The 55,620-nt window shown below is 43.8% G+C and carries 30 protein-coding genes and 1 pseudogene (1 of these 31 cut by a window edge); 26 read left to right on the forward strand and 5 right to left on the reverse strand.

Annotation, left to right across the window (positions count from 1 at the left end; genetic code table 11):
- Both bshB1 and DN068_RS00860 read right to left on the reverse strand, forming a co-directional pair.
- Positions 1 to 352 carry the start of a bacillithiol biosynthesis deacetylase BshB1 gene (bshB1, locus tag DN068_RS00855; RefSeq protein ID WP_110996983.1) on the reverse strand. The gene continues 389 nt to the left of window position 1, outside the view, so 352 of the gene's 741 nt are visible here — the first part of the coding sequence; its start codon is at positions 350 to 352; the stop codon falls past the left edge of the window.
- 166 nt (positions 353 to 518) lie between these two features.
- Complete coding sequence (locus DN068_RS00860) at positions 519 to 1,154, reverse strand: DUF4294 domain-containing protein (protein WP_110996984.1); 636 nt, start codon at positions 1,152 to 1,154, stop codon at positions 519 to 521.
- Positions 1,155 to 1,367: 213 nt separating this feature from the next.
- Between DN068_RS00860 and DN068_RS00865 the strand changes: the two genes are divergently transcribed.
- From DN068_RS00865 to DN068_RS00935, 15 genes are all read left to right on the forward strand, one after another.
- Complete coding sequence (locus tag DN068_RS00865; protein WP_110996985.1) at positions 1,368 to 1,712, forward strand: hypothetical protein; 345 nt, start codon at positions 1,368 to 1,370, stop codon at positions 1,710 to 1,712.
- A complete protein-coding gene (locus DN068_RS00870) occupies positions 1,709 to 2,113 on the forward strand; it encodes a thiol-disulfide oxidoreductase DCC family protein (RefSeq protein WP_110996986.1) in 405 nt (134 codons plus the stop codon). The genes DN068_RS00865 and DN068_RS00870 overlap by 4 nt, the downstream gene beginning before the upstream one ends.
- A 42-nt stretch (positions 2,114 to 2,155) precedes the next feature.
- Positions 2,156 to 3,619, forward strand: a complete 1,464-nt coding sequence (locus DN068_RS00875; RefSeq protein ID WP_123985175.1) for a hypothetical protein — start codon at positions 2,156 to 2,158, stop codon at positions 3,617 to 3,619.
- Between the two features lie 15 nt (positions 3,620 to 3,634).
- Complete coding sequence (locus DN068_RS00880) at positions 3,635 to 4,618, forward strand: DUF6427 family protein (RefSeq protein ID WP_123985176.1); 984 nt, start codon at positions 3,635 to 3,637, stop codon at positions 4,616 to 4,618.
- A gap of 16 nt (positions 4,619 to 4,634) precedes the next feature.
- Positions 4,635 to 5,327 (forward strand): phosphoribosylformylglycinamidine synthase subunit PurQ, encoded by a 693-nt coding sequence (purQ, locus tag DN068_RS00885; protein ID WP_110996989.1) that lies wholly within the window; start codon positions 4,635 to 4,637, stop codon positions 5,325 to 5,327.
- 42 nt (positions 5,328 to 5,369) lie between these two features.
- The gene (locus DN068_RS00890) at positions 5,370 to 5,825 is read left to right on the forward strand and encodes a protein-disulfide reductase DsbD domain-containing protein (protein ID WP_110996990.1); all 456 of its coding nucleotides are present in this window, start codon (positions 5,370 to 5,372) and stop codon (positions 5,823 to 5,825) included.
- A gap of 147 nt (positions 5,826 to 5,972) precedes the next feature.
- The gene (locus DN068_RS00895) at positions 5,973 to 8,150 is read left to right on the forward strand and encodes a protein-disulfide reductase DsbD family protein (protein ID WP_165836240.1); all 2,178 of its coding nucleotides are present in this window, start codon (positions 5,973 to 5,975) and stop codon (positions 8,148 to 8,150) included.
- A 430-nt stretch (positions 8,151 to 8,580) separates the two neighbouring features.
- Complete coding sequence (locus tag DN068_RS00900; protein ID WP_110996992.1) at positions 8,581 to 10,134, forward strand: NAD(P)/FAD-dependent oxidoreductase; 1,554 nt, start codon at positions 8,581 to 8,583, stop codon at positions 10,132 to 10,134.
- 379 nt (positions 10,135 to 10,513) lie between these two features.
- Positions 10,514 to 11,914, forward strand: coding sequence for a hypothetical protein (locus tag DN068_RS00905; RefSeq protein WP_110996993.1), 1,401 nt, complete (start codon positions 10,514 to 10,516; stop codon positions 11,912 to 11,914).
- Between the two features lie 124 nt (positions 11,915 to 12,038).
- Positions 12,039 to 13,676 (forward strand): L,D-transpeptidase family protein, encoded by a 1,638-nt coding sequence (locus DN068_RS00910; protein ID WP_110996994.1) that lies wholly within the window; start codon positions 12,039 to 12,041, stop codon positions 13,674 to 13,676.
- Between the two features lie 260 nt (positions 13,677 to 13,936).
- Entirely contained in the window at positions 13,937 to 14,851 is a 915-nt protein-coding gene (locus DN068_RS00915; RefSeq protein WP_110996995.1) for a lytic transglycosylase domain-containing protein, read from the forward strand.
- A 195-nt stretch (positions 14,852 to 15,046) separates the two neighbouring features.
- The gene (locus DN068_RS00920) at positions 15,047 to 15,451 is read left to right on the forward strand and encodes a hypothetical protein (RefSeq protein ID WP_110996996.1); all 405 of its coding nucleotides are present in this window, start codon (positions 15,047 to 15,049) and stop codon (positions 15,449 to 15,451) included.
- Positions 15,452 to 15,517: 66 nt separating this feature from the next.
- A complete protein-coding gene (locus DN068_RS00925) occupies positions 15,518 to 18,916 on the forward strand; it encodes an efflux RND transporter permease subunit (protein ID WP_207798826.1) in 3,399 nt (1,132 codons plus the stop codon).
- An 18-nt stretch (positions 18,917 to 18,934) separates the two neighbouring features.
- Positions 18,935 to 20,044, forward strand: coding sequence for an efflux RND transporter periplasmic adaptor subunit (locus tag DN068_RS00930; protein ID WP_110996998.1), 1,110 nt, complete (start codon positions 18,935 to 18,937; stop codon positions 20,042 to 20,044).
- Between the two features lie 17 nt (positions 20,045 to 20,061).
- Positions 20,062 to 21,429, forward strand: coding sequence for a TolC family protein (locus DN068_RS00935; RefSeq protein WP_123985177.1), 1,368 nt, complete (start codon positions 20,062 to 20,064; stop codon positions 21,427 to 21,429).
- Between the two features lie 213 nt (positions 21,430 to 21,642).
- On the opposite strand, the gene DN068_RS00940 is transcribed toward DN068_RS00935, so the two are convergent.
- On the reverse strand, positions 21,643 to 22,893 hold the full coding sequence (locus DN068_RS00940) for a Na+/H+ antiporter (protein ID WP_110997000.1): 1,251 nt from the start codon (positions 22,891 to 22,893) through the stop codon (positions 21,643 to 21,645).
- 471 nt (positions 22,894 to 23,364) lie between these two features.
- On the opposite strand from DN068_RS00940, the gene DN068_RS00945 reads away from it, so the two are divergent.
- From DN068_RS00945 to DN068_RS00995, 11 genes are all read left to right on the forward strand, one after another.
- Positions 23,365 to 26,253: a hypothetical protein gene (locus tag DN068_RS00945; protein WP_123985178.1), complete on the forward strand. Its 2,889-nt coding sequence runs from the start codon at positions 23,365 to 23,367 to the stop codon at positions 26,251 to 26,253.
- A 132-nt stretch (positions 26,254 to 26,385) separates the two neighbouring features.
- The gene (locus tag DN068_RS00950; protein ID WP_110997002.1) at positions 26,386 to 27,498 is read left to right on the forward strand and encodes a hypothetical protein; all 1,113 of its coding nucleotides are present in this window, start codon (positions 26,386 to 26,388) and stop codon (positions 27,496 to 27,498) included.
- On the forward strand, positions 27,495 to 27,998 hold the full coding sequence (locus DN068_RS00955) for an OmpH family outer membrane protein (protein ID WP_110997003.1): 504 nt from the start codon (positions 27,495 to 27,497) through the stop codon (positions 27,996 to 27,998). Before DN068_RS00950 ends, DN068_RS00955 begins: the two co-directional genes overlap by 4 nt.
- Positions 27,982 to 28,587: a hypothetical protein gene (locus tag DN068_RS00960; protein ID WP_123985179.1), complete on the forward strand. Its 606-nt coding sequence runs from the start codon at positions 27,982 to 27,984 to the stop codon at positions 28,585 to 28,587. The genes DN068_RS00955 and DN068_RS00960 overlap by 17 nt, the downstream gene beginning before the upstream one ends.
- 10 nt (positions 28,588 to 28,597) lie before the next feature.
- Positions 28,598 to 35,071 carry a hypothetical protein gene (locus DN068_RS00965; protein ID WP_110997005.1) on the forward strand — a complete coding sequence of 2,158 codons (6,474 nt, stop codon included), beginning with the start codon at positions 28,598 to 28,600 and terminating at the stop codon, positions 35,069 to 35,071.
- Positions 35,072 to 35,073: 2 nt separating this feature from the next.
- Entirely contained in the window at positions 35,074 to 35,796 is a 723-nt protein-coding gene (locus tag DN068_RS00970; RefSeq protein ID WP_110997006.1) for a hypothetical protein, read from the forward strand.
- A gap of 11 nt (positions 35,797 to 35,807) precedes the next feature.
- Positions 35,808 to 47,042, forward strand: coding sequence for a polymorphic toxin-type HINT domain-containing protein (locus DN068_RS00975; RefSeq protein ID WP_123985180.1), 11,235 nt, complete (start codon positions 35,808 to 35,810; stop codon positions 47,040 to 47,042).
- 14 nt (positions 47,043 to 47,056) lie between these two features.
- Positions 47,057 to 47,506 carry a hypothetical protein gene (locus tag DN068_RS00980; protein ID WP_123985181.1) on the forward strand — a complete coding sequence of 150 codons (450 nt, stop codon included), beginning with the start codon at positions 47,057 to 47,059 and terminating at the stop codon, positions 47,504 to 47,506.
- A gap of 575 nt (positions 47,507 to 48,081) precedes the next feature.
- On the forward strand, positions 48,082 to 49,689 hold the full coding sequence (locus DN068_RS00985) for a hypothetical protein (protein ID WP_123985182.1): 1,608 nt from the start codon (positions 48,082 to 48,084) through the stop codon (positions 49,687 to 49,689).
- A gap of 634 nt (positions 49,690 to 50,323) precedes the next feature.
- Positions 50,324 to 51,058 carry a hypothetical protein gene (locus DN068_RS00990; protein WP_110997010.1) on the forward strand — a complete coding sequence of 245 codons (735 nt, stop codon included), beginning with the start codon at positions 50,324 to 50,326 and terminating at the stop codon, positions 51,056 to 51,058.
- A gap of 48 nt (positions 51,059 to 51,106) precedes the next feature.
- On the forward strand, positions 51,107 to 51,778 hold the full coding sequence (locus tag DN068_RS00995) for a hypothetical protein (RefSeq protein WP_123985183.1): 672 nt from the start codon (positions 51,107 to 51,109) through the stop codon (positions 51,776 to 51,778).
- 526 nt (positions 51,779 to 52,304) lie between these two features.
- On the opposite strand, the gene DN068_RS01000 is transcribed toward DN068_RS00995, so the two are convergent.
- Positions 52,305 to 55,100, reverse strand: coding sequence for a sensor histidine kinase (locus tag DN068_RS01000; protein WP_110997012.1), 2,796 nt, complete (start codon positions 55,098 to 55,100; stop codon positions 52,305 to 52,307).
- A gap of 63 nt (positions 55,101 to 55,163) precedes the next feature.
- Positions 55,164 to 55,319: pseudogene (locus DN068_RS22460) on the reverse strand (two-component regulator propeller domain-containing protein); the annotation flags it as partial.
- Positions 55,320 to 55,620: the final 301 nt, after the last annotated feature.

Here is a 55,620-nt window from a genome sequence, read left to right on the forward strand (position 1 = left end):
TGGCTGCGCGGCTATGGTCAGGATGGCGATCGTCGAGTGCATTGGTAATCACAATATCCGGCTGGAAAAAGCGGATGTAGGAGATCAGAATCCGTTGATGGGCCTCATCGTTGATAAAGAAACCATCTGCCATTTTTGCATTCTCACGTATTCTGATGCCCATGAGGCTGGCTGACGCCGCAGCTTCCGCGTAGCGATCTGCTACAGTGCCGCGGGTGCCCAGTTCGCCTTCTGTAAGGTCCAGAATACCCACCGCATGGCCCATTTCCACGTGTTTGATGAGTGTGCCCGCACAGCTTAGTTCCACATCGTCGGGATGTGCAGCTATGGCAAGGATATGGAGTTTTTGCATAGTGTTGCAAAAGTAAGTTAAATGGTTAATTGGTGAATTAGGTAAATCAGGCAGAATGTGACTAATGTGTTTAATGAGGAATGTGAAGAATGAGCTTCGCGACAATCCGATAATAAGGAAACTGTCAATCGATTAATGTGTTTTACGCACGCTGGAATTCCCCTGCCTAGGGGTGTTTATAGTACCCCCTGTGCTCAATTTCCTGGACCACGGCCTCAATGTCTTTATCACGATCGTAAGGATCGTACTCACGTTTGAGATTATTGGAGAAGAGTAGGGCGACAGACTGCCAGATAACCGCCGAGAAGCCGCCTTTCAGTTCTTTGATGATGCTGAAACAGTTTTTCCCGGTTTGCCGGTCGATGAGTTTTACCAGAATCTGGCCTTGTGTAATAGTAAGATCTTCTAGCTCGCCTTTAAAGCGTTTATTTAACTCTTTTTCCACGGATTTTAAGTATTCCTTCCGAGCCGCTTTATCAGGAAGCGCAGCGAGTTTTACGTCTACATCTTTCAGCACTTCAGCTGCAATCACCGCATACGGATATACTTTATATACATTGTAATGTAAACGATCCCATTCCGCCCGGCGGCGTGCAAGATGACGCGGCATCCGGTCCGTTTTGGTAAATTCCGGTAAAAAAACCATCGCTAAAGTATCGCCTTCCGCAGTCACAACTCCGCCTACACGAATAGTATCATTTCCATGTGGCACCGGTTCATTTGCATGTGGTGCCTGCGCCTTTACGGGAATGGTGGAGATTAATGAAAAACAAAATAATATGGCGGCCAGGCGCAAAAACATAAGTACTGTAAATCTCTGCTTTTTATTTGTATTTTTAATATGATAGCAAGGGTCTATCTTTTCTAATTTATCATTTTTTTCGGAGATAGTAACCCGCTAATCGTGCTAACTTTGCAAAAATTTAAGAAACAGGGCACAATTATTATGTCATAATAATTAAACGTTCTGATAACAGAAGTTTCTTAAAAACCGAACCTGCATAAAAACTAAGAGATGAAAAAGAGTTTTTTAGCACTGCTGTTTGCACCTTTTTTGCTGACAGCCTGCTCAGATAAGCAAAAGGAATTGTCGGAAACGGAGGTAAAAGCAAAAGTAGATTCCCTGGTAGGGGTTAAAATGGAAGAATTGAACCGTCAATCTATGGAAGACCTCGACCGTCGCCTGTCGATTGAGGTAAAAGCTAAGGCCGATTCTATCTTAGCCGCCAGAATGAACCGTGTGCCGGTCGATACCAGTGCTAAAGCATTGACTACCGTCACCACGACTACTACAACAGTTTCGGACAGTGGTACGCATACGAAAGTAGAGAAGAAGATAATTCCGAATAAGGAGCCGTGAGTAATAAAGCATCATCGCCGGTAATATTGTTTGATGGCGTTTGTAATCTTTGTAACAGTACGGTACAATTTATCATTCGGCACGATAAAAAACACCGGTTTCGTTTCGCAGCATTACAGTCGGCTTACGGGCAGCGGCTCGTAGAAAAGTTCGCCGTTAGCGGCGATTCCGTTGTGTTGTATCAGGACGGAAAAATTTATCAGCGTTCATCTGCAGTATTAAAAATTGCACCGCAAATTAGTGGTGCGTACTGGTTGTTGTGTATCGGGTATATATTGCCGCGTTTTTTGCGTGATGCTATATATGATTTGGTTGCGCGTAACCGTTATAGATGGTTCGGGAAACAAGATAGCTGCATGATGCCAACGAAAGAACTGCAGTCATTGTTTCTTTCTGACTGATTTTTACCATTATATTAAAACCAGGATTTCTAAATTTAGGACATGAATAAATTAAGAATAGTCGTAGCTTTTTTGCTTGGATTATGTGTGACCGAAATTGCCAAAGCTCAGGAAGTGCTATATTCTCCGTATGCAAAGTATGACCAGAAGGGCGGTGATTTCGCGGTGGTCGGAAAAATAAACGGTCTTCTTTATACCTACCGTGCTTCGTCTGACGGTTTTTATCTTGATGCATTTAATGATTCCATGGGTCGCGTTGCTACGGTGATTCTGGATTTTTTCCCTTCTAAAATAAATGAGACGCGCTTTGTTGCATACGCCAATAAAATAATGGTGCTGTATCAGGCAGTTGAAACCGGTAAAGTGGTTCAGTATGCAGCTTTACTGGACGATGCCGGACGACTGCTTAAGAAACCGATTGCGCTGGCAAGCGCTAAAACAGGCTGGCTCGGCCCAACGCGCGATTATTTTTCTTCGGTTGTTTCAGACGATAAAAAATCGATCATGATTTATTCTGCTTCCGATAAAGGCAGCGATCTTACGTTTGACGGAACCATCATCGATGATGAATTGAATATTGTGCAGAAACAACATGCCGCTTATCATGGCGATAATAGCGTGGTACACGGCGAAGCAATTCTTGGAAACGATAAGACTTTTTATGTGCCAGTATTTACCACTACCGGCTCCAAAAATTTCGCGGACCAGCTTTGGTTATTGGCTTTGCCAGTAGGTGCCAACAAATTCAATCCGACTGAATTTCCGCTTGATAATATGTTCGCTGCAAGTTCATACATGCGCATGGACAACGTAAATAATCGTATTTACATCGGTGGCTTTTATTCTGATAAAAAAGCAGGTAACTATGAAGGCGTGTTGTTTGGTTATTATGATGTGGCCACCCAAAGCATTCAGAACCGCAAAATGATTCAGTTTGATGCACAGCTTCGTGCAGCTACCAGCGATAAAAATAAAAAACGTGCATTCAATGATTTTGTCGTGCGTCAGCTGATTGTGCGTAATGACGGCGGTTTTGTGCTGATCTCTGAAGATTATTACATGACGATCCGCAATGCAACTTATGCACCGGGCTGGGGGTATTATTCTATGTATTACTACGGTCCGTACTCAATGCCTTCGATCCGCGAGTACAATTACAACGATATTATGGCGCTGGCCTATAATGCGGAAGGCACCCGCGAATGGAGTTCTTTTGTACGCAAAAGTCAGTACTCGCAGGAAGACGGCGGCATGTTCTCTTCTTATGCGTTGCTGAATACCGGCGGTGCAATCGGTTTTTTATACAATGATTACAACACCAATCATTCACGTATACAACTGGCTACCATAGATGGTTCCGGACAAGTGAACATGCGGTCAATGGCCGCGGAAGGAAACACAGATCCGGATTGGTTGCCTAGATCCGGAAAACAAGTTGCGGCGAGAGAAATGGTAATCCCATGTTTCCGCAAAAAACAAATCTGCTTCGCGAAAATTGTATTTTAGTCCCAAATTTGGCACGTGCTCCAACTAGTCAGGAACAATAGTCCGTTTACGGTTTTAATCCTTTTTATTTTCACCCTGCTGATCAAAATGCAGGTTCTGTTACATCCGGTAGCACCTGTGGCACTGCCCGGTTACTATTTGTATAACCATCTGTTGTCGTTTCTGAATATTTTTCTGGGTAATGGCGCGTTTGCTTACACATTGCTTGGGATCATTATGCTTTTCGGGCAGTCATTGTACCTAACAGCAATTACAACAAGACACCGGTTATTTTACAAACCGACATACATCCCGGCGTTCTGTTATTTACTGGTGACCTCCGTTACGCCTGCCTTCAGCTATTTCAGCAGCGCGATGGTGGTAAGCTGGTTACTGTTGATGGCTATCGATACCATGCTGTTTTTTCCGCAATCGGTCAACCCGCGTAAATATATTTTTAATGCCGGTTTCTTTTGTGCGCTGGCTGCGTTGTTCCAGTTTTCTGCGATAGCATTCGTTTTGCTGCTGATTATGGCGTTGATTTTACTGCGCTCGTTTACGTTAGGTGAATGGATGGTTGGCCTGTTGGGTGTTTTTACGCCAATTTATTTATGGGCGGGTATTCTTTTTCTAAATGATCAGTTGCCTCAGTTTAAAGATTGGGTGCAAGTGGGTATTTCCCTGCCGAAACAGATCCATAATCCGGTTTATCTGCTGGGCACTTTTGCAGCTATGAGCATTCTTATAGCAAGTGGTTTTTATGTGATGCAGGGACAAATGCCAAAATCTACCATAAATGTTCGCCGGAGCTGGGGCGTGATCACTTCAGGGTGGATCATCTCGTCGATTGCGGCCGCTTTTACCGGATCGGAGGTCTCTGCCGCATGGCTGATATCCTTGCCAGCAGTGGCTTTGGTCATTGCGCAGCCAATGTATCTTGAAAAAAGCAAACGGTTTAGTAATTTTATCTTTTATTTTTCCCTGCTGATGGTGTTTTTTTGCCAGATAGCTATCAAATAAATAATCTTTTTTTATAATGAAATTCGGAGTTATTGTTTTTCCCGGTTCGAATTGCGACCGCGACATGATGCATGCATTACAGGATGATTTACAACAAGAAGTAGTACCGCTTTGGCACAAAGACCGTGATCTGAGCATGTTCTCTACAAATGACTGTATTGTACTGCCGGGCGGTTTCTCTTACGGGGATTACCTGCGTTGTGGTGCACTGGCTCGTTTCAGTCCAATGATGGAGCAAGTGATCAATTTTGCCAACAATGGTGGTAAAGTACTGGGTGTATGTAACGGATTCCAGATTTTGTGTGAATCAGGTTTGTTGCCAGGTGTATTGCTACAGAATGATCATCAGAAATTCGTTTGTAAAAACGTGTTTATCAAAAGTGAAAACAACCAGAATGTTGTAGGTCGCGCTGTAGGTGATCAAATCCTGAAAATACCTGTGGCTCACGGTGAAGGCCGTTACCACGCTGATGCAGCAACTATTGAAACACTGCAGAAAAATAACCAGATCGTATTCCGCTACTGCGACGAAAGCGGTCAGGTGCATATTCAGTCTAACCCGAACGGTGCTACTAATAATATTGCTGGTATTTGTAATGCAAACCGCAATGTTTTCGGTATGATGCCGCACCCTGAACGTGCTACAAGCGACGCACTGCACAACATTGATGGTCGTGCGATACTGACTGCGTTTACACATATGAACTAAGACCGAAAGGAAATAGTATATTTACCTTTAAACGGTTATAACATGAAACAGCTTTTGCAGGCCATATTGCTGGCAGGAGCCATGATCGGCCTGCGCACTGAAGTAAAGGCTCAGGACCCGACTACATGGACTTACGAGGTAAAGAAAAAATCAGCTACAGAATATGATCTGGTTTTTCATCTGCAATTGCAGGCAGGCTTTCACATCTGGGCTTTGAATCCTGGAGGTGACGGGCTGCAGATCGTGCCGAGTTTTACATTCGATAAAAATGCGAATCTGGAGCTGGTAGGTAAAGTGCATGAAAACGGCCGACCGACGAGAAGTAAGATGGAGGGCATAGAGGGATCAGTCAATTATTTTTCCGGATCGGTAGATTATATACAGACCGTAAAAATGAAGAAGCCGGGAAAAGTCACCGGGAAACATGAGTATCAGGTCTGCAACGACATGATGTGCTTGCCGCCGAAAGACAAAAATTTTGTGTTTGACGTGAAATAAATTCAGAGCCTGCCGGATTCCGGCAGGCTTTAAATACCTTAAAAGTTTCTTAAATCCGGTTCAGCGCCCAAACGGAACCGAAGCAACAATCGTTCTTTACAATAAGAAAAGTTAACTGGAGCAATGTTTAATATGTTGAAGTCAGTAATGCTACTGGCAGTTTTTACACTTTTTAGTTTCGGGCTGCACGCTCAGATCATCAAAGACCCGACGACCTGGTCTTACGAAGTAAAAAAGGAGACAGCTGATCATTACGAGCTGATCTTTCATCTGAAGATCAAAGAAGGCTGGCATATTTATGCTTTTGATCCCGGCGGTGACGGGTCGCTGCTGCCACCGACATTCAATTTTGACAAGAACGCGAATGTTGTTTTAAAAGGAAAAGTAAAACAACACGGTAAACTCATTTCGGAAACCCTTGAGGGTATCGACGGAGTCGTGAATATGTACAAAAATCAGGTAGATTATGTACAGGAAATAACTGCTAAAGCGAATACCAAGATCACAGGTAAGCAGGAATATCAGGTTTGCGATGACCACATGTGTCTTCCGCCGAAAAAGAAAAATTTTACTTTTGAAATAACAGATGCTGTTGCAGCAACAGAGGCTACAACTACGCCTGCCGCAACGGCTGACACTGCTGTAGTGGCGACTTCGGCTGCAGGAACAGCTACTGTTACAGATACAACTATAACTGCTGGTTCAAACGTGGCGACTGCAGCTGTACAGACAAATTCCGGAGCTGCGACTGCAGAAGTAAAAACTGCGGGTGTTGCACCAGATGCAGCAGCTACACCGGGTAGTAATTCGCTGGAGGGAAAATCACTCTGGATGATTTTGCTGCTTTGTTTTGTTGGCGGTTTGGCCTCCGTGATTACGCCTTGCGTGTTCTCTATGATTCCGGTAACGGTAGGTTTCTTTCTGAAACAAAGTGAGAAAAAAGCAGACGGTGTTCGCAATGCGATTTACTATTCGCTTTCTATTATTATCATCTTTACGATTATTGGTCTGGTGATTTCGGCATTGCTTGGTAAAAATGCGCCGAACTTTATCGCAACGAACTGGATCGTCAACATTATTTTCTTTGCCATTTTTGTGATCTTCGGTGCGTCCTTCCTGGGTGCATTTGAACTGACGCTGCCAAGCAGCTGGACTTCCAAAACAGATAGCAAGGCCAATACGAAATCCTTCTCCGGAATTTTCTTCATGGCGTTGACACTTGTAATCGTATCGTTTTCATGTACCGGTCCGATTGTTGGGTCATTGTTGTTCAGTACTGCTGCCGCTGGTCGTTTTGTACCTGCGCTGGGCATGCTTGCATTCTCAACTGGTCTGGCATTGCCGTTTGCCGTATTTGCTATCTTCCCTGAATACCTCCAAAAACTGGGTAAATCAGGTGGCTGGCTGAATGCGGTGAAAGTGGTGTTTGGTTTTATTGAACTGGCTTTAGCATTGAAATTCTTGTCGAACGCGGATCTGGCGAAAGGCTGGCGTTTGCTCGATCGCGAAATATTCATTGCTTGCTGGTTGGTGATCTTCACCCTGATGACCTTCTATTTGTTAGGTTTTATCAAATTCTCTCATGATAGTGAATTGCCGAAAAATGTATTTGGTTTGCCGTATCTGAGCGTAACACGTCTGACGTTTGCGATGATTTCCCTCGGTTTTGTATTTTATTTGATGCCTGGTATGTGGGGCGCACCTTTGAATGGTCTCGGTGCGTTTGTACCGCCAATGGGAACACAGGACTTTGTGATCGGTTCCGGCGGTGGCGGCGGAGAAGGCGGTGGAAGTGCTTCGGCTCCTGATAATTCAGGTGTGCATCCGGTGAAATATGTACAGGCAATGCGTATCTACGAACCGGAAGTTGTGAAAAAATTCGGTCTGGTTACTTACTTTGATTATGATGAAGCACTGGCTGCGTCAAAGAAAACAGGCAAGCCGATCATGCTTGATTTTACGGGTATCAACTGCGTAAACTGTCGTAAGATGGAAACGCAGGTTTGGTCTAAACCGGAAGTAATGCAGCGTTTGAAAAATGATTTTATCATCGCGTCTTTGTACTGCGATTATGATAAAGAATTGTTGCCGAAAGAAGAACGTTACCATTCTAAAGTACTCGATTCGGATGTAGAAACTGTAGGCGATCGCAATGAAGATATTCAGGCAACTAAGTTTGGTTCGAACTCACAGCCTTATTATTTCTTCGTAGATGAAAATGGTAATAAGCTGGCGGATAACGGCTATGCTTATGATCCGGATGTACAGAAATTTGTTCAGCATCTCGATAATGTAAAAGCGAAGTTTAAAGCATCACATCCTTAATAAACAAAGCCATCCAGACGGATGGCTTTGTCGTTTTTTACTACTGGCGCGAGAGTTAGCGTAGCGCTCTCGTGTCTAAACACAATCGCAGTCTCGCGACTGCTTTCATCATGCGCGTGCCTGGTGTTTAAGAACCAGTCCGGAGACTGGGCAGATTTTATAGACACGAGTCACCCTTCGGAAGACTCGCGCCAGTGGGGTCCATGGCTCAGCTCTTTTTAAATCCTGGTGCGAAATGGTCAGACGACTTTGAGTCGTCCGACCATTATTGGCTCGCATTATAAACACATTCTTCATATTGAGCACATTCAACACATTCCTTTATAACCCACATTCATCACATTCCCCACATTCAACCACATTAGCCATTATCGCATTCCCACGTTATCTTTGCGGGACGTTTTCAGGATAAATACCTGGCGCAGTATATATGATTCAGAATATTACCATTGCAGTAAGTCCGGCGGATGCAGAGAATAACCGTCGCATTATCAGCATTATTGCTGAAGAAACAGGCATCAGAGCCAAGCGGATTACTGGTTTTCACATTCAGAAAAAATCCATCGACGCCCGTTCGCGTCAGCCGCGCATCAATCTGCAACTGGAAGTTTTCTTTGATCAGCAGCCAACAGAGAAACCGGCTTTTGATCCGGAATTGCAAAACGTATCCAACGCCAAACATGTGGTGATCGTAGGTGCAGGCCCTGCGGGAATCTTTGCAGCAATTCGTCTGATCAATCTGGGGTACAAGCCGATTATTCTGGAACGCGGTAAAGATGTGCGCAGCCGTCGTCGAGATCTTGCGGCGATGAATAAAGAAGGTATCGTCAATCCCGAATCAAATTATTGTTTTGGAGAAGGTGGCGCAGGAACATACTCCGATGGTAAGCTTTATACGCGTTCTACCAAGCGCGGCAATGTGCAGCGCATTCTGCAATTGTTTCATCATTTTGGCGCCGATGAAAGAATCCTTTACGAAGCACATCCACATATTGGCACTAATAAATTGCCGCAAATCATCACCGCCATGCGTGAAGCAATCATTGCTTGCGGTGGCGAAGTATTATTTGAATCTAAACTCACCGACATTGTTTTAGACGGGGATCAGGTGAAAGCCGTAAGAACTGCTGATGGCAAGCGAATCGAATGTTCATCACTCATCTTAGCCACCGGACATTCGGCCCGGGATATCTTTGAATTATTGCACCGCAAGCAAATTGAAATAGAGTGCAAGCCATTTGCATTGGGCGTTCGTATTGAGCATCCGCAATGGATCATTGACCAGGCGCAATACCATTGTGATCTGCGTGATGAATATTTGCCGCCAGCCAGTTACTCGCTGGTATCGCAGGAAATTGGCCGTGGTGTGTTCTCCTTCTGTATGTGTCCGGGTGGTATTATTGCGCCCGCTGCAACAAGTCCCGGTGAATTGGTGGTAAATGGCTGGAGCCCTTCAAGACGAAACAATCCGTTTGCTAATTCCGGAACAGTAGTCGCGGTAGATGAGCAGGATTTTGCGAAGTACGGATTTAAAGGACCGCTTGCTGGTATGCATTATCAGCAAATGGTTGAAAAAAGAGCGTTTGAAGTAGGCGGTGGTAATCTCGTGGCGCCGGCGCAGCGTATGATTGATTTTGTAGACAACAAAGTTTCGTCAACACTGCCGGAATGTTCTTATTTGCCAGGTGTGAGCAGTGCAGCCATGAAAGATGTTTTACCGAAGGAAGTAAAAGATGCTTTGCAAAAAGCGATGACCAGCTTTGGTAAAAAGATGAAAGGGTATTATACCAACGAAGCGATACTGGTTGCGACGGAATCCCGCACGAGTTCACCAGTGCGCATTCCGCGCGATAAAGAAACCTTGCAACATCCGCAGATTAAAGGATTGTATCCATGTGCGGAAGGTGCGGGTTATGCGGGAGGTATTGTGAGCGCCGCCATAGATGGCGAGCGTTGTGCGGAAGCAGCGGTTTCTGGGAATTAAAAAGTCAAAATTCAAAAGTTAAAACCTTAAAATGTGCGGGGTGCGAGTGGGAGTTTTCTCACGGCAGCACTACGGCGCTGTGCTCATCGTGAGCTGGTTTCCTCAAAGGAGCCGGGATGTCATTTTTGCGGCGTCGGGGGACTCTGTCAAATCCTGTACAAGAGTTGTCGAAGTCCTGTACAGGATTTACCAAAGTTCTGTACAGGAGTTGCTGAAGTCCTGTACAAGAGTTTATCGAATCTTCTCTTCATTAAGGAGCCGGCACATTCATCATATTAAGCCACATTAACTCTTTAACCCTTTAACCATTTAACGGTTCCCTCTTTTCTCGCGTTAATAAAATATCTATATTGTTGGTGCATAACATAATCACCACACCATGCTCGTTATTATCAGCGATCTGCATCTTACTGACGGTACCTCCGGCGAAACTATAGATGAGAAAGCGTTTCGTGTATTCCGCAACCGCCTTAGTGATATGGCCTATGATGCCTCCTGGCGGCTCGATGATCAGAAAAAATCTTATTACAAACCGGTTGAACAAATCGATATTCTGCTGCTCGGCGATATCATTGATATGATCCGTTCGGAACAATGGAATCATGCAATCAGTGCTATTTTGCCCTGGACCGACAATCGCGGCGATGATTTTTACGCCAATATCAAAACCATTTCCGATGGTGTTTTAAAACGCAACGAAAAATCGTTTAGCATCCTAAAAGGTTTCTCCGAAGGTGATATCAAAATTCCGGCAATGATGACCGAAGTCTCTGATGCCGAAAAACTGGCGGAGAATGTAGGTTATCATGCAAGCGCTGAAAAGGTGGCGCCGAAGGTGAACATCTATTATATGGTCGGTAATCATGACTGGTTTTTATACATCGATGATCCGCGCATGCATCCGATTCGCAATGATATTATTGATGCGCTGGGTCTGGCTAATGAAAGAGACAAACCGTTTCCATATTATCCGTTTGAAAACGAAGGTTTGTTTGATGCGCAGCAGGCGCACCGTTTGTACGCAATTCACGGCGATGAATTTGATGAAACCAATTGTCAGGATTCAGGCCGCGATGGTTCTTCTGTCGGTGATGTAGTGGTGATCAGATTGCTGAATGAAATTCCAAATCAAATCGAAAAGCAGATCCGGAAATTTCCACAGGGCAGGGTGGGAACGGAAGAAGACATTCAGGAATTTGTGAAAGAGCTGCGCGAAATCGATAACCTGCGTCCGTATAGTCTCGCGCCGGATTGGATTTCACAGGTGCTGGAAGAATATGAACTTGATCCGCATTTTATCAATGATTCTATCAGAGATGCACTGCGTGAAATGATCACCAACTTTGTAGACACGCCGCTGATTGCAAAAAATAAGAGCATCGATATTGTGATGCGCATCGCGCGTTTCTTTTTGGGCAAGCATTTCAGTATTAGCGATCTCGCCAGTATTATTAATCATTTTTCACTGAGCAAAGATGATTTTGAATCGTACAAAGAATTCGCCAATAAGCTAGCCAATGAAGATGTGGGTCGCGACAAGGATTTCTTTGTGATGGGGCATACGCATTATCCCGAAATTGTACCGCTATCTTCTTATATGGAAGATGGTAATAAACGTGGCAAAATCTATTTCAATTCGGGAACCTGGCGGGCACTGCATAAACGTGGTGTGTATGATAATAGTTTCATCAGCTATAAAACCATGACGATTGTTGCATTTTACAAACCGGATGAACGTGGTGCGAGATCGTTTGAGTTTTGGACGGGATCGTTGGCGTAGAGATGTTGCATGCAACGTCTCACGGTGATGCGTGATTCTGTAGTATTACACAAGATATTTGTCTGGAGACGTTGCATGCAACGTCTCTACGGATTTGGTATATTTAATAAACAAATTGCCCACTATGCGTTTCCAGACTCTTCAGTTTTTTTCGGCGTTACTGCTTGCGATTACTTTTTCCGCTTGCGGACAAGAAAATAAACCGGTAACACAACCTAAAAAGCAGGTTGCAAAACCGGATATGAAAGACTGGAACAATTCCATTCCGGGAAATTTTGCAGAAAAATCTACTTATCATTTTGATAGTACAATGCTGGACGCGTTCCTCAAAAACTATCCGAAGTATGAGTCATATGCCGGTGATATGAGGAAGTTTTATCGCGGCCGCGGGTTCACTTATGCGTGGTTTGATAAAGATGGAATGATAGAGCAGGCTGGTAATTTGCGTAACCGCATTGATCACATGGATGACGAAGGATTGAACAGTACGGTTCCTTATCATGCACAGCTTGATTCTGTGATCGGTTCGCTGGATGAATCAGCAGCCGGTAAACCAGATCTGACGCCGGAACTGATGTTGACCGCATCTTATTTTGCCTTTGCAAAAATCGTATGGGGTGGTATGGATGCTTCTGTTTCTAAGTCGATGGATTGGTATCTGCCGCGTAAAAAAGTTTCTTATGCTAATGCACTGGACAGTTTGCTGAAAGCGCCTGTGGGTGAATTGAAAAACAGTGAGCCTGTATATCGTCAATATGAAATGCTGCGGACTTATCTGAAACGTTATCGTTCGTTAGACAGTATGAAAAATTGGGAACCGATTAAGATGGATAAAAAAGCGTACAAGCCTGGTGATAATAGTCCGGTGATTACAGCGATTCGTAAACGCTTATATCTGCTTGGCGATTTTGCGGGTGATACCGCGAGTGCTGTTTATTCAGCGGATATGAATGATGCAGTGAAGGCTTGTCAGCATCGTTTGGGGCTTACGGAAGACGGCGTGATTGGCAATGGAATGATTTCAGAATTAAACATCACACCGCAAAAACGGATTACGCAGATTATGGTGAATATGGAACGTGCCCGTTGGGTGCCGATTCCTGATCCGGAACAAGATTATCTCGTTGTAAATATTCCCGACTACCGTTTGTTTGTGTATCAGAAAGATAGTCTGGTTTGGAGTTGTAATGTAGTGGTGGGTAAAGCGATGAACAAAACAGTCATCTTTAGCGGCGATGTAAAATATGTGGTGTTTAGTCCATACTGGAATGTGCCGCCAAGTATTGTGCGCAAAGAAGTAGTACCGGGCATGGCGCGTAATAAAAATTATATCGCCAGTCATAATATGGAGATTACAGGTCGTTTGGGTGGGTTGCCAGTGGTGCGTCAAAAGCCTGGACCAAATAATTCGCTTGGTAAAGTGAAATTCCTTTTCCCGAATAGCTACAATATTTATCTGCATGATTCGCCTGCGAAATCTTTATTTAATGAGACTACACGCGCATTCAGTCACGGTTGCATTCGTGTGCAGGAACCGGAGAAGCTGGCTAATTTCCTGCTGCGTAATGATTCTTCCTGGACGCCGGAAAAAATTAATGCTGCGATGAACGCCGGTAAAGAGCAGTATGTGACGCTGAAAAAAACAGTGCCTGTTTATATTGGTTACTTCACTGCATTTGTAGATAGTAAAGGCAAAATCAATTTCCGTAAGGATATTTATAGCAAGGATGCGAGTCTGGCGAAAGCGTTGATGGAAAACTAAATATCCTCAACTCTTAGCTTCGAATCTTCCTTCTCCTACTTTTTTTCTGCAAAAAAAGTAGGCAAAAAAGGCAGTCTTCACCCGACCACGTCAGGGTTCAGACGGTCGCCCGATTAAACGGCATTGCTACTGTACTGCCGAGCAGAGGGCCTTGAAAATTAATGCGTGAGGATAAGTGTTATGTCTTTGCTGGAAACCTAATTGTCCACTGCTCATTTTCAATTGAATTCAGTAAATTCAATGTTCTTTAAAAGTGTTGTATGAAAAAGACTATCGGATATTTTATCGCAGGTGCGGCGGCGGGTGCTGCTTTTATTGCGGGATTGGCGTTTAACAGAATCAATGACCGCGATGAAATGGTGACGGTAAAATCTGATAGTCGTTTGCAATATAAATGGTATCCGCCGGAAATGCCTTCGGCGATGAACTTTGCAGGTGAGAAAGTACCGCTGGACCGCTGGGATGTGCGGGAACGGTTGCAGCGCGAATTGCTTTTCAATTATTATATGCATGGCTCTACACTTTACGAGGTCATGCTTTCCACACGCTATTTCCCGATGATAGAAGAACGGCTGAAAGCTAATGGCATACCAGATGATTTCAAATATCTCTGCGTTGCAGAAAGTGCTTTGCAACACAATACTTCTCCTGCCGGCGCTGCGAGCTTCTGGCAACTGATGCCTGCAACGGCCACCCAGTATGGATTGCAAGTGGATGCGGAAGTCGATGAGCGTTATGATATCAGGAAAGCAACAGACGTGGCCTGTACTTATTTCAATCAGTCTTATCAGAAATTTGGTACCTGGACAGCAGCGGCAGCCTCCTACAATTGTGGTATGGCGGGTTTTAGCAATCACTCTTCTTTTCAGCAGGTTACCAATTATTATGATGTTATTCTTCCCGAAGAAACTAACCGGTATGTGTTCCGCATTCTGGCGTTGAAATATCTGATCAGCAATGCGAAGGCGATGGGTTATATCGTGGAAGGCTCAGATGCCTATCAGCCGCTGAAAACACGTGTATTGAAAGTGGATACAACCATCAGTAATCTCGCCCAATGGACGATCGACAATGGCAGCAGTTATAAAATGCTGAAGCTTTTTAATCCCTGGTTGCGCGCGCGGACGTTGACTGCTAAAGCAGGTAAGACGTATGAGATTACGCTGCCGCAATAAGTTAAAGTTTAAAGCTCAAGGCCTAAAGCTCAAAGCGTTCTGTGTTGCCAAATAGCGTCTATGTGAGATGGGTTTTTAGCGTTGAGTTTTAGGCTTTCCGCTTTTTTAAGATTTCCTTAAGAGAAAAGAAATACCAAATACACTTTGCGAAATTAGAATAACTGTTACATTTGCGGCTGAATTCCCTTCATAACGATGTCTCAAAACAAGTATAGCAATAACAACTGGGTCCGGTATATCTGGATTTGCCTGGCTGTGTTCTTTCTTGTTTTCAATTCAACGCCGGTTAAAAAACTGATCCGTATTTATGTGTACGGCGCTCCGGCCGCAGTAACGACGGACATCGAATCCGTAGCCAACAAAGTTTATAAAGATTGTTGCAGTCTCCAGGACCGACACGAAGTAAATTCAGAAAAACAAATTACAGCAGCGCATCAGGATAGTACTGATCCGCTTTGGTTGTTTGCCGGCGCAGCGGCAGTCGTTGCACTGCTTTCCGCTTTTTACAATCGCAGACAGCCTCAGTTTCAATACCGTTATCTTCCCGCCAATAAAGGCACTGCGCCTGTATATCTGCAGGTGAGGAAATTGCAGGTCTGATACTTTTCCATTTCTTTTTATTGAGAGATCCGTGTACGAAAACGCGCGATTTAACTGGTGTTGCGCATGCAGTCACCATACCTAAACAGCCTGGCTGCGAATAAGCATTACTGCTTCTACGTGGTTACGGTTCCGTATTCAAATCAATATTTTAAAGTCATGTGGATCGTAAGATTAGCATTAAGAAGGCCGTACTCGGTTGCAGTAATGGCGTTTCTTATTCTTATCATGGGGATCATGGCCATCCGTTCAATGATGGTGGACATTTTTCCCGTAATTGATATTCCTGTTGTTTCCGTTATTTGGAGTTATCCGGGCCTCTCCGCCGCGGAGATGGAGAAGAAAGTTGTGTTGCTGAGTGAGCGTGGTATCTCATCTTCCGTAAATGGGGTAGAGCGCATTGAATCACAATCGCAGCCAGGTATTGGCATTCTCAGAGTTTACTTTTCAAAAGGTGCAGATATTGGCGCCGCAATTGCACAGATGTCTGCGACGGCCAGTACTTCTTTGCACTCGATGCCGCCTGGCATTCAGCCGCCTGTGATTCTGCAGTTTAACGCCACAAACGTACAAGTGGCGCAGATTACGATGTCGAGTAAAACACTTTCTGAAGATAAAATTTTCGACTACGCGCTCAACTTTATACGCATTCGTTTGTTTACCATTCCGGGGCTTTCTACGCCAGCGCCATTTGGTGGTAAAAATCGTCAGATCATTGTAGATGGTGATGCTAAAGCGATGCAGGCAAAAGGCCTTTCGCCGGTAGATCTGCTTAATGCATTGCAAGCTTCCAACCTGATTATTCCTGCAGGTAATGCGCGTATTGGTACAAGGGAATATAGCGTACAGCTCAATTCCAGTCCGGATATGGTGAAGGACTTTAATGATATTCCGGTCAAATCGATCAATGGTCAGATTGTGCGGTTGGGCGATGTTGCGAAGGTCTCCGATGCGTTTGCCGATCAGGTAAACGTGGTGCGGGTAGACCGTAAGCGAGCGGCTTATCTTTCTATCTTGAAGAAAGCAGATGCCTCGACACTGATGGTCGTGGAGGCCGCAAAAGAAATGATTCCCCAGATCAAAGAGACTGCACCGAATGGGCTTGATCTTAAACTGGATTTCGATCAGTCGGTCTTCGTAAAAAACTCCATTGATAGTGTGCTCGATGAAGCAATCACCGGCGCAGTACTTGTGTCGATGATGATCATGTTTTTCCTCGGTAGCTGGCGCAGCATGGTGATTGTATGTACGTCCATTCCGTTATCAATTTTTGTCGGAATTATTGTGTTGAATCTTACGGGCAATTCACTCAACATTATGACGCTCGGCGGGCTTTCACTAGCAATTGGTATGTTGGTGGATGATGCGACGGTAGAGGTCGAAAATATACATAGGAACAGGGCGCTCGGTAAACCATTAACGATAGCGATTCTGGATGGTGCGCAACAGATTGCCATACCCGCGTTGATGGCTACGCTCGCGATCTGTATCGTGTTTCTTCCAGTTGTTCTGTTGACCGGTCCGTCGAAATTTTTATTCCAGGCAATGGCATTATCAGTGGTGATTTCCATGATGGCTTCGTATGTACTCTCACGTACACTGGTTCCTGTTTTGGCGAGAATGCTGATGGCTAATGAACATCATGGACCGAATCCTCCAGAGCATGGCGGCTGGTTTAAACAATTCTCTTTCCGTTTCAATCAGGAACGTGATCGCCGTTTCAATAAATTTACAGACCGCTATGGACGTGTGTTGCATGGCTTTTTACATAACCGCGGCATCGTACTCACGTTTGCTGTAGCCATATTGGTGATTTCTGTTTTACTCGTAAAAGTAATTGGCACCGACTTTTTCCCAACCACCGATACCGGTATGATGAAAATTCACTTTCGGGCGCCAGTTGGTACACGTATTGAAGAGACCGAGCGATTGGTGGATTCTGCCGAAGCACGTATACAGCAAATCATTCCGAAGGCAGAATTGGGTTCGGTAAATGATATGATTGGTGTACCGACTTCGTATAACCTTGCGTTTGTGCAAACGGATAATACAAGTAGTATGGATGCTGACATTCTGGTTTCGTTAAATAAAAAACACAAGCCCACAGCCGAATACATTCGTTCTATACGTAAAGATCTAAACGATCATTTTCCAGGTTGCAGCGTGTATTTCCAGTCGGCAGATATCGTCAGTCAGGTATTGAATTTCGGTACTTCTGCGCCGATTGATGTGCAGATCATGAACAGCAATTATGATACTTCCTATAAGTATGCGACAATGCTGAAAAACGCAATCAGAACAATTCCTGGAACAGCAGATGTAAACATTAAGCAGATTCTCGATTATCCGACACTGAAATTTAACGTAGACAGAAGGCGTGCACAGGAACTGGGTCTGACACAGCGTGATGTCGCAAACTCAATGCTGGTGGCGCTTTCGTCAAACTCAACAGTATCTCCGTCGTTTTATATCAACCCGACGAATAATGTAAACTATCAGGTAGCGGTAAAAATTCCATACCAGACGATGAATTCGGTGAACAGCATTTTGAGTACGCCGGTAACATCAAGCACTGGTTCGGTTTCCTCCAATTCTGTGCCTTCACCCACAGATCTGCCAATGGCGCAAACACAAACGCTTGGTAACCTCGCAACGGTACACTATGAAAATCAGTATGACGTCATCAACCATTATACCGTACAACGTGTGATGGATATTACGGCCAATGTGGACGGACGCGATATGGGTTCCGTAGCTGCTGATATTGAAAAGAAAATTGCTGCGATGGGACAATTACCAGCGGGCATGCATATAGCATTGAAAGGCCAGCCAGAGGTAATGAATAGTACATTTAAAACATTGGGACTTGGTCTGGTACTTTCCGTAGTGTTGGTGTACATGTTGATGGTGGTATTATTCCAGACCTGGCTTGATCCGTTTATCATTCTATTCGCAGTACCCGGCGCATTTATTGGTATCCTCTGGATGCTGGCGATCACGGGTACAACGATCAATACAGTTTCACTGATGGGGGCAATTGTGGCCGTCGGGATTGCGGTATCCAACTCTATTCTGCTGGTAAGTTTTGCGAATGAGGTGCGGGTAGAAAAAGGTTTGAACGCAATAGAAGCGGCATTGGAAGCGGGTAAAACCCGTTTGCGGCCAGTATTGATGACTGCATTGGCAATGGTATTGGGTATGATTCCGATGTCGTTGGGTACGGGAGCCGGCGGTGAACAAAATGCGCCACTGGGCCGTGCGGTAATGGGCGGACTGATTGTAGCAACGTTTGTGACATTGTTTGTGGTGCCGGTGGTTTATTCAATGCTGCGCAAAAAAGAGCCGCAACGCCATAAGCTGGATGAACAGTTTGATCTCGAAACCATGCGCTATGACGAAGTGGACACTGGCCATGCATTGTTGATTCCCGAAGTGAACGTTACAAACAATCCTATTCACAACTAAAAATCGAACGAACTATATATGAGTATCGAAAAGAAAAAAACAACAGTCCGCATCTGGATCGGTGGCGGTCTTATAGTTGCCATAGCCGCTATGGGCTTGCTGTTGATGCTTTCCAGACAAAAGAAAGCGTACGCTTCAGAAACCGAAGCACGTACCAAACAAGTAAAAGAAGGACCAACAGTAAAAGTGATAAAAGCCGGGATGAACAGCGCTTCCAAAGGTCTGACGTTGATTGGTGAGGCACGTCCGTTTCAAAGTGTGACCTTGTACGCAAAGACCAGCGGTTACATGAATAAGATTAATGTAGACAAAGGTGATAAAGTAAGCCAGGGGCAATTACTCGCGACAATTGTTTCGCCGGAAACAGACCAGGCTTATAATGCAGCACTGGCGGATCTTCAGAATAAAAAGAAAATCTTGGACCGTGACCGTGCTTTGCTGACAAAAGAATACATCTCTAAAGAAGATGAAGAACGTAGCGAAACAGCAGTGACAATGGCCACTTCAACTGTCACTTCGTTGCGCGAGCAAATGCAGTACAAAAATATTGTTGCGCCATTTTCCGGAACGGTGACTGCACGTTTTGCAGATCCTGGTGCTCTGGTACAGAATGCAACCAATTCGCAAACCAGCGCGCAGCCACTGGTAACGGTTTCGCAGCTCAATAAGATAAGGGTGTATGTATACGTTGCGCAAAACGACGCAGCCTTCTTGCAGGAAGGATATCCGGTTACGATCACAATGACTGAAAAGCCGGATATGCAGATTAAAGCCACTGTAACGCGTATTGCGGGGGAGCTTGATCCGAAAACAAGAATGATGCTGGTGGAAATTGATTTGCCAAACGATAAAAACGAAATCATCCCGGGTGGTTATCTGCAGGTTACATTTCAGCCTTCTGCACAGAAACATCTGATGATTCCGGCAGAGGCGCTGGTGGTTCGCGGGAATAAATATTTTGTTCCGGTAATCGGCACCGGCAGTCAGATTCATTACCAGCCTGTGGAAGTAGGTAACAATGACGGCAGCAATGTAACCATTCTCAGTGGCCTGACAGAAGGCGAACAGATCGGTTTAAATGTGAGTCCGGAATTGACCGAAGGACAGAAAATCAGAATTCAGTCTTAACCTGTAAACAGCAGAAAGTGAATAAAGGAATATTAAAAACGGCTGTCGTCATGGTGCTTATAGCGGGTGGGACAGCGGAGGCGCAGCAGGTAACGACGCTGAATTTACAAGACTGTGTGAATATAGCATTGGATAAATCTACGGCAGCGCTGAAAGGCAACAATAACGTGGCTTTGGCCGGTGCGCAGGTATTGGCCGCTTATGGACAATTTCTCCCAAATCTGGTTGCCGGCGCTGGTTATAATTTCGACAAAGGGAACAATTTCTTTTCTTCATCGGGCGGGGCATTGATCGATGAAGCCAAAAGTCAGTTCAATTATCAGCTCACGAGCAGTGTGAATATATTTTCCGGTTATTATAATTATTCCAGCTGGAAAGCATCCAAACTCAATCAGCAGATGTCTGAATACACACTGGAACGTGCGAAGCAACAGATCACACTGGATGTAACCCAGTCATATTTGCAGGTAATTCTGGACCGGAAAATAGTAGCACTCGATAGCGCCAATTTAGACATATCACTGAAGCGTGAAGATCAGCTGAAAGTCTTGACAGATATTGGTCGTAAGGCAAAAACAGATTTATATCAACAGCAAGCACAGACCAGTAACGATAAATTAGTTTTCATCAGTGCCAAAAATAGATTGCAGAATGATAAAATTCTGCTGTTACAGAAGCTCCGTATTGATTCTGCCGACAGTTATGAAATAGCGGACATATCAGTTGATGACGGCGCGAGTGCCAAACAATATGGCAATCGTGATGCCTTATTACAAACCGCAATGGACGAGCGTGTAGATTTAAAATCAGCGGAATTAAATACCAAATATGCGCTTTGGAATATTAAGAAATACAAGAGCGGGTATTTGCCATCGGTTGCATTTTCGGTAGGTGCTTACAATAATGGAGCATTCTTCCATGACCTTGCCATCAATGGCAAAGATGCGTTACCCGTTTCGCAGGAAGCAATCCCAACACAGCTGTATAAATACACTTATGGTTTAGCGGCTATCACGGCGAGCTGGAATATTTTTGATCGCTTCTATACAAAGTCGGCTGTAACAACAGCGAAGATCAATTCAACGAATGCCAATATTGACTTGAAGGATGCGCAGATCGGCGTTACGGTTGGCGTAAAACAAGCGTACAACGATTATGTAAATGCGGTGCAGAAAATGGAGACAGTAGATGTAGGTGTAAATGCTGCTGAAAAAGCCTATGAAGCTATTAACGGAAGATACAAAGAAGGTGCTTCAGATTTTATTACGGAAGCCAACGCACAGCTCGTGTTGTTGCAGGCACAGCAAAATAGAGTGCAGGCTTCCGTGAATCTGATGCTTCAGAAGAAAGTGATCGACTACTACGTTGGCGCTGTGGTGAAATAATCGCTGTTATTAAGTATCATGTAGTAAGTATCAAGTATCAAGCTGTTATTATTTACAAATATTCCTTCGAGTAGAAAATCATTTCAGCGGTTGTGCTAAACACACATATTTGATGCTTAAAATCAGCGTAAATAATATCAAGCTGCGACACAAAACATCAATGTTTGGCAATAGCTTGATACTTGATACTTGATACTTGATACTTGATACTTTCTACTTCTGAATTCTGCTCATTCTTTTTACTACCCATGGTAGTGTAAGCCCTTGTCCAATGAGTGTAAACAATACAACCGCTACCGAAATGAAAATAATATCGCTGCGCATCGGAAACGGCGTGCCATTTTCCAATTTGGTTGGCAGACCGAGTGCAATTGCAAGCGACACAATACCTCTCATACCCGACCAGCTAATGATTACGCTTGTTTGAAAATCGAGCAACGCTTCTCTCGGTATTTTTTGTTTTCGTTTTTTAAACGTGTTCTGCAAATTCAATTTCTGCAGGAATACCCGCGCCATCCGGATCAGGAGTGCTACAACTGTAATAATAAGCGAATAGCCGATCAGCGACCAGATTTTATGATTGCTTACGTCCTTTACCACATATGGAAATTCCAGTCCGATGAGGATAAAGATGAGTCCGTTGAGCAGAAAAATGATAACGTCCCAAAATGATTTTGATTGCTGTTTGAGTTGTTCCGGGAAGACGCGGTCACTGAAACGTGAACTGCCGATGCCGATGATCACCACAGCGATCACGCCCGATACATGGAATGATTCTGCCAGGAGATAAGCCACGAATGGCGCCAGCAGCATGAGTGAAACAGTAACCAGCGGATTGCCGTACACTCTTTTTAAAACAAATGCAAGTGTTTTGCCCAATACAAATCCAACTACAAAACCGCCAGACATAAGCACTGCAAAATGTAAAGTTGCCTTCCATAATACAAACGCAGTGCCGGTCACAGCTGCTACAGCAAAACGATAGGCTACCAATGCAGATGCATCATTGACCAGGCTTTCGCCTTCCAGTATGGTTACTGTTTTATGCGATAAGCCTAATCCCTTGGTAATGCCAATCGCTGCAACGGCATCTGTGGCAGAAAGAATTGCACCCAATACAAACGTCAACGGCCAACTCATGCCCGGAATGATAAAATGGGCAACAATAGCAACACCAATCGTAGTCAGGAATACAAGGCCTACAGCGAGTGTGCTGATGGTATTGAGATGGGTGCGGAAATCCTGAAATGAGATATTAAAAGCTGCATCGTAAAGCAACGGCGGTAAAAAAATCAGGAATACGACTTCTGAATTCAAAACAATTTCAGGTACTGCAGGAATAAAGCCAATTGCTATGCCGGCAATAATCAGAAGGACAGGATAAGGAATATTTATTTTTTTCGCCACTGCGGACAGCGCGATCATAATGGCCATGATAAAAATAACGACGCTGTAGTTTTCCATAAGCTGAATCCTGATGACAATTCCTTTTTAGAGACGCTGATATTTCTCCATATTAAAATATAAAAAAATGTTCGAAAATTTTTTTTGTAAAGAGTTTGTTAAAGTCGCAAAAGAGTTTTTAACTTTGCGGCCGATTCTCTTGGGAGAGATTTGAATCGAACAAAGAACCCTGCGCAAATTCCTTTTTGAAATTAAATTTCTCAATGCTTCCGGGCATTGGGACCAGCAATTTTATTTCGACATTTCTTGATGCAATGTTTCGTATTTACATGCGCGTTAGTTTTGGCTGATGTGCTTGAAACGATTTGCAGAATAGAATTTCGCGGAATAAGGGTTGCTGACCAGATCACATGATTCCTGATGAAGAAGTTGTGTGATGGCACTCGTAAACCAAAATAACTGATACCCCAAACTTGTAACCCAAGCTTGCGAACCGAACTCTGCATAAAAGTTTTTTTAGCCCTGCTAGCCGTGATGATACTGCCAGGCACAAGTGGTATTGCCCAGATACTGGATGATACTGCTAGCTTCGAGTTCGTCTTAGATCATCCTTCATCAACAGATCAGACATCGGTTTCACAGCGGCTTACTTATCAGAGTTCCATAAAGAAAATAGTGACCGTTACTATTGATTGCAGACAGGTACGAAGTAAGGACACCATTCCGGTATATCATTATGTCTTCGAAAATGTTCCGCTCAATAAAGGCCCATCGTTTACGGAACTCAATTTTTCGAAAGCAAATAACAGCAGTAATACCAATCAGAGTTTTATCCGCGCCATAACTAAGTTGGGTGCAATGCCGCCTGGTATTTATCTTACAGGTGTTTCCATTCAGAGCAAAGACAGTACCGTCAAAGCTTTCAAGCAGTTCTACCAGCCGGTGGACAGCAATCTGTCTTATAAGAGTCCTTTGCGGATTAGTACTAACGAATTACTCGGAGGTGCATCTAAGTCAATCAATAATCCAAAGAATATTTCCAAACAAATTGCGGCATCTAAAGATCAGCTGCAAAAACAAACAACCCGCATCAGCAAAAAATTGCGGAGTGAAAAAGGTATTAGCGTCCATCCGTTGATGATTGATGGTAAGACTTATAGCGAACTATACTATGAAGAATGGTTTTTGGGACGCTATGAAATCGTTGCTGGTAAAGGCATGCAGGATAAAATTGCGGGTGAGGGATCTATGCTTAAGGACAATGCCGGTGCGTTGGTGCATAATGACCTTGGCGATTTTCAAAGTGTAAGCGGCGAACTGCGTGATTTATTTGCCAAGGGTAAAGATCAAAAAGAAGTGCTCAAAGGGAATGTGGAATTGAGTCAATATCTGGGCAACGGTCAGGAGCCAGGTTCCATGCAGGACAACAATTACACAGAATTTCGTGCTCAGATAGATACGCGCGTTTTTGATATGCCGGTTGGAATCGAAGGTTTTTATACAACGCAAGATGCAAACCGTCAGGCGAAGGCCAGCTATATCCGCTTTCATTATGAGGTAGCTACGGCTAAAGAAGAACTGCTGCAAAAAATCAATACCTATAAAAGTAAATTCGGTGAAACAGTTGCGAAAGGACAAGGCCTGCAGATGATGTATGGTTCCTATCTTAATAAACTCGAGAATGAAAAAGGAAGCCTGCTCGACGACCTTTCCCGCAATTACGGTCTTAGCGAACAATCATTGAAAAATAACGAAGGCAACCTTGATCAGGTGCTTTCTGATCTGCCCAAAAATATTGATACTTCTAAACTTCGTAGTACAGCCCTGCGTCAGTTGGATGAGCACACCGACAGTAGCAAAGCGCTCAATAAACTGCAGACCGCGCGCCAAAAAATAGAAAAAGATAAAGCCGAAATTCAAAAGCGTTACGACCGGATCGTTGCATTGGAAAAGCAATACGAAAAATACAGAACATTGCTTGATCAATACCGTACACAACTGCATCTTGATTCTGCCATTACCTACAGCAAAATTCAGGCATTGGAAAAAGGTGATGAAAGCAGTTATAAAGATCTATTGAAAGCCTCTGCAGGTTTACTTCCTGATGGTAAAGTGAAAACTTTCGCCGCAGGGTTAACACATTTTGATGCGGGTATCATCAATCAATATGAGTCCGACTACACAATGGCTGGTCAAAATCTAAAAGGAATGAGTACCGGCTATGATTTTGGTTTTGTAAAAGCAGCTGTGACATTGGGTAAAACACAGTATGTAAGCCGGGATGGCAGCGTGGATAATTATAACAGTTACTTAGGTAAGCTGACTTTCAAGCCATTCAAAAAGCAACATATAGAGCTGTTGTATTATGGTTATAGTCCGGCGATAAAAACGCTTGGGAAAGATACTTTTTACCAACATAGCGATATCGCAGGCCAGTCCTATACAGAACCTGTAACGATCGTGTCGATTAATTATCAGGGTGAGTTGACTAAGTTTCTTAATGCACAAGTGGAAGGCGCAACTTCCATGAAGAAAGGAGAAACCGTGCAGTTCGATATGGATCACAGCGCCACCAAAACGAATTTCGATCTGATGATTCCGTATACTACCACGCAATTACAGGGAGAGTGGGAGCACGCGGGCAGAGCATTTGAGAACAGTACATTGCCTTATAGCAAAGCCGGTACCGATCGGTATACAGTTGCTACAACAACTGATTTGTTCCATTCCTTTCTGACCGTTGGTTTGCAGTTTAACTACATGGAGCAAAACAATTTTGGCAATACAGCTTACAGCAATAAATGGGGCTTTGATATTGCCACCCACTCCAAACGTTTTCCATCGTTACAACTTTCGTACAAACCGTTTTCAACGTTTAGAGCTTACAGCGATACACTCAATGTGCCACAACGGCCAATGACCGGTGAAGTATGGACGGGTAGGGCTTCTTATCAATTTAAGAAGAATAAAATCAGTCATCGTTTTAGTGTGGTGTACAATCAGAATAGCAGCAATATGGATACCATACGCTACGCCAGCAAAATGGTACAGGCAACTTATATCCTGACGCTAAAACAAGATAGTTATACTGCGAGCAGTGGTTGGAGTCAGATGCCAGTAACGGATACGGCTACAGGTAAAAGTTTTGATCTGTCAACCTGGTTTATGAGCATCGGCGGCGGCCGCGCAATTACCTCACAATTGTCGGTCAATCTGGCCGAAGAAATAGCAATTGCAGGTTTCGGTTTGCAACGGATGTCAACAACAGCTGGCTTGCAATACCGTTTTGTAAAATGGCCAATTATGCTGCGATTGCAGGCAAGGTATACGAATTACCGATTGACAGTACAGTCTCCGAGAACGAATCTATATGCAGGACAAATCGGAATGGGTTGGCAGTTTAAACTCAAGAAAAGGTAAATGTTTAAAGGGTCAAGTGGTTAAATCGGCGTTTATCAACGTAAGACGTACTCGCGGTGCAAGTCCTCCTCCTTTAGAGGAGTTGGATGAGGCTAATATTTTTTACTTAACAACACAACAATAAGAAACAAAATGAAAAAATACCTAACCCTGCTATTGCTGCTTGTTGCTGCCAGCGTAGGTTATAGCCAGAATATACTGGTGAACCTCGATCAGTTGGACGGGATAGAAATCACGCCGAACAATGTGTTTAATATGCAAGTGATCAATAATAGCGGCGCGAGTCATCAGGTAAAACTGATGGGCAGCATTCGTTATCGGAACAGCAGACTCCGCATTGGCTATACATTTTATACAAACGTCCAGCCCGGTGTCAACATGATCACCCGCGATAAAGTGAGCCGTCTGAGCTGGGATTTTTCCGAGAGTGCATTGCGTGAGTTGTTTCTCAATTATTCCAAATTACCAGAAGGTAATTATGAGTATTGTGTGGCGTTATCTCTTGCAACTCCGGGCAATGAAACACAACCCGGCACACCATCAGACGCCTGTATTTACAATAGAGCGAACGATATTTTTCTCATTAATCTGGTAGATCCGGAGAATAATGCGAAGCTGCATGAAAACTATCCAATGTTGAGCTGGATGGTAAACTATCCGTTTGCCAGTGCGCTTACTTACCGTGTTCGCGTAGCAGAACAAAAGCAAGGTCAGAATCCGCAAAACGCCATCGCCCGCAATCCTGCCATGTATCAGGACAACAGCGTGATGGGCACCAGCATTGTATATCCGGTGACTGCTAAGCCACTGGAGAAATGGCAGCCTTATGTATGGACGGTTGATGCTTACTACAAAGGCATTCTTTTAGGAGGTGCGGAAGTTTGGAAGTTCATAATTGTGGATGACAGTTTGTTGCAATCGGTGCCCAAAGATCAATCGTATTATGAGTTTGCGAGTCACAATGGCGATACTCGTTTATATGCTACTGGCCAACTTAAGTTAAAGTATATCTCGGAGCAGGCAAATGATACTTTGAAAATGCAGTTGTTCGACGAGGATAAAAAAGCTGTAAATCTTCCTGATTCTATCGTTTCCGTAACACCCGGCGAAAACTTTTTCGTGATAAACTTGGCAGAAAAGATTGCATTAGGTCATAACAAGAAATATGATCTCCATATAAAATCTAAAGATCAAAAAGAGTACATCGTACCATTTACTTACACCAATCCACTTTATTTGAAATGAGCAAGAAATTATCTGTAGACAGAATTCTGTTATCTGTGACTTTGTGCGTGACACTAGTGTTGTTGGGCAACCTGTGCTATGAGCATTTTAATAAGAAAGGAGTTGTGTTTGTCGACATCAACAAACTGGTGGAGCAATATAAATTCAAAAAAGACATGGAAGCGACTGCTGCCCATAACCTTTATACAATCAAGAATGGCACAGATAGTCTCAAAATGCTGCGAAGAACTAGTTCAGGAGTTGCTGCATCACACTTGGACACCGTAATTACGAAAAGAGAGTTTGCCCTCGAGAAATTTTACGAACAGTCCAATCAGGAAATTTCCCGGAAAGTATGGGAGCGATTAAACCCTGCGCTGGAACGTTTTGGAAAAGACAAAGGATATGAAATAGTAGTTGGTGCAAACGGCCAGGGTACAGTGCTATATGGTAGCAAACAATCTGATGTTACCGATGAAGCGATCAAATACATAAACATCAACTATGAAAAAGGTAGCTAGTTTTTTGATGATAATGCTGCTGTTGTCTTGTGGCGGTTCCTATGATCACAATTCTCCAGCGGGTTTCATCCGGTATATGGAAGACCCTGCGAATGGTTGCTGTAGAACGGTGGAAACAAATGCCATGATTTATAAAATTCAATTGGCTACGCCGCAATACATGGCTTGTAGAGAGCTGATCAACAAAACAGGAAGTATTGATGCGGAGCTCTGGAAGAAACGGCTTGCAGAACTGGACGGTACTGTTTTTTTTATCGTGAAGATGGCCAGAAAGAATAAAGAGAATACTACGGAAGGCACGTCAATGACCGACCAGGAGCACGCAGCTCAAATGGAAGCATATTATGGTCAGCTGGCAGCAGCAGATTTTTCTTTAATCCAGAATGGATCAGAACTTCAGAAGTTGGCGTATCATTTTGAAAACAACTATGGTCTTTCACCTGAAAATACGATCATAATAGGCTTTAGCGTAAAGAATGTACAAAAGGATCTGTCGTTAACCTTTAATGACCGGTACACTCATACACCTGCGATTAAAGCAGAATTTAGTCAATCAACTATATCTCAATTACCGAATATCCAATTATAACTGCTGTAAGATGAAAAAACGTACAATCAGAGTAACAGCATATACCCTTTTATTTTCCCTTTCCTATCAATTGCTTTATCCGCTGAAAGCACTGGCGTTGACTACGGGTCCTTCGCAACCTGAAGTGCAGAGCTTCGAGCCTGTGGGCACCACCGACATGGTAAACATGTTTTCGGGCGATTTTAATTACAACATACCCTTGATGGATGTGGAAGGCTATCCGATTAATATCTCCTACCACAGTGGAATTAGCATCGAGCAGGAAGCCAGTTGGGTCGGTCTTGGATGGAATATCAACCCAGGCGAGATTAACAGAGCTGTGCGCGGGTTGCCAGATGATTTCAATGGTGAGACAATTGAAAAGACGTTGCATATTAAAGAGGAGCAAAATTTCCGTATTGCGAGCGGGGCCAATGTTGGCAGTGAATTAGTCGGTAAAGATTTGCTAAGTGGTGGTATCGGTTTAGGATGGTATATCAACTACAATTCTTACAGAGGCGTAGGCGTTGGGGCAAACGTGAATGGTTCTGTTTCTTTGTTCAATACTGTTAACATTGGTGGCGGCATAGGAGTTGGTTCACAAACGGGAGCAGACGTAGACCTGAATGCTGGAGTCGGCTATTCTACAGGAAACTTTGTAGAAAAAAATGCCGGCGGCGGCTTTACTGCGAGCGTCAGCGCAGGAAGTGGTTTCAACTCAAGATCTGGATTGAAAGATATTTCATTTTCTTCTAGTGGAGGAATGACAGTGACACGAAGTAGCGAAGGGGAAAAAAAACCGAAAGGTACCCGCGCGACTGTAAACACGGAGGGGTATAGTACTACCATTCCCATTGGCATGCAAAACTATGTGCCGGTAGTTTCTAACGCTTCAACCATGAGCAGTTTTCAATTTCAGACCCGCCTGGGTTTTGAAGCATGGACTGCATATCCCAATTTATATTTCAACGCTGGTATAAGTAGTTTGAAATATAATTCTGATGGTTCAAAACATGGCTATGGTTATCTATATATGGAAAATGCTCCGGAAAATGGTGACGCAATTCTTGATTTTACCCGGGATAAAGATGGTATCTATAATAAGTCTCTTCAGAATTTGCCTGCTGGTGCTTTGACTTATGATATCTATTCTATCAATGGACAAGGTACGGGTGGCATGTTTCGTCCATTCCGGAATGATATCGGAACGGTGTATGACCCCCTGACATCCGCATCAGGGAACGGAGCTGATTTGCTGCTCGAATTTGGTTATGGTAATTTATTTGAGGCAGGAACAGATGTTAATATTTATGACAATATCAACACTTCTGGTCCGTGGAATAATATGAAGTTTGGTGGAAATTCTCCCGGTACTTTATATGAGAAAGCTTATTTCAAACAGGCAGGGGAATTTACTTATAATCAGCAAACGGAAGCAGCTTCGTTGTTTTACGATGACCCTGTTTACCTGCAAAGTAATATGCTCAGAACGACTGGCAAAAATGGTGCCGGTGGCGGGTTCCCAGGTCAAATGGACGGCAAGCATATTTACTGGGACGGTCATGTCATAGATCGTACCACGCGTGCCAATCTGCTCACCTATTTGACAGCTTACGAAGCATCCCTTCCCGAATTGGCACAGTATGCGCAATACAGGGATTATAAAGACAGTACTGCCGGCTATTATAATCCTGCCGAAAAAAAACACAATCGTTACACCAATGGTGATCTTCTAAAAGCTCAGAAAGATCATATCAGTGAGTTTACACAAACACTGGCAGATGGACGTCGCTACATTTATGGCATCCCTGCAATGACAAATGTTTCCCGGGAAGCAACTTTTAGTGTAAATGAAGCTTCTGCTAATGCAAATAATGGTCTCGTAACAATTAATACCGGAGATGATGGGCCTCTCAATCACCAGGGGCGTGATAATTATTACATGGGTGCGAATACACCGGCATATGCACATAGTTATTTGCTTACGTCTGTTCTTTCCAGTGACTACGTAGACGTAATGGGAGACGGTCCTACAGATGACGATATGGGCACCTTTGTAAAATTTAATTACAATTGCGTTGACTCCGATTACCGTTGGAGGACGCCATATGATACGACAAAAGCGCAGTATGATCCAGGGTTCTGGAGCGATCTTAAAGACGGGAAGGGTAGTTATCTGCAGGGATCCAGGCAGCAATGGCATTTACGCTCTGTGGAGTCCAAAAATTATATTGCGGAGTTTTACATCTCAAAAAGGGACGATGGAGAAGGGATTGCCGCAGCGGTATTGACAGGAGATACTAAATTATCTGGGGCGGCGCTTTACAAGGCTCCACGCAGCAATGTTTCCTCGAGCTACAAGTTGGATTCCATCAAACTTTATAATAAGCACGATCGGTATCTGAACAGTGACAATGCGGTGCCAATTAAGACCGTAATTTTCTCTTATAGTTATCGACTTTGCCCTGGCACACCGAATTCAATCCATCCCGCTGAGTCACTAACTAACGTTGATGGCAGCAATTACAACGCTTCCGCCAACGGTAAGCTTACCCTGGAACGCATCTATATTCGTTATGGAACATCGGATAAAAATCTGTTGAGCCCTTATGTATTTTCTTATAACACACCTAATCCTGCGTATGACTTCGCGTCAAAAGACCGTTGGGGAAATTATAAGCAGAATAATCCGCAGCTTACCAATTATGAGTTTCCTTACGTAGATCAGTCCGCCGGTACAGGAGACGCAGTTACGGCCTGGAATATGACCGATGTTAAATTGCCTTCAGGAGGGAATATTCATGTTACCTATGAAAGTGATGATTATGCTTATGTGCAAGACCGTAGGGCCATGCAAATGTTCCAGATCGTGGGGGTAGGTAATACACCGAAGCTTGCGCACAAAACAAGTCTTTATGAAGGAACTGAAACGATACAGGACTATATATACTTCAAAAGGAGAAAAGACCTGGAAGTGCCGGGATTGAGTCTCAAGGATAATTATCTGGAAGGGCAGGATATTTTATACTACAATTTTGGTATGGATGTTACCGGAACCGGAAGGTACGACAGGATAAAAGGGTATGCGAATATTGCCGAGGTTGGTTATTGTGATGGTGATTCTAACAGTGACTATGCTTATATCCGGGTAAAGAAAGAAAATGTGAATGGCAAGCAGATGCATCCTGCCACTTTATATGGATTGAATATTGCGCGTTATTATTTACCGCACCTACTGTATCCCGGAGGCGAGGGTAATAGTATTAGTGATATTGTGATGGGCCTTATTGGCTCGAGTGGTGAACTAGCCCATATGAAAAAGCCGTTTGTGCAGCTTTTGAAAGACGGCAAGGGACGTAATATACAAGTGGACAAATCCTGGGTAAGATTGCAAGCTCCCGGTATGAAGAAGAGAGGTGGTGGTATACGGGTGAAAAAATTAGAACTGCAGGACAATTGGTCAAAACTTTCAGGTAATGATCCTTCCGGTGATGCGAGTTATGGTAAACAATATGACTATACCATCTATGATGGTAAATATGGAACAATGAGTAGTGGTGTGGCCAGTTATGAACCGATGATCGGTAACGATGAAAATCCGTTCCGTAAACCGGTGCCATGGCAGGCAGATGCGGGCCGCTGGTTACCGGCAACGGATTTCTTCCAGGAAGAGCCGTTTGGAGAATCGTTCTTCCCATCGCCAGAAGTCGGGTACAGCAGTATACGTGTGCAAAGCATTCACGTAAACGAAGGGCGATCTTCTCAATCTGAAGATGAGTATTTGTATTATACCGCAAAAGATTTTCCGATTTCGGTAAGCTATACCGATAAAAGCGATCCGGGGCCAAAGAAAACAAGATCTCTAAGGAAAACCGTTTCTGATGAATCTGCTTTGCAAGGCTATTCGATTATTATGAATGATATGCATGGCAAGCCAAAGGCGATCAATAATTATGTGTTGCGCAAAGATGCCGGCAGTGCGTATGTAACACATGATTTGATTACAGGGACTCGATACAATTACCGAAAAGATGCTGTGGGTAAGTTGAGTAATACGGTAACAGCAATGGTTCGTAAAAGAGGCACGCTGAATACTTTTGTCGTGAAGGATGTAACGCTCGGAAAAGAGATGGACTTTACGGTAGATAGCCGGGAAAAATATTTCCGCTCTTTTGACCGGAACATTGCCACAAACTTGAATGTTAGTTTGTGGGGGATTCTTATGGTGCCGATTCCTTCGCTTTTCTATCCTGACAAGGAGGAAATACAGACTTTCAAAATGCAGGTGTCCACCAAAATTATTCAGCAGTATGGTATGGTGGAATCTATAGAAACCTACGACCATAAAGCCAAAACAATAACACAAAATCTGATCTATGACGGCGAAACGGGTGGTGTTATTCTTTCACAGACCAGCAACGAATTTAATGACAACACGTTTGAATTAAAACATCCCGCTTATATGGCCTACGATGGTATGGGGCCAGCATATAGCAATACAGGCTTTGAGGAAAATGTGGATTCGCTCGTGGTAAGCCCACTTTACAATGGGTATATTTACACCAATAACCTGGACAATTATGCGCCAGGTGACGAACTGGAAGTAAAAGCTGGAGGCAAACAGTACAAACTTTGGGTGATTGGTGTTGGTGTGAATAATGATACAGTAGCACCTCCACCTCCGGTCGGAAACATTGCGAGTGTTTCTTTTGTCCCGCATTTTCAGGGCGACCATTTTCCTGCTTACATAACGGTGACCGGTACCTCTGGTGCCGTAACTAAACAGATGACGGTAAATTATACTGACGGAATTCCGGTTCCGCCGTGTGGGGATGCTGCATTTGCGACATTTGATCTTACACCGAATACACAATACTATTATTCCGTAAGTGGTAAGAACAATTATGTACTTAGCGAATCCTTTAATTCCGGCTCGGTGGGCTGTCATTTCAAGGATATTTATGATAATTCAAGCGGCGGTGGTGGTTATAGTGCTAGAATTGCTGCAGGTACCAACAAACGTTGCGCATTATTGGTATCATCGCGTTATAAATATTCTTCGAATATCGGTGGGGTCGAAAGTTATTGGTCAACCATCCAGACTGCTACCAAAGCGTATGTTAAGATAATACGGTCTGGCAGAAGAAATAATTTGTCTGCTTATGTGCAGCAGATGGCTATGACACAAAATCCGTATCAGAATGACGTAGCCGATCTCTTTGGTCCGCATACAGGATACACAGGACAGGCATATAACAATCTATTGGGAATATCTGCAAATACGTTTACCGATGTTGCAACTGCGTATGGAGATTATCAAAACATACTGTATCCAAATCTTACTTCAGGTCAGATATATACCTATGACGGGTTGGCCTGTAACGAATTAAATCCTTATGTGACGGGTAACAAAGGTAACTTCCGTCCACAGGCAGAATATGTTCGTTTTGCCAACCGGACCTATTCGGGGCATGCGCGTTATGATGGCATATTTCCGTTAACGCAGCCATTCTGGACATTTACAAACACAAACTATATGGGTCCGTGCGGAGAGTCGCATGATGTATTGCTGGCACAACCGAATGTAGCTGTGCCGACTTTCTGGAAACAAGTAAGAGCAACAACCAAATACGATGTATTTGGGAATGCTATTGAAGAAATGGATGCCCTTGGCAATTATTCTTCAGCGCAGTATGGTTATAACAAACAAATGCCATTGTCTGTAGCGTCAAATACACGCCAGGAAAACTTCTTCTTTGACGGGTTTGAGGATTATCTGATGCTGATGCCTAAAAATACACGGGGTATGTTTGTTCAGAATATTGTACAGCCGCAAACGCAATATCTGCAATCGCCATTCCTGAAAATGTTTAATGGTTATACCAGCACCGCTGCGATGGTACGGTATGGACAAAACTATTTCATACGGACAGGCACTTCGGACAATGGCAATTGGACAGTCAGTAATGGTACTAGTCATAGTGGCCGTTATTCAATGATCGCCGGCAGTACGCCAGTTAATGTGCCTATAGGTAATCAGCAGACCGATAAAATTGGTAAGTTTTTACTCACGCCAGGCAAAAAATATCTGTTGGATGTTTGGGTAAATCCTTTGGGTACTTCTATCACAGGAACAGCGCAATATTGTACGGTTTCGGTCAACGGAAATGTGACACAGATGACACCTAAGACCGGCAATATTGAAAGCTGGTATCTTCTGGAAGCGACAATCGACGTTCCTGCATCAGCTTCAGGAAACGCAACGGTTTCATTTCCTTCAGGACTCTGGATTGATGATATTAGAATGTTCCCGATCGATGCGAACATGAAGTCGTTTGTTTATGATCCAATAAGCTTCAAACTGGCAGCTCAGCTTGACGAAAATCACTTTGCTACTTTTTATGAATACGATCAGGAAGGTATTTTGGTGCGTGTAAAAAAAGAAACAGACAGAGGTGTGATGACTGTAAGTGAAAGTCGCAGGTCAAATGCAAAAAATCCATAGCCATGATGAAGAAGATAAAGAAGATTAGTCTGGTTGTCGGTATGCTTGCAGCATCTATTGTTTATCATTCACACGCTGCAATTCCAGGGCCGCTAAAATGGATGGAACAACTAAAGGTTTTAAATAGCCCTGATCTGTCCTACGCCTATATTATTCAATTGGTAAATGGAAAAGGTGTCGTAGTCGATAGCATAAAGGGGCGGATCTACCGGAGTAATCCACGTTATGTAGACAGCAGCGCCCGCGCAATTACGGCTTTTGATGGCCGGTTTTTCTGTAAGCTGGATAATGACTTCAAAATGGCAACGGTATGTGATGTGCCAGTGCTGAAAAAGAAAATGAACATTCGCATGTCAGATGAGCCGTCGGCAGTAATAATGTTCTCCGATTCAGTCATCGCAAAATACGGGAAGCTAAAAGTGGATACAACAGCGTCGCAGTTTGTCGTTCGGCTAAATATTCATGCTGATGAAACAACAGATGTGACGCTTACCGCAAAACTGGCACGGAAAAATTATTTGCTCGAACAGATCGTGATAGAAACGGCAGAGCCCAAAGCCGTAGAAGAAACGGATACTTGGATCAGACGCTGTGTATTGTATAATATCCAGTCGAAGGTAGCTCCCGAGCAGTTCAATCTGCAACGTTTTTTTACAGTTGCCGATACCAACATTATACTTAATAAAAGATACGCAAACTATAAACTTTCAACCATTATTAAATAAAGCTGAAAGACATGACCCGGAAACTACTATTTGTCACCATGCTCGTTTTGTTTTCTGTTCTTACCTGGGCACAGAACTTTCAATATTTGCCTGACAAATTCTACCAACAATTAACGAGTTCCTCAATTGCTAATAATCCAAATTTTTCAGGAACTACCTACAATGATCCGCTGACATTTACGACACACGATAAATGGCAGGATGCAGTAAATGCTCCTAATAATTATACGTTCAAAAGTATTCAGGATTTTGTACGTGTAGGTGTCCGGCGCGATACTGGTGTTGCCGTGCCTGACTACGAGTATAATGTTGCCGTGCAGATCAAATGCTACAACGCAGCAAGTTTTAATATTAATAACCCGGCAAATATCATTACCGCGGTTATCCCGGTTACTTATCACCCGGCATCAGGCGTTAATTATAATGATCTGAGTGTTTACAAATTTTCGGGTTATCAGGGTATTCAGGTATTCATTACTGGTGTTTACGACAAAAATAATCCCACAGTACCGATTCCTCGTTCGGCTTTAGCCCGGAATTTTTATGTAGAATCCAGCGTAGAAGTGCAACGGGCAGATCTTAATGGCGGTCTTCCGAGCGTATATCCATATGCGTCTTACAGTAACGGTAGTTTGTTGGTCTCATGGGGCGGAAACGATTTTAAACCGATTCAATATGATCTGGAATGGTTGTATGTGGACGATTACCATCTCACAGATTTTAAATCAGGGGCGGCTACCAACTTATTACAGAACGGCGGTTATGTGCAGTATGATTTCAGGAACAACAGTACAAGGGTTCGCGTCAGTGCCACTTCTTACAGCATTCCGCTTATTTATGAGCATGGTGTTATTGTGTACCGTGTACGAGCGGTACAGCCGGTACTTAGTAGCAATTATAAAGACATCGCCACCGGCGGGTGGTCTTGGTCAACACTAGATTTCGGTACTGCCAATTCTACGGATGGTACACGGGCATATCTGATTAATAGCCCGCACATGAATGATAAATTAAACTGGCAATATACCATCAACTTTGCGGAGGAAGGGAAGTACAAACATGTGATCAATTATTTTGACGGCTCGCTGAAAGGACGGCAAACGCAGACCAAGATTAATACCGACGACAATTACATCGTCGCGTTAGACAAAATATACGATTACGAAGGAAGGCCTGAAATTCAGACGTTGCCGGTACCGGTGCTGCAAAACAATTTGTCTTTCCGTACTGATGTCACCATAAATAATGCAACAGGAAAACCTTACACTGCGGCGGATTTTGACAATGGTTGTGTGGATCCGGCGCCGGATCAGATAGCACCTCTGCAAAGCGCGGCAAAGGCCAATGTTTATTATTCGCCTTTAAATCCAGATCAGTCGGGTATGCAGAAATATGTGCCGGATGCACACGGATACCCGTTTGTAGAGACTATCTATTCTCCGGATAATACCAATAAAGTACTGGTGCAGGGCGGCGCGGGCATTGATCATCAACTCTGGAAAGGGCACGGTACAAAGTATGAATATGTAAGAGCTAATCAGACTGAGATCGACAGATTGCTTGGAACAGAAGCTGGTATTAGTCAATTCTACCCGAAACAAGTTGTGACAGATCCGAATGGACAAAGCAGTTTTTCAATTATAAATCCTGCAGGTAAAGTAGTAGCGACAGGTTTACTGGGTGATATAGATACGACGGATAAACCATTAAATCGTCTGGATAATTTTATTCCCGGAAGTGTTCTTTGTAATAACCTGTTGCAGGATGTAGTACAGCAAAAACAGGACGATAAGATTGTTGCGGAAACTGCTTTTTATGTAGATAACGGTGGGGCAACAACTTCTATTCAATACAGTGCTGCAACAACGCCACTTTATATCTGGTGGTGTAATAAGTATTTGAATGCAAAAGCATCGTTTACAGTAAGAGTGACAGATGACTGTGGCAGACCGTATATGAATCCTGGCGGTGGTACAACGGTATTTGCTTCATCGTTTGGAAATAATGTTGTTACAACCAGTGGCAATGTAATAGATACACAGACAAATCAGATGACCGCTGTTCTCGGTAAAGGGGCATATCTGGTGAAAAAGGAAATAGCGTTTTCCGCAAGTGGTATAAAGGATGAAGTGGACCAGTTTGTGCGTGGAAATGCCAACTGCTTTCATGATTCACTTCATTTTATCAGAACTGCCATAGAAGCCGCAAAATTCCCTTGTGTGGACAGTGGCGCAACAAATATGTGTGACCAGCGGAAAAAGGAAATGATGAAGGATCTTTGGCCTGGCGGGAAATACGGAGGATATGCTAAAGCCAACGATAGCACTTTCGCAGCCGGGGTGAGCAATTCAATTTTTACATCTTCAGTTTTATATAACCCAAAGCCGTCGACTGCAACCACGTCGAGTGTGATTAATGGAAATACTGTTGTAGTAACTCGGATTGTCGATTCATCCCTCGCTATTGGTGCAGGAAGTCAAAGCACTATTTACAGTTGTTCCAATTCCAATTCTTCTGGTATTTGCAACTGTCCCGATGGGGCGCATCCAGACACCAATCCTTGCTGCGCAGAATGTTTAGCTAAGGGGTGTAAATGCATTAAGTTCATAACGTATCATGTTTCTGAAACGACGACGGTGAATTATCCGCCAGTTACCTGCGATATAGCTGCTAGAGCTGTTCCTGGCCTATTTACTAAATGTTCTACGTCGTCCTGTAATGTCTACTTTAAACCAGGTTCACCAACTAATATGTGCTATCCGTATAGCAATCCTCCATCATCTCAGCCTCTAGCAACTGACGTAAAAACCGTTTCTTGTTCCCAAAACCACGCGCATACAGTATGGCTTATGGATAATACGCAGGTAGATGGATCTCCCGACTGTATTGGATATCGAACAACAGCTTATTCCTTTTCTATTTTTTATGATTATGTCCAATCGTCGACACCCACGCCTGACATTACTTATGGCCAACCATACGATGTCCCTTCTGTTTCATCTTTTGGTTACCGTTATCAGTCATCTTGCGTAGGTACGTTGCCCCATTCCGTTTCTATAAATGGGGTCAAGTATACTTCCTTGGCTAGTGTAGATCCGCAGGCATTGATCGACAACTTTTCGGATTCAATTGCCGAAGCATTGTTGCCTTTGCATCCTGAATATTGTAAGTTGCTGGCGTGTAACGATGGTCCGTTTGAGCAGCAATTGGAGAATTTAAATACCTGGCAACAAGCGCTGACTGCCGGCATGTTTATGCTTGATGATATCATCAATAAAGATCCGATGTATGTAAATGCGACCGCCTCGGCAAAATCCGGCGTTTATCAAAAGCTTGCTTATCTGCGTGGACTTACAGACGACGATAAATTAGGATTGATGGCGCTGAAAAAAGCTTACTGTGGAGCCGGTAACGGTGGTTTGCAGATCGATTGTGCTGCCGATTTATATAGCCCCTGGATCAGTGGGTTTGGATTTATTAATGATGCGATAAAACAGAAATATTTTGAACTGCTGAAAGGTCTTTATACTGGCAACAGGGAATATCTGAAACAGCAGAACATGGACCAGACTGGTAATTCTTGTGGCCCTTGTCAAGGTAGCAGAATGACTTTGACAGATGATGCCGTTTTTACGCAGATCTTTGATGCCAATGGTAACATGAGTGCCAGCCTTACTGGTATGCCTTCCTGGATGGCTGACCTTTTTACCGATGCACAAAACGGAGTAGCGCCAACGACTATGCCATCGCAAGTGCTGGATTCTATGCGCGCTGACAGCACGCTTTTACGCAATGCGATTATTACAAATATTGTCAATAAATTGAAGAACTGTTCTGTGGTGGCGGGATCGAACAGTTTTATTGCACAGATTAACCTTAAAGCATCGCTTAGCACTTATTTGCAAACCGGCGCCCGATTGACTCCGGATATTCTTAAGTCTCAAATAGCTGCTGCCGGGTATAATATAGACGATCTGTGTCATCCTTTTCTGACAGCTTACGATATCTACGATGTACCTGTTGATGCCGGCCAAACCTATAATTGCGCATCGGCAACATTTTATTCCGATATGGCATCACTGCTTTCGGACAATCAGGTAGAAACAGCCATTATTGCAGCAACCGCAACGGGTGGCACACAGAATACGCTTGACTTGAGCTTATATTCCGGCAATAGTCTGGTTGGCAAGATACAGCAGTACTATGCAGGAGTGACAGGTTCACAACCTTCGCAATTAATGTTGCAGGCGTTTACTGCATCTAGTACCTGGAGTAATGGTAGTGGGGGATATGTATACAAATATATCAAGCTTAAAATTTTACCGTCTACAGGTTCTGTACCGGCGGGTAAAGAGCTTTATTTCTACATCAGAGGGCGATCGGAACCAATATCGGGAAATGCGCATAGTACGGTTTTAAATGGTGCAACAGCCCTAAATATCACTAACGCCATTTGTCTGAATAATGACCCTATGGCAATGAATTTTGGTTATGTAGCTGGCAATACGGCTGTCATGCTGGCCAATGTAGGCGGTAGTTCTGTTGTAGACAGTTACTATGTCTGGAATAATCAGATTCCTTTTATGGAAGCGGTAAGCGATGCCTCGCTTTCTAAAGTGATCACTTGTCCGGAAATAAAGAAAGCACTGGAAGATTTTCAGGCCGGACAGGCTACCTATGGCTATGATATTGCTGCCAACCATCCGCTATATGAACAAACACTGACAAACTATTTGAATTATTATTTCAATAAACAATATGGTTTCGATGATTACTATGACTTAATGAATGGCTGTGCTGTTACCGATAAATTGAATATTCCGAAACACAGTGCAACTGCGAGAATTCGTGTAAGCAGCGCACAGCTCAGTGCATTTATGACATCTGTGGCTGCTTTTACCGATCGTGATCTCGTAGCTTATAAAGTGGGTATTAGTGGTTCCTATGATTTGTATATCGATATGAATGCAATACCGGATGATTCATTGGGCTGGTACAAGACAAAATTGACTACAGCTGCGTCGGTAGGAAGCATTTATTTTATGGAGAACAATGGCCTGTTGCTGTTTGCCCAAAATGATATAAATCAGAGTAGTACTTCATTGAGCCCATCCCTGCTTTCAGGTTCTGTAAATATCACGCAAACCGACCAGGTAACTGTGGAAGAGAATGGCACGCCGATCAACTATACGCAGTATACTTGCCTGCCAAAAGGCAGTACCGCTTATGAAAAATCCCAGTCGCTTATTACGCTGAAAGCTTTGCTCAATGGGTTCAATGCTTATACTTTTTATAACGGGGAACTGCTGCGCAGCGATGATTATAATACAACCGTTAAACAGGACTATCTGAACTATGTCTATAACCTTACAGGTAGCCATGATGCGATTGTTGCAGCTATTGATCCTGCCATTGTAAAAACGGCAACATCACAACTTTCCGGTGATTTTGCGCCATTTAGTACTTTGACCTACCAAAGCCCGGTTTGTACAAGTGTCAAAACCGATCTCTATGCGGTGAGTACCAACAATACCGGTCATCCTGGTTTTGCCCGGTTGCTTTTTATGATGTCTCAGATACAGGGGTACCCGTGGGTATTTCCAACTGTTCTTGGCGCGCAGAATGCAGGCGGCAGTTCTGGTAACAGTCTCTATGCGCTCGGATTCTGGGTGTTTAAAAAAGCGAACGGCGCATATTGGTATCGTTATTTTGACGCTACTAATCATGTATATAATGTGTATATCACGCCGCCTTCCAATACGGATGGACTTACAGGTTACAAGATTGCTAACATCAACACTGATCTTTCCATTGCACAGGGCGATGACAGCGTGAAGCGATTCAACGTGGTGCTGACAAATGGTGCAAATACAATTACCTGTAGCGGCTATACCGATTTTCCGATCGGTTACGGTAAGCGTTTGCAAAATGTAGTTCTATTTAAAGACCAGTACCAAACAGTTTGTTTCGATAGCGCCGACTGTGAGCGGGATCATTTAAACACTGCTATTCAAAACGGACTTGCCAATTATTATCAGTATTTCGATTCGCTTACAAAGAGCATGGCCGGTAGTGTGATGACCTGGATGCTCAATAACACTAAAGACACGCTCATCCTTTGCACACAAGATCAGAAATATCAATACACACTTTATTATTACGATCGCGCCGGAAATCTGACGAGGACAGTGCCTCCGGCGGGTGTCAATTTGATTGCTCCGGCGCAGTTGCCAAATGTGGCCGCTAACAGATCGAGCTCCTCCGTTTCATTGAATAGTATACCGTTGACGGCTCATAAAAAGGTGTCCACTTACCGGTATAACTCGCTCAATCAACTGGTGTATCAACAAACTCCTGACGGTGGTATTACTTATTTCTTTTACGATGCAGCCGGTCGTCTTGTGTTTTCGCAGAACAGCAAGCAGCGGCCAAAAGGAAACTACAGTTATACGCTCTATGATGACCAAAGCAGGGTAGAGGAAACGGGCGAAGTGACACTGGGTTGTACTTTGACAGACAACCCCAATATTCTTTTTGATACGACAGTTTGCAGTTTTGCCAATCCGAGTGGCAGTGGTACTGTAACGAGTGTACATCCGCCGTATGTAGCAAATGCGGATTTGTTTAAGACAGATTCTCTTCGGGAATACGTACGTGGGCGGACAAGATTCGATGTTGTAGTGACAGTTTACGATACCGCCGTTGTAGATCTGGCCACTATTGCCGGAGAGAATTTAAGCACTCAGGAAAACCTGCGTAAACGGGTTTCATCCATCCTTTATTTTCATTCATTGAGCAATACTACGCTGGGCAGTTTTGGCAGAGGTATGTGGTATACAGCGTCAAGAAATCCGACCTTCGGTACTTATTACAGTTATGACATGCTGGGCAATGTAAAAACCGTCAGCTATGGCTTTTTCCGGTTGGTCTCTCTGAAGCAGCAGTACAAACGCGTCGACTACGATTACGATCTGCTGAGTGGCAAAGTAAATATGGTTAGTTATAACCGCAATCGACCAGATCAGTTCTATCAGAAATATGAGTATGATGCCGATAATCGTATTACAAAAGCAACTACCAGTAACGATGGTGTGATCTGGAATACGGATGCACGTTACACTTACTACAAGCATGGCCCGCTGGCTACTGTTAAGGTAGGCGAAAATATGATCCAGAGTCTGGAGTATGCATACACTATTCAGGGATGGCTGAAGGCGATCAATGGTGATGTGCTGATGCCGCAGAAAGAAATGGGGCAAAATGGCCTGCCGGGCGATCTTACCTATGCAAGAGATGCCATTGCGCATACACTCGATTATTTCCAGAACGACTATGGCGCCATCGGCGGTAGCGGCGCGCCCGCAATCAATCTACCAGCGCCGGCATCTGCGCAGAATCTGTGGAATGGGAATATAGTACGTCAGACTACTTCCATTTCTGGTTTGGGCAATATGCAGCGCAGTTATCGTTATGATCAGCTGCAACGCCTGAAGCTGGCCCAAAATGCCATGGTAGACGAAAATGCATTGACCGTGGCTAATCCGTCCGATATCTATAAAAGCAATTACAGTTATGATCCGGATGGAAATATCAAAACCCTGCAACGGTGGAATGGCAGTGCCACCGGAACCGGTACCATGCCGAATATCGACAATTTTACCTATAACTATACATCAGGAAATACGGATAACAAGCTACAGTCAGTGGCGGACGCTGTAACAACCACCGGAGGTGGCACAGATCTGCAGCCAGGCCAGGCTACAGGTAATTACCAATACGATAAAATCGGCAACCTCATAAAAGACGTGCAGGGTAATATGACCATCGACTGGAATCTGTATGGTAAGGTGAAAACAATCACATTCCCTTCGACGCCGAACAAGGTTATTACATTCGATTATGATGGAGCCGGCAACCGTGTGTTTAAAGAAGTGGTGATCAAATACAGTTCGACCAACGAAGATCACAGAGGGGAATATTATGTACACGATGCTTCCGGAAATATTTTGACGGTATTAAAAACGCATAGTACTTATAGTCCTCTTCAGATTATCAGCAGTATTGATGTTAGTCTGCTTACTGCTGTTGGCCAGGCCACTCTTACTTCAGGGCTGGTCGATCTATCTAGTCAGTGGCCGGGTTTCTCCGCCATATTGCAGACGCAGGCACTCTCTGATATGCCTACCTGGGTACAGTCGCAAACATCGGCCACTACCGCGGGCGGCTATATGTTGATAGATGGAGACATCTTTACCCGGATGGTATATTCCGGAACAGGCTATCTCTCGCCGATGCGAACGGCAGACCTGGCACGCAGTCCCATTTATTCCGGGATTATTCCGCAGGCATTTTTAAACAGAGACCTGTCTTATGGAACTACCTATCTAACGCAGCTGTTTGGTACCATTCTACAGGCAAACCACGCGTGTACCGTTCTTTTGCAGGATTTCGATGCAAATGTTCCATCACAGTATACCGCAACAGTATGGAGATCGTTAGGCGTTACCTACAGAGAAGCCTCTCCTGCATTGAATGCACAGGCTATGCATGATTTCATTTTTAAAAGCCCGGCCACCTATGCCCCGCGTGTGGCTTCGCTGATGAACACCGCATTTAAAATGGCTTATGGTGATATGTCTGACGGGAGTAACATACGGCCGTTTGCCGGCGTGTTCGTGTCAGACAACGGCATCTTCAACGATGATCAGTTAATACAGCCCGGCAATAATTTTTATGCGCAGCTGCGCGATGTGATTTATAACCTATCGCCTAAGGATTATATCACGTCATTCTTTGATACATGGCCATCGGCCCAGGCTACACTGGCATCGGTTACCACGCCGGCTCAGTTGCTCAATGTGCAGTACAACCAAAATCCATCGGGCATCACAACCAGCTTTTTTAACAATGCGACTACGACTACCAGGGCTACCGCTATTGCCAATGTGTCTTCGATGACGACCGGTCAGTATGTGGCAGGCATGAAAGCGAAGTTTTACAATGTTCCGCCGGCAGAATTTGATGAGATGCTTGGTCCGGCAAAAGACACCATCAGCCTCAGTGAACATCATATTTACGGCAGCAGCAGATTAGGTATCCAGAATTATGATTCCAGCGTATTTAGAAGTACATACGATGCCGGCAATAATAATAACTCAAACTTTGCGTTGAGTGCACCGGCTGTATGGTACAACTATTCTTATGCCGATGTAATCGACAAAAATTACAAAGAACCATGGGGCCATACAGATCTCACCCAATGGACCAGCGGCAGAACGGTGGGTAAGCGCAATTATGAACTCACCGACCATCTCGGCAACGTACTGGCAACAGTACTCGACCGCAAAACAGGTCACATCAACGGCAGTTTGTACGATTATTACTTTGCCGACGTTGCCAGCGCCGCGGATTATTACCCGGGTGGTATGCCGATGCCAGGCAGAAGAGCTTCGTCTAGCGATGGTGCGGGTAGTGTGGTGGCTAGTTTCCCAATGGCTAACGGACAGTGTAACTGTGGCGCAGAAGTACCGGGCACTGCAACTTTTGGTACGAACCCGATGAATAATGTGCCTTATGTGCAGATGAACAGTACCAGCAATAGTGGCTGGATTTGGGCCATCTTTAATACGACTGCCAACGAATCCTATTCATTAGAATTTGATCTGGATGGCAGTACCGTTCCTGCCAATACGGAGTTTACGGTTTGGGCATGGGATGGCACGAACAGCTACGCTGAACAAACGATTAATCAGGGTCACGTGGTCTTTAATTTTGTAGCACATGTAGCCAGCACATCATTTGGTATTGGATTCTCGAATAGCAATAGCCCTAACACGACTCAGTACAAGGTGAGTAATGTAGTGCTGAAGAAACTCAACAATCCTTTAGCCACAAATCCTAATGGAACATTTGCAACGACGAATTCGAGTGATAGTTATAGATTTGGCTTTAATGGCAAAATGAAGGATAATGAGATTTACGGCGCGGGAAATTTTGAGGATTATGGAATGCGTGGAATGGATACAAGGTTGAATAGGTTTTGGGGAGTTGATCCATTGACGAAACAATACCCGTATTATACGCCATATCAGTTTGCAGGCAATAAGCCTACCCGATATATAGATAGGGATGGTCTGGAAGAAGCGCTAGACTTTCAGATGCAGAGAGAAGAAGCGGCACGAGCTAATCGAACCATGACAGATGAGCAGATACATGCGAATCAACAAGCAAGAGGGTTAGGTGCATTACTTGGAGGAGCCATTGTATTGGATGCTTGGACGGGTTTTACTGGATCTAAAGTTTTAGGCGGTGCATTAATCGCCGGTGACTTTTATGATAATCCATCAACGAGTGAGGCCGAGAATCAACGCAGAAATCAGCAATTGAAAAATGATGTTGCCTGGGGTGTAATTGGATACGGCGCGGGAAAATTCTTAGGTAAAGCTGCTAAAGTGTTGACCCCAGCAGCTGAGGCAGATTTTGCTGTAATGGCAGACGGATGCTTTGTGGCTGGTACGAAAATTTCAACTTCGGAAGGACTCGCAAATATCGAAAGTATTAAGGTTGGAGATACTGTTTGGTCATTTGATAAGCAAATGATGAAAAAGGTTAAGAGTGTGGTCGCCCAAGTATTCGTTCATAGTAGCCATTCATTAGTTGCAGTCTATACAGGTAATACCGTGATCTATGCTACTTCCGAACACCCATTTTTTGCAAATGATGGCTGGAAGGAAGCAAAAGATTTGAATAGTGGCGACACCCTATTGTCTTTACATGGTAACAGTCTGTTCGTTGATAGCATTAAATCAATTCATCGCAACGTCTGCGTCTATAATTTTGAAGTTAAAAGGTTTCATAACTATTTCGTTTCGGAGAAGGCCATTCTTGTCCACAATGCCTGTAATGATATTTTGCGGACATTCAAAAGAGATGGCAGTCCGGCCATTGATTTAAATGAGGGTAATACGAAATGGGGATTTGAGCATATATTGCAAAGACATTCTGCAGATAATTTTTTGCTTAATGAAAAAGGAGATCTTTTTCCTGCGGGTACAACCGATAAACAAATATTTGAAGGAATTCAGGAAGTGTATTCAAAGGGTACAAGAGCTTCTGGGGCCAATAGAACAGTCCAAACTTTTGAGAAGAGGGTAAGGCTAAATGGTAAAACCGACAACTATAGGTTAATCGTTGACACAAAAGATCAAAAAGTTGTATCGTTTTTCCCGATAAGGGGAGGAGAATAAATAAATGTTGTAGTATGAAATTTGATATTTGTTTGAAAGATAATAATGATCTGCATCAGGATGATTTGAGTTTGTCACTCGGTTGGTTTGAGCTATCGGAGAAGGAAGTGAATTTAAGGTTGTTCAATGATCGGTCTTGTATGATTTTTATTACGTTAGCGGATTTGTTTGAATTTTTGGGATATGGAGAACAAAAGAGAACCCGCACATTTGACTGGATTGGCGTCGATAATGGGGTGACAATTAAAGTGGTGTGTGACGGGAGCATTGTCTCTATATCAAAAGGAGATATTGTTGTTCGACTAGAAAAAGGAATTTTTGTTTCAGCTGTATTAAAAGGTACAGAAGATTTTATAGCACGTTGTTTAGTGGCCAATCAGCGAGTGGAGGAAGAATCGGCCTTTTTGGATTTGATGGCGACTTTTAACAGAGTGAATTCAACGTTTAGTCCTCCCAGCTCGTAGTAGTCTGTCACATTTAGTTCAGCAAGCCATAAATCAGTCGCACAGTAAAAGCTCCGGCTGTATTTAATGCAGATTTATCAGTAGATACCATAGCAAAGAAGCTTAAGAAATAAGCCCCCCGTTCGCCGTAGTATGTACAACACAAACCGTTCAGCAAAGTCTCCAGACTTTGTTGCAGTGATAACCGGTTCTAACCGGCGAATAGCAAATAAAAAGAAGCGCTCTGCAGAGACGTGTAGAGCGCTTCTTTATTTGGGTGAGTACGCAGACTTAACGCAAGCATTAAACCGGTTGCCGGATACCGTTACTTTAACAGAGCATCATATTTACGGGTCTTCCCGGTTGGGTATTAAAAGCTATGCACCGGAAGACAAAATGTAAGGGGCTGCTGCGATTATAAATCATAACAGCTGGCGCAAATCTTCTATTTTCTTGTCTTGTGCTCCGATACACTAACATAGCACCCGCCGCTACAACCCAAATAGTTGGTAGTTTTTGGGGAATAAGATTTATTAGTTTCGCGCTTTCAGCCTTTTTCTTACACCCTCAAAAAAAATAAAAACAACAAACCTACAATGAAAAAAATCCAGTCGCTGTTGACTCATTTTCCAAAACACATGAAACGCAGCTTTTTACTTTGTACTTCATTTTTACTTTTAAGCCAGAGCAGGATTTCTGCGCAGTCTGCAGCCAATGATTTTAAATATAGCTGGTCGGACGATGTGGTTTATACGCCTGATTTTTTGAAAGGAAATGATAAAGACGGCTACATCCATGTTGGTAGCTATGAGCGGAATCAAATTACTGTAAGGCATTTCGACAACCAATTGCACCATGACGCGGAGTTTTCGTTTACACCGCCGGATATCGCCAAAGAGTTTACCCTTCATAAACTTTTGAATCTGGGCGGCAAAACCTATATGCTTTACAGCAGTTTTAATAAGTCCGAAGAAAAAGAAAAACTTTTTGTTCAGGAGCTGGATAGCAAAACAGGGAAGCTGACTGGTGAGGTTCGGTTGCTTGCCAGTTCCGATATCAAGATTCTGCCCAATTACGAAGGTTCCAATAACTGGCTGTTCGGTAAGCTGCCGGAAAAATGGTGGGTTTTTGTATCGAATGATCAGTCGAAGATTATGATACAATACCGACTAAGACCCGAGCATATCAATGATAAAGTCAATAGTGACAAGATCGGTTTTATTGTGCTCGACGCACAACTGAAAGAGCTCTGGTCAAAAGTGATAACGATGCCATACACGGAATCCCGCATGAATAACGAGAACTATCATGTAGACAATGATGGCAATGCATATGTACTGGCGAAAATATTTCCTGCGGGAGAAGGTAATAAGAGCCCGAATTTCCGTTTTGAAATATTGAAGTATTCCAAAGATGCAGATCAGGTAACCAAAATTCCTTTTTCCGTGTCGGGTAAATTTGCCAACAGCGTAGAAATCGGTGAAACCGCCGATAATAAAGTATTCGTGACCGGTTTTTACAGCAGCAGATCGCGCATGAATAGTGCTGAAGGTTTTTACTTGTTTAAATTAAATGATCTGGCTGATACAGTCGGGAAGACACAAAAATGGATGCATGCCTTTGGTAAAGATGCAATGAGTACGGATAAGGACGATGACGAAGATTCAGGACCAATAAATCTTGAATTGCATCAGGTAGTTACATTGCCGGACGGTGCCATACAGCTGATTGGCGAAGAGCGGAGTTCCTATGTATCGCAGGCTCCGGGATCTTCCGCAGGACACAGTAGCACTTATTGCAACAGTCTTCTGGTAATGCAGATCAACAAAGATGGGGTAGTAGACTGGATGACGCCGATCCGGAAAAAGCAGAAAAGTAATGGACTTCAGACCGATAATTTATCATTCAGTAGTTTTCATAAAAACGGGAACAGTTATATTTTCTTTATGAACAATGAAGATAATCTGGAACGTAGTGCAAGTGCGCGCCAAAAGTTATATAAAGGCGGTCAGCAGGGTGCGTTGGAATGTCTAAAAATAGATGCGAAGGGTACCGTTGCGGCACCCGTTATCATTAGTGCTCCATTTGACGGCGGCGGCTTTTCCAGCATCCGCAATTTTGCTGCAGTGGATGATGATAAGATGATCATCAATAGCTCTGACGGTAGAAAAGGTTCAAAGGGAGCGTTTCTTTCGTTTCAGTAGGTCTTATTGGATTTTTTCGGGATTTTTAGAAGCTAGAAATAAAACGCCTCACACATTGGGGCGTTTTTCAGATACTCATGTTTGAGTACCTTCATTAAACCATGAAAGAGCCTTGCTGTTCGGGATGTTCCGAAGGGCATCCGGAATAAGTGATGATTCAGATTTCTCAACCTTTCAGTGCGGGCGAGTATAGGTTGGACTGGAAATCCCTAGTATTTGAAGTTCGACATGCGCTGCGCTAACATGTCGAACAGCTGCCCCCATAGGTACTTAAAAGGTACCCCGGAGGTATTAATTTAGTCCTTGTGAGGTATTAAAGAAGTGGTTGTTGGGTACTAAAGAAGTCCCCATGAGGTACTAGAAAAGTCATTGTCGGGTACTATATTAGTCCTCGATAGGTGTCAAAATAGTCGTCCCTGGGTATTTAAAAGGTCCTTGTTGGGTACTAATTTAATGGTTGTTGGGTACTAAATTAGTAGTTGCCGGGTACTCCCGAAGTAGTCGATGGCCTCCCTGCTCAGAATCGTAATTGAAATGCAGTAGTCGCGGATTTGTTGGGATCAGCCTACAGTGGCCATTTTTAACTTAAATCCAACTTTTGAATCTGGATTTTTGACCTTTGAATGTAGCACCTATGCGCAAACGCTTCTTCCTGTTATTCTGTCTGTTTTGCTCCTTTTCTGCTTTCGCAAAAACGGAACAGCCCTCGCGGTTTGATACATTGCTGCAGCGATATTTTTTCAATCCTTTTATCGGGCCGGAAAATGTGAAGACGATCGATTATTACCGCCATGCGCCTGGTACGAAGGACAGTATTCGCTTTCCGAAGCCGGGAAAAGATCAGGGTGCACAGTATTATCAGGTCCGGAAGCAATCGTTTTTTAAATCGGATTCAAATAATCATTTCAAGCTGATGAATCCTTCTGCAGGGCCGCAGGTGATCTGTGCTTATCCTACTCAGGAAGCACAAAGGGAACAGCGGCGCAGGGATTTTTCCTGTCAGTACAGAGCGTCAGTTAATGCTTTGCCCGGAGATGAACTAAGTTTTACACACGCCGATTTAACGGTCGACTGGTCGAAGAATAGTGTGGACGATAAGGAATATGATCCTGATCTGTTTCGCAATGAGATAAAATCGGTGACGGTCGTTTACCATTTTGCAACGGAGCTCGATGCTGTGCGCGCGTTCCAGACAATGAAGAGCGCCTTTTCGGCAACCGACGCCGTTTCTAACAATACCATTCTTACAGAGCGAAAAGTTTATGCAGCCAATTTTACTAGGGGCAATTCATTTGTAGTGATCCGTAATTATTTTGATACGAATCAATACACTATTTTTATTACGCTGAGACTGGTGGGGAGGATCTAGTGTTTGCCTTTTGCGGTTTCAGGTGTCAAGCTGTTTCAATCCGTTGAAATGATCAAATGCACTAACGCTTTTATTATTGCCTGTCTGTTTGTAATGACTGCCACAGCGCAGGAAATTCCTGCAAGAATCAATTATGGGGAAAAGTTTGCGGGGAAGATCTATCCTCATTGTTTTAATTATGTAGCGGTTACATTGAAACCGGTCGAGCGCACCAAAAACTTTGTTCTGAAAAATGATAGTTTAATCATTGTGCAGAATACGGCGCCCATGTATTATGATTTCCATATAAAAGTAAAAATCAAAGCATCGCATTATACCGTGAAAGTGTTGGAGAAGAACAAGCAAATCGGTGTCATTATTTTGCAGATGGCGCCGAAACCACTGGAACCCAGGGTTTATCTTACGGGTACCAGCGGATTGGATAACAGCCTGAACCAGATGGCGAGGCAGTTGACAAATTTGACTTGTGAAGAGACTGGTTATGGCCGTGGTTACTGGAAGATAGTATCTTACGTTGCAACGTTTGTCAGTGGCGAAAAATATTATACCGTGCGGATGAAAGGTGATGACCAGTTTCCCGAAAAAGCCAAAGAATTTTATGGAACATTCACTCCTTTGAAAGGGCAGGTGTTTATTAAGGATCTTGTGGTGATGGATGATGACAGCACCGTCTACAATGTTGGCGATTACCAGGTTTGTCCGGAAGTGAAAAAACTGTAGAGCTGTCTCCATCCTCGCGCGTTGTCATGCTGAGCGCAGTCGAAGCATTGTGCGATGATCCTTCGTCTCCAGAGTGCTCACATTTTCTATAGTTCATGTAGTTTACTTATCTCATTATCCTGGTATCTCGCGGGATGTCTCCTTCGTCGATATGACATGGTGGTTATACAATTTTCACGCGCGTTTGTCATCCTGACGAAGGAAGGATCCCGCGTTATGTGGTGCTCTTATTATCTGAGTGTATCCTCGCGCGTTGTCATGCTGAGCGCAGTCGAAGCATTGTGTTGTGGCGCTCATTCACCATTCACCATTCACCATTCGCCATTCACCTCTAACCTTTCACAAACCCCCTGAAAAGACAAAAGGAAGACGTTATGTCATCCTTCAGTCGATAGGTATTTTTGGGGCTGATTCCGAATAGTTTCTTAATGAGAGAATTTTTTTGGTCGGTGTGTGTTTGTGTAAAGCAAAGGAACGGGAATGCCCCCGTATCGCCGTTTTTTAGTTGACCAACGGAGCTTCCAGTTTACCAACGGTCACTCGCAATTTCAATTCTCGCCAAAGTACCTCCAATACGTCCTTTTTCGTCTTTTTGTTCTATCAGATCAAATGTCATTTTTTCTGTACGCGTTCTGTTCATGTGCTCAATCCTTTTTCTGAGGTTGGAAAGTCCCAGAGATTCATGCTGCGGATCGATATGGCTTGACTTGCCGGAGAGCCCAACACCGTTGTCCGTAATCTCAATGAATAGAGATTTTTCCTTTTCGTATACATGAACGGTCACCAGGTTGTCCATCGATTGTTTGGGAAGTAGCCCGTGGCGGATGGCGTTTTCTACTAATGGCTGTATCAATAACGGCGGAATAAAAATATTGTCCAGATCCAATTCAGGGTCTACATCTATTTTGTAATTGACAAATTCGTCGAAACGGAGTTTTTCCAGTTTCAGATAGTTGGCCACCAGATTTAATTCCTGTTCCAGCGAGATCGTGTCTTTGGTCACATTCTGCATGTTTTGCCGGATCAGTCTGGAGAAGGTGACAAAGTATTCGTCGGCCTTGTTCTGTTGATTTTTAAACAGGTTCTGAATATTATTGAGCGTGTTGAAAATGAAATGCGGATTCATCAGCGCGTTGAGCGCTTTAAATTCCATCCGCTGATATTTCATATCGGCTTCGTAAGCTTTTTGTTTTTTGCGGAGCATGCCGCGGGCAATGGAGAATGTCGTCCACCAGATCAATACGACTACAATAACCGATGCAATGAGAATAAACCACCAGGTGGTCCAGAAAGGCTTCTGGATGGTGAACTGCAATATGGCAACCGGCGAATAACTATCGGATAGGGTACGTGCGCGCACGCGTACATAGTAGTTGCCTGAACGCGTCAGGTAAAGATTGATTGTAGCTTCATCTATCGAGCGCCAGTTGGTAGTGCTGTCCTGCGATATTGAATATTCACAACGCAGATCGCCGCCGCTGTAAGAGAGTGGGATATAATTCAGCTGAATATCGTTGGCATCGCTGTACGGAATTGTTATTGGTCCGTTTTGCGAAGCAGAATAGATTTTGTTTTTCGTTTGCAGCGACAGGAAATACACTACGGGTTGCGCGGGTGCATCGAAGAGCCGCTTTGTATCGAGCCGGGTAATGGTGCCGTTGTTGAAGAAATAGGATACATTGCTGTCGGCACAGACAAACTCTGATTGAACAGGAATAAATCTTGATTCTACCGTTTGTATATGAAAACCATCTTTTCGTCCCGGATGCGTCAGCGTAACCATCCGGTATTTATCATTGCTGCTGATTAAAATATGGGTGCTGTCGATCTGATAAAAATCATCCCAGATGCTGCTGCCATTAATGGATGTGTCGATAACCAGTTTACGATTGGCATCGAGGTGGCAGATCTGAAGTGTATTGTCGTGCTTGTATCCCATCAGAAATCCATTCCATATTCCGAATTTCCGGAGGCCCGGAGCTCCATATTCCTTCTGTACGGTAATGGTGCTGTCCCGGATTTTATAAAGGCTGTCTACTGTAGAAAACCAAATGCCGCCGTCATGGTCCTGTGCCCATCCGAAAAGCCGTTCACGTTTCTTGTTGGGCTGCACCAGGTGAAAGGCATAAGGGTCTTGTTTTTCCCAGGCGCGGCGGGAAATGTAAAAGATTTCTACATAGGCTTTGATGTAAATAGCGCTGTCGGTGACGGTGATATTTTTCATAGCGCCTTTGTATTTAAAAGGCAGGCGCGTTTTTACACTGGCGGTTTGGCTATTTAATTTGTCAAGGATCAGATTATCCCAGCCCGATATGTGGTAGAAATTAAGGTTTGTGTCGAGATACGCGGCTATCGAAGCATTGTTGGGCTCCTCGTGAATACGCCGTGCACTTGAGATTATCCTTTTTTTCAGTTGTTCGCCATCCTGTTCGTAGTAAGGGTACTCCGTATGTCGCTTGTTGAAGTCGCTTTTATATTGGGAAATATTAAAAAGCTGCCGGATGCTGTCGTTTTTTATGGTGTAGATATTTCCTTTCTGTGTAAGAAAATAAAGTTGTCCTTTCAGGATACGCGCATATTTTACAAGTGTTTTATCCGGGTTGTCAAATGTCCGGTAGTGTGTATAACCTGCATTCAGGCAAAACACTCCCGCATTCGTTGTGCTTATCCAGTAATTTCCGGATCGGTCTGGCGTAATGGAAGATATTATATGGTCCTGAAAGAGCAGTCGGTCTTCCGGGAATATTCTTAAGCCGTTATACGTACCTACCATCGTCTTATGATGGATACTGTCTTCAAACACTGCTATGATAGAAGTGTTGGCCGGTGTAGGGACATGGACCAGCATTCTGTTGTTTGAAACAACGGTATAGGTTGTGTCGACCAGATAGATCCGGTCATTCATCGGAAACGTTCCGCAAAAGGAATAAGCATTCTGTCTGGTATTGGTTACCCGCCCGGAAGTATCCCAGATAAACGTTTCAGTTGAGCCGGTTATTTCATATTTGTCTGGCGCAACCTTGCGTACCTGCATAAATTTTAGCGGCGCTTCATTGACCTGCTTCGCGTCAAACAGATGGATGGTTTCCCCGATGATATTGGCAAAGGAAGAGCTTTGATAAAATTTGATGGTAACACTACCATCATACTCGTTCATGATACTGGCGATAAATGCCACCTTTCTGGGGATTCTTAAAAATGGCTTGTCGCGCTCTGTATGAATAATGCCGTCTTTATAGTAACAAAGGCTGCCATTGAATGTCGACATCCAAAGCCGGTTATACTTATCCTCGCCGAAGCCAAACACTTCGTTGTCCGGCAATCCCTCGGCAGTAGAAAATTTCTCAAATTTTACACCGTTATAACGGGCAATGCCTTTGTCAGTACCAAACCAAAGTATGCCTTTGCTGTCTTTGTAAATGCAGTAGACTGTGTTGGAAGGCAGCCCGTCTGCGACAGTGTAGTTACGTGTCGGGTATGACTGGCTATCGCCGCGAATGGCGGTGAATAGTAAGAGTAGTATGGCGAATAGCTTTTTTATGCTTTTTAAGTTTTATGTTTTTAGTTCTACGTTATAAGTTCTAGGTTCTAAGTTTTACGTTATAAGCTTTACGTTATAAGTTGTCATGCTGAGCGTAGTCGAAGCATTGTGCGTTGCCTTTCGTCTCCGCGGGCTGTCTCCTTCGTCGACATGACCATGTGGTTATACAAATTTGATTCACCATTCACTACTCACCATTCACCACATTCACCATCGTTCACTACGTTTGTCATGCTGAGCGTAGTCGAAGCATTGTGCGTTGCCCTTCGGCTCCGCGGGTTGTCTCCTTCGTCGACATGAC

The organism is Taibaiella soli (genome assembly GCF_003236175.1).
Classification (GTDB): Bacteria; Bacteroidota; Bacteroidia; order Chitinophagales; family Chitinophagaceae; genus QKTW01.

Excerpts from the sequence above, each read along its gene's own strand:
- DN068_RS00905 (WP_110996993.1), top strand. The coding sequence starts at position 10,514 with ATGCTCGTTATTATCAGCGATCTGCATCTTACTGACGGTACCTCCGGC.
- DN068_RS00955 (WP_110997003.1), top strand. The coding sequence starts at position 27,495 with ATGAGCAAGAAATTATCTGTAGACAGAATTCTGTTATCTGTGACTTTG.
- DN068_RS00930 (WP_110996998.1), top strand. The coding sequence starts at position 18,935 with ATGAGTATCGAAAAGAAAAAAACAACAGTCCGCATCTGGATCGGTGGC.
- DN068_RS00985 (WP_123985182.1), top strand. The coding sequence starts at position 48,082 with ATGAAAAAAATCCAGTCGCTGTTGACTCATTTTCCAAAACACATGAAA.
- DN068_RS00960 (WP_123985179.1), top strand. The coding sequence starts at position 27,982 with ATGAAAAAGGTAGCTAGTTTTTTGATGATAATGCTGCTGTTGTCTTGT.
- DN068_RS00875 (WP_123985175.1), top strand. The coding sequence starts at position 2,156 with ATGAATAAATTAAGAATAGTCGTAGCTTTTTTGCTTGGATTATGTGTG.
- purQ (WP_110996989.1), top strand. The coding sequence starts at position 4,635 with ATGAAATTCGGAGTTATTGTTTTTCCCGGTTCGAATTGCGACCGCGAC.
- DN068_RS00940 (WP_110997000.1), bottom strand. The coding sequence starts at position 22,893 with ATGGAAAACTACAGCGTCGTTATTTTTATCATGGCCATTATGATCGCG.
- DN068_RS00980 (WP_123985181.1), top strand. The coding sequence starts at position 47,057 with ATGAAATTTGATATTTGTTTGAAAGATAATAATGATCTGCATCAGGAT.
- DN068_RS00950 (WP_110997002.1), top strand. The coding sequence starts at position 26,386 with ATGAAAAAATACCTAACCCTGCTATTGCTGCTTGTTGCTGCCAGCGTA.
- DN068_RS00900 (WP_110996992.1), top strand. The coding sequence starts at position 8,581 with ATGATTCAGAATATTACCATTGCAGTAAGTCCGGCGGATGCAGAGAAT.
- DN068_RS00970 (WP_110997006.1), top strand. The coding sequence starts at position 35,074 with ATGATGAAGAAGATAAAGAAGATTAGTCTGGTTGTCGGTATGCTTGCA.
- DN068_RS00990 (WP_110997010.1), top strand. The coding sequence starts at position 50,324 with ATGCGCAAACGCTTCTTCCTGTTATTCTGTCTGTTTTGCTCCTTTTCT.
- DN068_RS00965 (WP_110997005.1), top strand. The coding sequence starts at position 28,598 with ATGAAAAAACGTACAATCAGAGTAACAGCATATACCCTTTTATTTTCC.
- DN068_RS00995 (WP_123985183.1), top strand. The coding sequence starts at position 51,107 with ATGATCAAATGCACTAACGCTTTTATTATTGCCTGTCTGTTTGTAATG.
- DN068_RS00860 (WP_110996984.1), bottom strand. The coding sequence starts at position 1,154 with ATGTTTTTGCGCCTGGCCGCCATATTATTTTGTTTTTCATTAATCTCC.
- DN068_RS00895 (WP_165836240.1), top strand. The coding sequence starts at position 5,973 with ATGCTACTGGCAGTTTTTACACTTTTTAGTTTCGGGCTGCACGCTCAG.
- DN068_RS00910 (WP_110996994.1), top strand. The coding sequence starts at position 12,039 with ATGCGTTTCCAGACTCTTCAGTTTTTTTCGGCGTTACTGCTTGCGATT.
- DN068_RS00920 (WP_110996996.1), top strand. The coding sequence starts at position 15,047 with ATGTCTCAAAACAAGTATAGCAATAACAACTGGGTCCGGTATATCTGG.
- DN068_RS00865 (WP_110996985.1), top strand. The coding sequence starts at position 1,368 with ATGAAAAAGAGTTTTTTAGCACTGCTGTTTGCACCTTTTTTGCTGACA.
- DN068_RS00890 (WP_110996990.1), top strand. The coding sequence starts at position 5,370 with ATGAAACAGCTTTTGCAGGCCATATTGCTGGCAGGAGCCATGATCGGC.
- DN068_RS00915 (WP_110996995.1), top strand. The coding sequence starts at position 13,937 with ATGAAAAAGACTATCGGATATTTTATCGCAGGTGCGGCGGCGGGTGCT.
- DN068_RS00925 (WP_207798826.1), top strand. The coding sequence starts at position 15,518 with ATGCAGTCACCATACCTAAACAGCCTGGCTGCGAATAAGCATTACTGC.
- DN068_RS00975 (WP_123985180.1), top strand. The coding sequence starts at position 35,808 with ATGACCCGGAAACTACTATTTGTCACCATGCTCGTTTTGTTTTCTGTT.